Source organism: Nostoc sp. KVJ20, assembly GCF_001712795.1.
Classification (GTDB): domain Bacteria; phylum Cyanobacteriota; class Cyanobacteriia; order Cyanobacteriales; family Nostocaceae; genus Nostoc.
The window spans coordinates 1-57671 of record NZ_KV757584.1 but is presented as its reverse complement, the minus strand read 5'-3'; the positions used below and the strand labels follow the sequence as shown (position 1 = coordinate 57671).

General features: G+C 41.1%; 26 protein-coding genes (1 of these 26 running past the window's edge). 9 read left to right on the top strand and 17 right to left on the bottom strand.

The window, feature by feature from the left end; all coding sequences use genetic code 11:
* The 11 genes from A4S05_RS08660 to A4S05_RS08610 all read right to left on the bottom strand — a co-directional run.
* On the bottom strand, positions 1-1899 hold the 5' portion of the coding sequence (locus A4S05_RS08660) for a type I polyketide synthase (protein ID WP_069069428.1). The gene continues 2748 nt to the left of window position 1, outside the view; the window shows 1899 of its 4647 coding nt (coding positions 1-1899); it begins with the start codon at positions 1897-1899; its stop codon lies off the left edge, out of view.
* A gap of 175 nt (positions 1900-2074) precedes the next feature.
* A complete protein-coding gene (gene panP, locus A4S05_RS08655; RefSeq protein WP_069069427.1) occupies positions 2075-3736 on the bottom strand; it encodes a pyridoxal-dependent aspartate 1-decarboxylase PanP in 1662 nt (553 codons plus the stop codon).
* Between the two features lie 114 nt (positions 3737-3850).
* A complete protein-coding gene (locus tag A4S05_RS08650; RefSeq protein ID WP_069069426.1) occupies positions 3851-7111 on the bottom strand; it encodes a non-ribosomal peptide synthetase in 3261 nt (1086 codons plus the stop codon).
* Positions 7108-13242 carry a type I polyketide synthase gene (locus tag A4S05_RS08645; RefSeq protein ID WP_069069425.1) on the bottom strand — a complete coding sequence of 2045 codons (6135 nt, stop codon included), beginning with the start codon at positions 13240-13242 and terminating at the stop codon, positions 7108-7110. The genes A4S05_RS08650 and A4S05_RS08645 overlap by 4 nt, the downstream gene beginning before the upstream one ends.
* Positions 13243-13257: 15 nt before the next feature.
* Complete coding sequence (locus A4S05_RS08640; protein WP_069069424.1) at positions 13258-19980, bottom strand: non-ribosomal peptide synthetase; 6723 nt, start codon at positions 19978-19980, stop codon at positions 13258-13260.
* Positions 19981-20079: 99 nt separating this feature from the next.
* Positions 20080-21150 carry an HAD-IIIC family phosphatase gene (locus A4S05_RS08635; protein ID WP_069069423.1) on the bottom strand — a complete coding sequence of 357 codons (1071 nt, stop codon included), beginning with the start codon at positions 21148-21150 and terminating at the stop codon, positions 20080-20082.
* A 3-nt stretch (positions 21151-21153) separates the two neighbouring features.
* Positions 21154-22338, bottom strand: coding sequence for an acyl-CoA dehydrogenase family protein (locus tag A4S05_RS08630; protein ID WP_069069422.1), 1185 nt, complete (start codon positions 22336-22338; stop codon positions 21154-21156).
* Between the two features lie 18 nt (positions 22339-22356).
* A complete protein-coding gene (locus tag A4S05_RS08625; RefSeq protein ID WP_069069421.1) occupies positions 22357-22608 on the bottom strand; it encodes an acyl carrier protein in 252 nt (83 codons plus the stop codon).
* A gap of 16 nt (positions 22609-22624) precedes the next feature.
* Positions 22625-23479: a 3-hydroxyacyl-CoA dehydrogenase family protein gene (locus tag A4S05_RS08620; RefSeq protein WP_069069420.1), complete on the bottom strand. Its 855-nt coding sequence runs from the start codon at positions 23477-23479 to the stop codon at positions 22625-22627.
* Between the two features lie 308 nt (positions 23480-23787).
* Positions 23788-29280 (bottom strand): type I polyketide synthase, encoded by a 5493-nt coding sequence (locus tag A4S05_RS08615; protein ID WP_069069419.1) that lies wholly within the window; start codon positions 29278-29280, stop codon positions 23788-23790.
* Between the two features lie 4 nt (positions 29281-29284).
* Positions 29285-35887, bottom strand: coding sequence for a non-ribosomal peptide synthetase (locus A4S05_RS08610; protein ID WP_069069418.1), 6603 nt, complete (start codon positions 35885-35887; stop codon positions 29285-29287).
* Positions 35888-36943: 1056 nt separating this feature from the next.
* Here A4S05_RS08610 and A4S05_RS08605 point away from each other — a divergent pair.
* From A4S05_RS08605 to A4S05_RS08595, 3 genes are all read left to right on the top strand, one after another.
* Positions 36944-39664, top strand: coding sequence for a TonB-dependent receptor (locus A4S05_RS08605; RefSeq protein WP_069069417.1), 2721 nt, complete (start codon positions 36944-36946; stop codon positions 39662-39664).
* A gap of 102 nt (positions 39665-39766) precedes the next feature.
* Positions 39767-40735: an iron-siderophore ABC transporter substrate-binding protein gene (locus A4S05_RS08600; protein WP_084227034.1), complete on the top strand. Its 969-nt coding sequence runs from the start codon at positions 39767-39769 to the stop codon at positions 40733-40735.
* A 4-nt stretch (positions 40736-40739) separates the two neighbouring features.
* Positions 40740-41120 carry a DUF1636 family protein gene (locus A4S05_RS08595; RefSeq protein ID WP_069069416.1) on the top strand — a complete coding sequence of 127 codons (381 nt, stop codon included), beginning with the start codon at positions 40740-40742 and terminating at the stop codon, positions 41118-41120.
* Between the two features lie 116 nt (positions 41121-41236).
* Here the strand turns inward: A4S05_RS08595 and A4S05_RS08590 are convergent, their stop codons facing one another.
* The gene (locus tag A4S05_RS08590) at positions 41237-42142 is read right to left on the bottom strand and encodes an amino acid ABC transporter substrate-binding protein (RefSeq protein ID WP_069069415.1); all 906 of its coding nucleotides are present in this window, start codon (positions 42140-42142) and stop codon (positions 41237-41239) included.
* Between the two features lie 244 nt (positions 42143-42386).
* Here A4S05_RS08590 and argC point away from each other — a divergent pair, with 244 nt between their 5' ends.
* A complete protein-coding gene (gene argC, locus A4S05_RS08585; RefSeq protein ID WP_069069430.1) occupies positions 42387-43376 on the top strand; it encodes an N-acetyl-gamma-glutamyl-phosphate reductase in 990 nt (329 codons plus the stop codon).
* Positions 43377-43572: 196 nt separating this feature from the next.
* Here argC and A4S05_RS08580 read toward each other — a convergent pair whose 3' ends face one another.
* The 4 genes from A4S05_RS08580 to A4S05_RS08565 form a co-directional block, all read right to left on the bottom strand.
* Positions 43573-44562, bottom strand: a complete 990-nt coding sequence (locus A4S05_RS08580) for a DUF1350 family protein (RefSeq protein ID WP_069069414.1) — start codon at positions 44560-44562, stop codon at positions 43573-43575.
* Between the two features lie 142 nt (positions 44563-44704).
* A complete protein-coding gene (locus A4S05_RS08575; RefSeq protein WP_069069413.1) occupies positions 44705-45724 on the bottom strand; it encodes a tRNA-dihydrouridine synthase family protein in 1020 nt (339 codons plus the stop codon).
* A 311-nt stretch (positions 45725-46035) separates the two neighbouring features.
* Positions 46036-46407 (bottom strand): response regulator, encoded by a 372-nt coding sequence (locus A4S05_RS08570; RefSeq protein ID WP_069069412.1) that lies wholly within the window; start codon positions 46405-46407, stop codon positions 46036-46038.
* 280 nt (positions 46408-46687) lie between these two features.
* Positions 46688-48241, bottom strand: a complete 1554-nt coding sequence (locus A4S05_RS08565) for an ATP-binding response regulator (RefSeq protein WP_069069411.1) — start codon at positions 48239-48241, stop codon at positions 46688-46690.
* Positions 48242-48446: 205 nt separating this feature from the next.
* Here A4S05_RS08565 and A4S05_RS08560 point away from each other — a divergent pair, with 205 nt between their 5' ends.
* The 3 genes from A4S05_RS08560 to A4S05_RS08550 all read left to right on the top strand — a co-directional run bounded on the left by A4S05_RS08560 (position 48447) and on the right by A4S05_RS08550 (position 50261).
* Entirely contained in the window at positions 48447-48899 is a 453-nt protein-coding gene (locus tag A4S05_RS08560; RefSeq protein ID WP_069069410.1) for a cupin domain-containing protein, read from the top strand.
* A gap of 135 nt (positions 48900-49034) precedes the next feature.
* On the top strand, positions 49035-49562 hold the full coding sequence (locus A4S05_RS08555) for a hypothetical protein (RefSeq protein WP_256090877.1): 528 nt from the start codon (positions 49035-49037) through the stop codon (positions 49560-49562).
* Between the two features lie 216 nt (positions 49563-49778).
* Positions 49779-50261: a hypothetical protein gene (locus tag A4S05_RS08550; protein WP_069069408.1), complete on the top strand. Its 483-nt coding sequence runs from the start codon at positions 49779-49781 to the stop codon at positions 50259-50261.
* 260 nt (positions 50262-50521) lie between these two features.
* Here the strand turns inward: A4S05_RS08550 and A4S05_RS38690 are convergent, their stop codons facing one another.
* On the bottom strand, positions 50522-56143 hold the full coding sequence (locus A4S05_RS38690) for a PAS domain S-box protein (protein ID WP_084227033.1): 5622 nt from the start codon (positions 56141-56143) through the stop codon (positions 50522-50524).
* Between the two features lie 356 nt (positions 56144-56499).
* On the opposite strand from A4S05_RS38690, the gene A4S05_RS08540 reads away from it, so the two are divergent.
* Positions 56500-56781 carry a Nif11-like leader peptide family RiPP precursor gene (locus A4S05_RS08540; protein WP_069069407.1) on the top strand — a complete coding sequence of 94 codons (282 nt, stop codon included), beginning with the start codon at positions 56500-56502 and terminating at the stop codon, positions 56779-56781.
* Positions 56782-57016: 235 nt separating this feature from the next.
* Complete coding sequence (locus tag A4S05_RS08535) at positions 57017-57307, top strand: Nif11-like leader peptide family natural product precursor (RefSeq protein ID WP_069069406.1); 291 nt, start codon at positions 57017-57019, stop codon at positions 57305-57307.
* Positions 57308-57671: the final 364 nt, after the last annotated feature.

Genomic DNA, 57671 nt, shown 5'->3' with positions numbered 1-57671 from the left:
AATCATTGCTTCTGGATGTACGCCCCATTCCATCCATAATTGAGCTAGGGCATATTCAATCACAAATAATCCTGGTTGAGTGAGGGCGGTTTGTTGTAGTTGTTCGGTAACTTTTGTTTCGTCTTGAAAAAGTATCTGGCGGATGTCAAGATTTAGGTGTTGCTGAAGAATCTCGGCGCAAGTATCTATATTTTGGCGAAATGTCGGTTCAACTTCGTAGAGTTCCCGCGCCATGTTGACATATTGCGTCCCTTGTCCAGAAAACATGAAGATAACTGGACGGTGACTGGGTTTGTGGTGGTAGGTAAATACACGTTGCGGATTTTGGCTGGTTACAGCATCTACGGCATCGTTTTGGTTACAACATACTAATATACGTCGATGTTCAAATGCTTGACGACCAACTTGTAGGGTGTAAGCGACATCTGCGAGGTTAATTTGAGGATGTTCTTGAAGATGCCTTACTAGATTAGCTGTAGCTGTTTCTAAAGCTGTGTTAGTTTTGGCAGAAACTACCAACAATTGATATCTTCTCCCCTGCTCCCCTGCCCCCCTGCCCCTCTGCCCTAAATCCGGGGCTTGTTCTAAAATCACGTGGGCGTTTGTACCACCAATGCCAAAAGAACTAACTCCGGCGCGGCGTGGTGTGCCGTTGCTTTGCCAAGGTGATAATTTGGTGTTGACGTAGAAGGGGCTGTTGGCGAAGTCGATTTCTGGGTTGGGTTGTTGGAAGTGTAGACTAGGTGGTATTTGTTGATTTTTTAGTGCCAGGACTGTTTTAATTAAGCCTGTGACTCCTGCTGCTGTGTTTAAGTGACCTATATTTGTTTTTACTGAGGCGATCGCACAAAAGTTTTTTTTCTCAGTACTAGCACGAAAAGCCTGTGTCAAAGCCTTGATTTCAATGGGATCTCCTAATGCAGTGCCAGTACCATGTGTTTCTATATAGGCGATCGTCTCAGGTTCTACTCCCGCTAAAGCAAGGGCTTCTAAAATAACTTCCCTTTGTCCATCGACACTGGGGGCTGTATATCCCACCTTTAAGGAACCATCGTTATTAACAGCTGAACCTTTAATTACTGCGTAAATCAAGTCACCATCGCCAATGGCATCCTCTAATCTTTTCAAAACCACTACACCCAAGCCATTACCGCCATTAGTTCCTTGAGCTTTAGCATCAAAAGCTCGGCAATGTCCATCAGGAGAATGGATTCCCCCTGGTTGATATTGATAACCAGACTTTTGCGGCACCATTATAGAAACGCCACCAGCCAAAGCCATATCACTTTCACCATTCAGTAAACTTTGGCAAGCTAAATGAACAGCAACTAAAGATGTGGAGCAAGCAGTCTGAACATTAATACTCGGCCCCTTCAGATTCAATTTATATGAAACTTGTGTGGGTAAAAAATCCTTATCATTTCCAATCAAAATTTGAAAGCTATCTACTGACTCCATCAATTCCCGGTTGGGATATAAGTTGGAAAGTAGATAATTACTGGCAGCGACACCAGCAAAAAGGCCAATTTGACCATCATAGTTTTGGGAGTTATAGCCAGCATTTTCTAGAGCTTCCCAAACACATTCTAAAAAAAGACGATGTTGTGGATCTGTAATTTCAGCTTCCCTGGGAGAAAAACCAAAAAATGAAGCATCAAATAACTCTACATCTTCTAGTACACCACCTGCCTTGACGTAACTGGCTTGGTTTAGCAATGCCGCATCTATTCCAGCCGATACTAGTTCTTCATCTGTGAAAAAAGAAATAGACTCTACACCATCTCGGATATTTCGCCAAAAATCAGCAATATTTTCGGCTCCAGGAAAACGCCCTGACATCCCAACGATGGCTATTTCTTCTTGAATATTTAAGTTATTAATATCGGTTAACAAAGTCATTAATAAAACCTTATGTAATTTTCTAAATTGTTACTCTTTTAAAGAAAATTAGATGCCAATACGCTTGGGTTAGTGTCAAAAGCATTAAGTTGTGTAGGTTGCATTTAGGAACCTAACTCAAAATTCATGGGGCTTTGTTGGGTTACGCTTTGCTTCACCCAACCTACAACTTTTCTTAACTTAACTGTATTGAATTAGATACATTAATTTTCGCAGCAATTTGAATTTGATCATTTAGCACTGCGTCAATATCTTCTTCTTTAGTTAATGGATTAGCAATTACTGCCCGCAGAGCAATAACCGGAATTTCTTTGCCTAAACTAGTGGCTGATTTGGTAGTCCGCGAGATAAAAGTATTACCAATTTGACGCTGCTTTTTCTGCAAATATTCATTAAAATTATTGATTACTTGATTGTCAATTTCAGTCAACTGTTTTTTGGCAACTAACTCTCTTAATGGCTCTGGAATATATCTATAGAGAAGCAAGTTAGTATCAGGTTTTGCCAACAACTCAAACTCAGGCATACTACAAATACGATCCGCCATATATTGAGTTTTCCTAATTCCTTCATCTATTAAAAATTCATATCCTTTAAGTCCCAGCAGATTCAGTCCAGCGTGTAAAAATAAAGCCATACCAGGCCGAGATCCTTCTAAAGCACGTTTACCTAAATCAAATGACCCTTTACGCATGGTATAGCTTGCTTGCTTTTCGATGGCTGTTGCTATATAAGGATCGCGCAAAAAAACCATCCCAATACCCATTGGTAGATATAGTTGTTTATGCCCATCAATAGTTACTGAATCAGCTTTTTCGATACCAGCAAGTTTATGACGATGTTGTTCAGAAAAAATGAGTGGCCCACCCCAAGCAGCATCCACATGAAAATGAACATTAGCTGCTTGTGCAATGTCGGCAATCTCAGCCAATGAATCCACTCCGCCTGAGTCTGTAGTACCAGCAATGCCTACAATTGCAATAATTAGCAAGTTTTGGTCACGACACTCTTTAACAGTTTGACGCAACTTCTGGATATTAACTCGATTGTTACTGTCAGTGGGGATTCTAATTAAACTCTGCGTACCAATACCCATTAAATCCGCAGCTTTATCAAAGGAGAAATGCATCAATTCAGAACCAATAATCACTGCTCCTTTGTAGCCATAAAAATCTAGAGCTGCGGCTAAACCTTCTTTTTCTATACCAAGAAAATCATTTTTTGCTGCTAAAGAAGCGTTTCGGGCACACCAAAGTGCCGTGATATTCGCCACGGTTCCACCAGAAACTAAAATTCCTAGGGTACTTAAGTTATGTTGAATATGTTGAGCGTAGAAATTATCAGAAAAGTTATAAATTAGTCGATGTAACATTGCTAAAGCTTCGCGTTCACAAAAGCTTAAGGCTTTAGCAGTTTCTATCTTGACAGCATTTTGATTCATTGCTGTCATCAATTTTGCCATTGGGCGCACAAAAGAAGGAAGCGCCGAGGTCATGTGACCAATAAATCGTGGCGAGGATGTATGGATTGAATGAGCTACAACATTGTTACCTAAATTTTGGATATAGCTCTCAAAATCAACAGGTTGGACAGGTATTTGACTATCAGAATAATTGTCTAGTAAAAAATCTAAATCAATGCGACTATTTGCATCAGTTGTACTTAAAAAATCTTGAGATAAACTATTAACTATTGCATCTATTTGTTCTTCGATATATATTCCTTGGCTTGATGAACTAAACAGTTGCATCACTTGCTTTTCAATATCATCATGTAATTTTTGCTCAGTTTTAACAAAATAATTTTGGTTCGACATTTCTTGTTTGCTTAATGTCATTTTATATCCTTGGATAGGTTGCTTTTTTAGTGCATTTTTGTTGAATAAGTTCGTAGTCAGGACTTTAGTCCTGGATTTTTAATCACTAAAGTGTTTACTACAAACCTTGCAAAATTAATGGGACTTGTGCTTTGTTGCTGCTCGATGTTCTTTTCTAGCTTGTTTGCGTTGCTGTACTGAAGCTGTTCGGCTTTCGGGGCGATGAGAATGTTGGGTAAAAGATGGCTGTTCGCTTGACTCTTGAATTAGATATCTAGCTAGGTGACTAATAGTAGGATATTGAAACATTTCAATCATAGAGAAGTCTCGCTGAAATGTTTTTTGCAATTTGCTATGAACTTGAACTAATAACAATGAATGACCACCGAGTTCAAAGAAGTTATCATGGATTCCTAAATTTTCAACTTGGATTACTTCTTGCCAAATCTCAGCAATAGTTTTTTCTACTTCAGTTTGAGGTGGCTGATAAACTGCCTCCAATTCTGGGCGTGTAGTATCTGGTGCTGGTAAAGCCTTGCGATCGCATTTACCATTAGGTGTAAGAGGTAGTGCTTCTAGCAATACAAAAGCTGTTGGCACCATGTAACTTGGTAACTTGGATTCTAAGAAATTCCGCAACTCTGAAATTGCTAGTGTTTGCTCTGTTTGCGGGACTATGTATGCTACTAAACTTTGAGTATCTGTTGCCACAACTACAGTTTCTCGTACTGTTGGGTATTGGCTAATGAATGCCTCAATTTCTCCAAGTTCGATGCGGAAGCCACGAATCTTCACTTGGTAGTCAATTCGACCAATGTACTCAATTTCTCCATTGGGTAAATAGCGTGCCTTATCACCTGTTTTGTACAAACGTGTTCCCGGTTGTTCGCTCAAAGGATTGGGGATAAATTTTTCTGCGGTTAGTTCTGGACGGTTTAAATAACCCCGACCTACGCCTACACCACCAATATATATTTCGCCTGGGACTCCGATGGGGACAGGGTTAAGATTCTCATCCAAAAGATAAATTTGGATATTGGCAATTGGATAACCAATGGGAACTGTCTTTTGAGTAGTAAGACTATTTTGACACTGCCAAAAGGTGACATCAATAGCAGCTTCTGTCGGGCCATACAGATTGTGCAGTTGGGCATTGAGTTGATCGCAAAAGCGTTGTTGTAATTCTACTGGCAAAGCTTCACCACTGACTATTACCCGCAGTAAAGAGTCACAGGTTTCCAAATTTTCAGCTTCGAGAAACACTTGCAGCATCGAAGGTACAAAATGAATTGTGGTTATTTGCTGCTGTGTAATCACATTCACTAAATAATTGGGGTCACGATGTCCTTGTGCTTTTGCTACTACTAACCGCGCACCTGTTATCAATGGCCAGAAGAATTCCCAGACTGAGACATCGAAACTGAATGGTGTCTTTTGTAAAACTCTATCTGTGGCTGTTAGTTGGTATTGCTCTTGCATCCACAGTAGGCGATTGCAAATTCCTCTGTGGGTATTCATCGCTCCTTTGGGTTTGCCTGTGGAACCGGAGGTGTAGATGACGTAAGCTAGGCGATCGCTACTAAGATGGTAATCTGGGTTGTGTTGGCGATGTTGAGCGATAACTTCCCAGTTGCTGTCTAAGCAAATTAGTTTGGCGTTGTGATCTGGGAGATTTTCTACTAGCTGTTGTTGTGTTAATAAGACTGTTGGTTGTGAGTCTTCTAACATATAAGCTAGGCGCTGTTGAGGATAGCTTGGGTCTAGGGGTATATATGCACCACCTGCTTTGAGGATGGCTAATAGTCCGATTACCATCAAAAGCGATCGCTCTACACAAATTCCCACTAGTACTTCTGATTTTACTCCCAAGGAACGCAAGTAATGCGCCAATTGGTTGGCTTTGGTGTTGAGTTCGCGGTAGGTTAGTTGCTCATCTGCAAATACTACTGCTACGGCATCGGGTGTTTTCTCAACTTGCGCTTCAAACAATTCATGAATACATGTTTCTTGCGGATATTCAGTTTGCGTGTTGTTCCATTGGGCAAACTGTGTATTCTCTGCTTGAGTTAACAGTGGTAATTCTGATAAACGCTGCTGCGGATTGCCTACAATGCCTTCTAGTAAATTCTCTAAATGATTTAATATTCGGCTAATAGTAGCCCTTTCAAAGTGCCGGGTATCGTATGGAATCAACAGATGCAATGAATCTGCATCAGGCTCTACTACTAAAGTTAGGGGATAGTTCGTCTTTTCAAATGAGCGAGATTCACTGATCCCCATGCTTTGAGCTAGGTTGCCTTGATTGGAATCTACTAGATAATTATTAAAAACTAAAAGGCTATCAAATAGTGATAAACCACGAGGGATCTCACTCCATTGTTGGATCTGTAATAGTGGGCTGTATTCGTACTGACGCATTTCCACTTCTTGGGCTTGCAGATTTTTCAGCCAAGGCAAAAGAAAAGCATTAGCAGGTACTTCTACTCGGAGTGGCAGCGTGTTGATAAAGAGTCCCACCATAGATTCTGCCTCTAGCAGCGCAGCCGGACGGCCTGAAGATGTGGCTCCAAAAACTATATCTGACTCACCGCTATAACGGCTTAAAAGTAAAGCCCAAGCTCCTTTAAGTAAAATATTTAAGGTCAACTGATGCTTGCGTGCAAAAGATTTGAGGGCGGTTGTCAAAGTAGCCGATATCTGAATCTGTTGTCGATCATAAGCTTCTTTTTGACTAGAAAAACTAGCTGAAGTTTTACTTACCGCAATTGGTGTCGGTACGGTGAATCCTTTAAGTTTCTGTCGCCAGTAAGCTTCTGCTTTCTGCAAGTCTTGCTGTTGTAACCAAGTAATATATTCTCTGTAAAGACGCGGACGTTCTAAATATAAATCTTTACCTTGGCAGAAGGCTTGATAAAATTGATAAAATTCGTTCCACAGCCAACTAATAGACCAGCCTTCCATGAGGATGTGGTGAAAACTGAAGACGAATTTATAAGTATCATCAGCTACCTGAATCAATGTCAGGCGGATTAAAGGAGCTTTGGAAAGGTCAAAGCCGCGATCGCTATCTGCTTTTAAGAAAGCTTTTAGCTGTTTTTGTTGCTCTTGTAAGGATAAATTTTGCCAGTCTTGAAATTCCCACGGTAAATCTACTTGCTGATGAACGACTTGATAAGGTTTATCAAGATTTTCCCAATAAAAGGAGGTACGCAAAATCGGGTGACGATCTACAACTCGTTGCCAAGCTTTTTGGAAGGCTGAAATATCAAGTTGAGTTTGCAAGGTGAAACAATTCTGCTCGAAATAGACCACCGAACTAGGTGCAGCAAGTTTGTGAAAAAGCATACCCTGCTGCATGGGTGAAAGTTCATAGATATCTTCAATATTATTGTTCATGAAAAATTCCTCCTGCCTGATTGACCAACTTGAGCGAGCAACTTAGTCAAATTTTCTTGATTGATATTTGCTGCCGCAAAATCTGAAGGGGTATAATCTACAGTTTCTAGCGATCGGCAGTGAGCAATTATAGACAAGAGCGCTTTGATAAAATTGTCAGATAATTTTTCTATTGTCTCTAGTCGATGCAGATTCTTGCTGTAGTACCAATTAAGCTGCAACTGACCTTCGGTAATTGTCCCAATTAGATGTAACTTATGAGGACGAGTTGCTTGCAGACTGCGCGTCGTATCAGGTAAATCTTCGGTCAATTGGAACAAGGAATTTTGAGGTAAGCTTTTAGCAATTTGACCAACGTAAAGGAATGCTACCTCTGCTTGGGGAAGTGACCGAATTTTTTCTTGAACTACTGCATCTTTATTTAAATAACGCAGTACTCCATAATCAATGCCTTCACCAGAAATACTACGTAGCTGCTCCTTAACCACTTTTAAGGCATCGCCTGGACGATCAACTTTTTCCAAGTCTAAAAGTACCGGATAAGTAGTAGTAATCCAACCTACAGTCCTGGAAATATCAACATTATCTATTCCACTGGTACTGACTTCTCGCCCATTTTCTTCAAGATCAACCAAGAGCAAATTTTCGCCTGTCCATTGGGCAAAAGCTTGGGCAAAAGCAGTAAGCAGAACTTCTTGTGTATTAGTCCGATAAACTGCTGGAACCTCCTGAAGCAGGGCTTGAGTATCTTGGTTACTCAGCGTTACTGTCACAGCTTGTTCTGATGCGACATCGTTGATACTCCCAGAATAGTCTACAGGCAGAGAAGAAACTTGCTTGTGGCGATCGCTCAACCAATAATTTTGAGCTTTCTGTAAATTTGCTGAGTGGGCGTATTCCTCTAACCGCAAAGCCCATTGTTTGTAAGAGGTTGTCTTTGGTGGCAGAGCAATCGCTTTTCCTTGACGGATTTGCTGATAAGCCGTTTGCAGATCCTCTAATAAGATTCGCCAAGAACCGGGATCTACTCCCAAGTGATGGCTAGCAATAAACAAGCGGTTTGATTTATTTGCACCCAAGTTAAAAAGCGCCATCCGCACAATCGGCCCTGTTGACAGGTTGAGGCTAGCTTGTAGTTGAGCCGCCGTTGTCTCCAATGCCAGTTGTTGAGCATCTGATGCCAATGCCGATAAATCTATATGTGTAAATGGTACTTCTTCCAGGCTAGCGTTCACTGCTTGCCAACCACATTCTGAGAATTTGAACCGCAAGCGAAGCGCATCATGATGTAATAGTAATTGCTGCCATGCTTGTTTTAACATCGCTGGCTCGATCACTTCTGCGGCCTCTAACAAAATTGATTGGTTCCAGTGGTGTGGTTCTGATATATTCCGTTCAAAGAACCTATGCTGAATCGGTGTCAGGGGTAATGAACCAGTTACTAAACCTTGTTCAGCCTGAACTACTTGGGTTGTGCTTACCACCTCTGCTAATTTGGCGATCGTTTGATGTTCAAATAATTGCTGAGGAGTTAACCGCAAACCGACTTTAGCAGCTCTGGCACTGACTTGAATGCCAAGTACAGAGTCGCCACCCAACTCAAAAAAGCTATCGTGAATGCCTACTTGCCCAATACCAAGGAGTTCTTGCCAGATATTGGCGATCGCTTGCTCAACTTCACTTTGAGGGGCAACATAAACGTTATCTAGATTTGGTCTTAAATAAGATGAAGCGGAACTAGTTTTGGGTGCAAGTTGAGAATCTTGACTAAATTCAAGTTGAATCCATCTTTTGATGCTAGCTTCCAAGTCTACTGTTGATGCGACTATCTGTGTAAATTTACTTATAGATAAAGCCCGTTTAAAAACCTCTAGTCCTTCTTGCCGCGTCATCATTGAGTCCGCACCTTTAGGCGCAGTCAATATTTCAGATGATTCTTGAGTAATCCAATCGCCATAATTGATGCTCAACCAAGGAACTAGACTTGTTTGATTGTGTTTGTGTATAAAAGCATCCGTAAATATGTGTGCTGCTGGATAGGCAGCCATACCCATTACTCCCAAAACAGATGCTAATGACGATATGACTACGCAAAAATCAAGCTGTTTTCCTTGTAATATCTTTTCTAAGACAAACAATCCGTAGCCTGTGGAGCGTAATTGATTTTCACACTCAGTTTTACTAATCTGTTGAACAGTGTTGTAAACTCTCACAGTTGCAGCATGAATGACACCATGAATTTCACCAAAGCGGTTTGATGCTTGAGCCATGACTGCTTGCATTTGTTCGAGATTGCCAACATCGGCGTGACAAATTAAAACTGACGCACCCAATGCTTCTAATGCTTGTATTTTTTGAATTTTGCGACTGATGCGATCGCTTTGATCATGAGTTGCCAGCCATTGATACCACTCTGGTTTTGCGGGTAAACTCGAACGACCTGTAAGAATCAGCTTAACACGGGCTGTTTGGGCGAGATATTCTGCCAGCACCAAACCAACATCTCCCAAACCACCAACGATTAAATATACTCCCCCTTCTCTGATGGGAATTGTTTCTTGATCTGGTTCTTCAAGTCGTATTGGTTCAAAAGTTTGCACCCAGCGATGTTTACCACGGCAAGCAACTATATTTTCGGATGCCGTTTGAGTAAGTTCTGTTACAAGTTGGTCTATGAGTTGATTTTCTGGGGATGTTTCTGGTTCAGGAATGACTACATCAATGTGACGACAAGTGATATTGGGATACTCTTGGGGAATTACTTTACAAATTCCGATGACAGTTGCCTGTTCAGGACACAACTCTTCATCGCCATTTACCTCCTGCACATTGTTGGTTGCTACCAGAATTTGGACATCTGTAATTTCTTGTTTGCCCAATGCCTGGGCTAAGAAAAGTAAACTATAAAAACCATTATTTTGACATTCTTCAAAGAACTGATGCTTGGATTCTCCTTGTGGTTTGGGAGTCAAACTCCAAAAATGAAATATTGCATTTGGTTTGAAATCCCATAGTTCCTTCAGCAAAGCGTCATAGTCACAGCTAGCTTGGGGATTAATTGCATAAGAGCATTCGCCTAACTTGGTAAACTGCTCTTCAACCCTCACAGTAATCACATTATGCCCTTCTAATTCCAACTGTTTGGCAACTTGTGAACCAATACCAATAGTATCAATAAAGACCAAGCAACATAATTTTTGTGCTGATTTTGATGATATATGCAAAGAGCGTTTCCAAGAAGGGATATAAAACCAGTCAGCAATATTGGGTTTTTTCTTCTGTAATGTTGGTGGTGATAGCTTTGCTAAAGCAGCTTCCGGGTTAGCATCAATCCAGTAACGCTTACGTTCAAAAGGATACGTCGGTAAGGGAATGCGATTGCATTGTTCATGAACATAAAAACCAGACCAATCTATTTTTACCCCTGCCAGCCACAGGCGGCTGAATGTGTTCATTAAGAAGGCGACATCTGATTGTTGCTCATAAGAATGCCGCAGGGAAGGCAGCATTACTGATTTGGCTTTATCGTTACTTTCTAGACATTGCGATGCGAAACTAATTAATGCTTGACCAGAGCCAACTTCCAATAAAATGGGATGATCTTTTTGCCATAATTGTTGGACTCCATCAGCAAAGCGTACTGCTTGACAGAGATGCTGCACCCAATAACTGGGATCTGTTGCTTGATCTGCTGTAATCCAAGTTCCTGTGACGTTAGATAAATAGGGAATTTTCGGGGGTTTGAGACTGAATGTGTTCACTAAATCGTGAAAACTTGGTGCGATCGCCTCCATCATTACAGAATGGAAAGCATGGGAGGTTTGTAACCGCTTACCAACTAAACCCTGTTCACTCAACTGTTGTTCTAAGCTTTCAATAGCATCTGTATAACCTGCAACTACACACAACGATGAGCCGTTAATTGCAGACATGGAGATTTTATCATTTAAGAGGGGCTGAATTTCTGACTCTGAGAGAGCGATCGCTAGCATTGCCCCACTTGGCAACTCTTGAATCATTTGCGCTCTTTTCGCTACCAGAGTTAAAGCGTCTTCTAGAGATAAAACCTCGGCTAGAGTTGCTGCTACATATTCACCAATGCTGTAGCCAATCATTGCCGCCGGACGAATTCCCCACGATATCCACAACTGAGCTAAAGCGTATTCGATGACGAAAATAGCTGGTTGAGTGAGAAAAGTTTGATTCAGCTTTTGAGTAGCAACATCTGCCGCTTCCGTCCCCCGACCTAACATTTTTCGCAAATCAAACCCAGCAGAGAGAGTATTTTGCTGATTTCCATTCTCGCTGTTTCGATTGGGATACAAAACATCTCGCAAATCAAGATGAAGATGCCCTTTGAGGAATTCGCAACATTGGTCAACACAGGCACGAAATGTTGGCTCAGTTTGGTAAAGTTCAAGAGCCATATCAACATAGTGAGTTCCTAGCCCAGAAAACATGAATGCCACAGGGCGTTCTTGAGTTTTTTGAGTATTGGTAAAAACTCGCTTTGGTTCTTGAAGTGCATTGACAGCATCTTGAATATCTCGGCAGACAACTGCACGCCGATAGTCGAAATTTCTACGCCCAATCTGTAATGTGTAAGCCACATCAGCCAGGTTTAAATCGGGATGTTCTCGCAAATAATTAGCAAGATTTGTTGTAGCCGTTTCCAACGCCGATTCTGTTTTGGCAGAAAGAACTAATAGATGATATTTTCTCCCCTGCTCCCCTACTCCTCTGCTCCCCTGCTCCCCTACTCCCCTGCTCCCCTGCTCCCCTGCTCCGCTGCTCCCCTGCTCCCCTACACCCGGTGCTTCTTCAAGAATCAGATGGACATTAGTTCCCCCTAACCCAAAAGAACTAACTCCTGCACGCCGGGGAATACCATTTGTTTCCCACTCAGAAAGTTGGGTGTTGACGTAAAAAGGACTATTGGTAAAGTCAATTTCAGGATTTGGCAGCTCAAAGTGTAAGCTTGGTGGTATCTGTTTGTGCTTGAGTGCCAGAACGGTTTTAATTAATCCCGTCACACCAGCGGCAGTGTCCAAATGCCCGATATTGGTTTTGACTGAACCAATGGCGCAAAAACCTTTTTTCTGAGTACTTGAGCGAAAAGCTTGTGTCAGGGCAGCAATTTCTATCGGATCTCCTAAGACTGTTCCAGTACCGTGAGCCTCAACATAAGTGATGGTTTCCGCTTCTACTTCGGCGACTATTTGGGCTGTTCTAATTGCCTTTGCTTGGGTATCGATGCGGGGCGCTGTGTAGCTGACTTTAAATGAACCATCATTATTGATTGCTGATCCTTTGATTACAGCATGAATAGTGTCGCGATCGCTAATAGCCTCTTCTAATCGTTTCAACACTACAATACCTACACCCTCGCCGCCTACAGATCCTTTGGCTTTGGCATCAAAGGCACGGCAATGTCCATCAGGAGAAGCGATTCCTCCTTCTGTGTACATATATCCGGCTTTTCTTTCCGCACTGATAGCAACGCCACCAGCTAAAGCAATATCACATTCACCATTCAGCAAACTTTGGCAAGCCAAATGAACAGCAACTAATGAAGTTGAACAGGCAGTTTGTACAGCATAACTAGGCCCCTCTAAGTTAAGTTTGTAAGAAACGCGGGTGGTTAAAAAATCTTTATTACCTGCAATAACAAGTTGCTGAGAATCAACTGAGTTGATGATATTTTGATTTAAATAAATATTCAGTAAATAGGTGTTTAAACTAGAGCCAGCATAAACTCCGACAGCACCTTTATAAGTTTGTGAATCATATCCAGCATTTTCTAAAGCTGACCAAGCACACTCAAGAAAAATTCGGTGTTGTGGATCGGTAATTTCTGCTTCTCTAGGATTAAAGCCAAAGAATGAAGCATCAAATAATTCTGCATCTTCTAATATAGCCTGCGCTTTGACATAGTTAGGGTCATTTAATATAGATAAATTTATTCCTGCGGATAAGAGTTCTTCATCAGTGAAAAAAGAAATTGATTCTCTGCCATTTTGGAGATTATCCCAAAATTCATCAATATTTTTAGCTCCGGGAAATCGCCCTGATAAACCGATAATTGCTATTTCTGAGCCATTTAGAGAAGTTGAGTCTGTTGGAATACTCATAATTTTGCTTTCTCCTTAAATATTATTTTCAATAGATTTCAGCTTTTGCAGACGTTTTCTTTGTTGAGATTTACCGCCGGCAATTTTTTCGGTAACTATTTCTGTTACATCAGAAGATATTTGTTGACTTTTAATTTGATTAAAATAATCTGCTAAAGAGCTTATGGTGGGATATCTAAATAAGTCAATTACAGATAAATCTTTCTTAAATACTTCACGCAATTTGCTGTGAACTTGAACCAAAAGCAATGAATGGCCACCGAGTTCAAAGAAATTATCATGAATTCCTACAGATTCGATTTGAAGGACATTTTGCCAAATATCGGCAATGGTTTGTTCTACCTCTGTTTGAGGCGGCTGATAAACTGCCTCCAATTCTGGGCGTGTAGTATCTGGTGCTGGTAAAGCCTTGCGATCGCATTTACCATTGGGTGTAAGAGGTAGTGCTTCTAGCAATACAAAAGCTGCTGGCACCATGTAGCTTGGTAGTTTTGACTCTAGAAAGTGACGCAGTTCAGCAATTGCTAGTGTTTGCTCTGTTTGCGGAACTATGTATGCAACCAAACGTTGAGCATCTATTGCCACAACTACAGTTTCGCGGACTGCGGGATATTGACTAATGAGCGCTTCAATTTCTCCCAGTTCAATACGGAAACCGCGAATCTTCACCTGATCATCAATACGCCCCAGGTATTCAATATCTCCATTGGGCAAATAACGCGCCAAGTCACCAGTCTTATACAAGCGTTCGGAATTTCCCCTGCTCCCCTGCTCCCCTGCTTCCCTGCCTCTTCGGAAGGGATGAAAAATAAACCTTTGGGTTGTTAATTCTGGTCGATTTAAATAACCTCGTGCGACACCAGCACCACCAATATACATTTCACCCTTGACTCCAATTGGTACTGGTTGTTGATATTGATCTAATAAATAAACTTGTAAGTCAGGGATGGGACGACCAATAATGCTTCCTAATCCTATTTCTAAGTCTGCCTTTGTTAGTGGGCGATAGGTCACATGGACAGTTGTTTCTGTGATCCCGTACATATTGACTAACTGAGGAAAGCTATCATCATGACGCTCAAACCAAGGTCTTAAACTTTCCAGTTGCAGCGCTTCTCCACCAAAGATCACCAATCGCAGATTTAGCTCTTTGGCACTTCCCAAAGATTCTTCTACCTGTATGAGTTGAGAGAAAGCGGAAGGTGTCTGGTTAAGTACCGTCACTTGCTGTGTTACCAACAATTTGTAAAAGTCTTCGGGCGAACGACTTAGCCAATAAGGTACTATTACTAATTTTCCGCCATATAGCAGCGCTCCCCAGAGTTCCCAAACGGAAAAATCAAAGGCTATGGAATGGAACAGTGTCCAGACATCATCTTGATTAAATTTATACCAAGGTTCAGTTGCTATAAACAGACGAACAACATTGCTGTGATTGACTAACACGCCTTTGGGTTGACCTGTTGAGCCAGATGTATAGATGATATAAGCCAAGTTATCAGTTGTACAATTACTGATTGGATTTTGTTCGCTGTGCTGAACTATTGTTTCCCTATCTGTATCTAAACAAATAATCCTAGTAGTAGTTTGATGTTGGGGTAAATTCTCTATCAGGTGCTGCTGGGTTAGTAATACTGACACCTGAGCATCCTGCAATATGAAAGCTAACCGTTCTGGTGGATATGCCGGGTCGAGTGGGATATATGCACCGCCTGCTTTGAGGATGCCTAATATTCCAATCACCATAGAGAGCGATCTTTCAGTGTAAATTCCCACTAGTACTTCTGATTTTACTCCCAAGGAACGCAAGTAATGCGCCAATTGGTTAGCTTTGGTGTTGAGTTCGCGGTAGGTTAACTGGTGATTTTCAAATACTACTGCTACGGCATCGGGTGTGCTTTCTACCTGAGACTCAAACCATTCATGAATGCATTTTTCTGGCAGATACTCACTCTTAGTATCATTCCACTCCACGAATAGCTGATGTTGTTCAGGTTGTGTTAATAGTGGTAATTCTGAAAGCCGTAGCTTCGGATTTGCCACAATACCTTGAAGCAATATCTGCAAATGTCCGGCCATTCGGCTGATGGTGCTTGCTTCAAATAAATCAGTATTGTACTCTAGTGTGCCAAATAGTCCCTGTTGTGTTTCTGTGATTTCTAAAGTCAAATCAAATTTGGCACTACCACTTTCAATAGCCAAAGAACTTAAAGTTAGACCAGGCAACTTTAAATCCGACATGGGTGCATTTTGAAGCACGAACATCACTTGAAATAGTGGTGTATGGCTCAAGTCTCGCTGTGGTTGTAGTTCTTCTACCAAAAGTTCAAAAGGCAAATCTTGATGTGCATAAGCTCCCAATGCCACTTCCCGCACACGGGTTAGTAACTCTTCAAAGGTAGGATTACCAGCGAAATTAGTTCGCAAGACCAAAGTATTGACAAAAAATCCAATTAACCCTTCTATTTCTGCCCGATTGCGATTAGCAATGGGCGAACCGACTACAATATCTTCGCTGCTAGTGTAACGCCATAGCAGAGTTTGGAAAGCTGCCAACAAGGTCATAAATAAAGTACTTCCTTGCTGCTGGCTGAATTGATTCAGAGCTACGGATAACTCTGAAGATAGCTCAAATGAATAGGTTGCACCCCGAAAAGTCTGAATCGCTGGTCTAGGATGGTCAGTGGGTAACTCTAATACTTTTGGTGCGTTTTCTAAGTGCTTTAGCCAGTAAGATATCTGAGATTGTAGGACTTCTTTTTGCAGCCATTGCCGCTGCCAAGCTGCAAAGTCTACATAGTGAACAGGAAATTCAGCTAAGGGTAAGGGTTGCTCATCGCAGAAGGCTTGATAAAGTGTTACCAACTCACGTACCAACACACCGATTGACCATCCATCAGAGACAATGTGGTGCATTGTGAATAACACTACATATTCTGCTTCACTCAGGCGTAGTAGTTTCACCCGCAATAACAGGTCATTTTTAAGATCAAAGGGTTGTTGCGCTTCTGCTAATGCTAGTTGTTTAACTTGAGCTTCTTGTTCATTTGTAGACAATTCACTGATGTCAAATATGGGCAATGTTAATGATGTCTCTGAAGAGATGATAGCTACGGGTTGCCCTTCTCTTGCCTGAAAGTTAGTCCGCAAAGCTTCGTGACGGCGGATAATTTCGTTGAAACTTTGTTGTAGTGCCTTGATGTGCAATTGTCCTTGGAGTTGGACAGCCGCCGGAATGTTGTAGAAGGAACTATTGGGATCTAACTGAGCTAGAAACCATAACCGTTGCTGGGCAAAAGACAGGGGTAATTCGTGGAAACGCGAAATTCGCTCAATGTTTGCTATTTGACTTTCTGAGTCTATCCTGGTGGCTTTTTCGATGTCTTTCGCCAGCCCAATTATTGTTGGTTTTTCAAATATGCGCCGTAAGGAAAGCTCTACTTGAAAGACTTGCCGAATTTGAGAAATTAGACGAGTCGCTAATAGGGAATGCCCTCCCACTTCAAAGAAGTTATCGTAAATGCTGATCTCAATACCAAGTACCTTTGTCCAGATACTAACTAGTATCTCCTCAATTGGTGTAGAAGGAGCGACAAAATTTGATTGAAATATTAACTGTGTTTGACTAGGTGTAGGTAAAGCTTTGCGATCGACTTTACCATTAGGTGTGAGTGGTAGTGCTTCTAGAATCACAAAAGCTGTTGGCACCATGTAGCTTGGTAACTTTGATTCTAAGAAATTCCGCAACTCTGAAATTGCCAGCGTTTGCTCGGTGCGTGTAACTATGTATGCAACTAAACTCTGAGTATCTGTTGCCACAACCACAGTTTCTCGTACTACTGGGTATTGGCTAATGAGTGCTTCAATTTCTCCAAGTTCTATACGGAAGCCGCGAATCTTCACTTGGTAGTCAATACGTCCCAGATACTCAATCTCTCCATTGGGTAAATAGCGTGCTTTATCTCCGGTTTTGTAGAGACGTGTTGCTTCTTGGCTAAAGGGATTGGAGATAAATTTTTCGGCTGTCAGTTCTGGACGGTTGAGATAACCTCGTGCCAATCCTTTGCCGCCAATACACAGTTCGCCTGGTACACCAACAGGAACTAACTGATGATATTGATCTAGGATATAAAGTTGTGTATTAGCGATCGCAGCACTTATTGGTACAGTACTGTTAACTGTTTTTACTAGACTAGCTGCTGACCAAATGGTGGTTTCAGTCGGGCCATACATATTCCACAGGGCATCACATCGATTGAGTAACTGATTTGCCAATTGTCCCGGTAAGGCTTCGCCACCACACAAGATTTTTAACGAATGATTGCCACCCCAACCAGCTGCCAAAAGTAACTGCCAAGTAGCTGGTGTAGCTTGCATGACTGTAGCTTTTGAGTCAGACAATTTTGCTGACAACAATGCTCCATCTGAGGCAGTTTCTTGACTGGCAATTACCAAACAAGCGCCTGTGATGATTGGTACAAAAAGTTCTAACGCCGCAATGTCAAAGGATATGGTAGTAACAGCTAGTAAGATATCTTGCTCTGTTAACCCTGGTTTTTGGCCCATAGCTTGCAAGAAGTTGCTTAAAGCGCTGTGGGGAATCTGGACACCTTTAGGTTTGCCTGTAGAACCGGAGGTATAAATTACATAAGCTAGGTTATCAGTACTTAGTTCACGAAGTATATTGTCTTGGCTCTGTTGGGCAATCAAGTGCCAATCAGCATCTAAACATACTACTTTGGCTTTGTGTTGGGGCATTCCCTCCATCAGCGAGGTTTGCGTCAGCAACACTGGCACTTGCGAATCTTCTAGTATAAATGCTAACCGTTCTTGGGGATAACTGGGATCTAGCGGTAAGTAAGCACCACCTGCTTTGAGGATGCCTAACAATCCAATTATCATATCAAGCGATCGCTCTACACAAATCCCTACTAGTATTTCTGGTTTGACACCTAAAGTTTGCAAATGGTGCGCTAACTGGTTTGCTTTAACATTTAGTTGCCGATAAGTAAGTTGTTCTTCCTCAACGGGTCGCGCCATTCCTTCCTGACTAGGAAGAGTTTTCTTCTCGTGCGAACGCTCTTGCAACAAAACTTGGGTAGTGGAACAATTTTCCCAGTCCCCAGTCCCTAATCCCCACTCCCCAGTCCCTTTTTCAAAAACCACTGCCACAGCGTCTGGTGTTCTTTCTACCTGCGCTTCAAATAATTCCTGAATGCATTTATCTTGAGGGTAATTGATAGCAGTATCATTCCAGTCAAGCAACAGAGTCTGACGCTCTGTCTCTGTCAACAGTGGCAAATCTAATAAGCGCTTCTCTGGATGGGTGACAATAGCTTCGAGCAAATTAGTAAAATGCCCAATCATACGGTCAATAGTGGCAGCATCAAACAAGTCTGTGCTGTACTCCCACCAACCCCAAAGTTCTGGCTTGGCATCTACCACAGACAGTGTTAAATCGAATTTTGCTGTTTGACTATGGTTTTGCAGCCATTTTAAAGTCAAATCAGGTAACATCAAATCTTTTTTGCTGTCTTCTAGCCAATCAAACATGATTTGAAACAGAGGTGTCTGACTTAGATGACGCTCAGGGTGAAGTTCTTCTACTAGTCGCTCGAAAGTTATATCAGCATGAGCATAAGCATTTACGCAGACTTCGCGTACTCGCTTGAGTAATTCTAAAAAGCTTGGATTCCCAGAAAGGTCAGTACGTAGTACCAGAGTGTTGACAAAAAAACCAATTAACCCTTCTATATCAGTATGGTTGCGGTTAGCTATAGGGGAGCCAATGCAAATATCTTGTTGGTTCGTGTAACGGTACAACTGTGCTTGAAATGCCGTTAATAGGGTCATAAATAGAGTGACCCCTTGGCGGTTGCTTAAAGACTTAAGCTTTTCAGTTAAGCCTGATGATAGCTTAAAAGTTGCGATCGCACCCTTGAAGCTTTGCACCGGGGGGCGAGGACGGTCTGTCGGGATTAAAGTACTAGAAGCATCTGCTAATTGTTGCTTCCAATAGGCAAGTTGAGTTTTTTCTCGCTCCCCTTGCAGCCACTGATGCTGCCAAACAGAAAAGTCTGGATATTGAATGGGCAGTTCTGAAAGTGGGGAAGATTTTCCAGCACAGAAGGCTGCATATAGTGCTGCTAATTCTTGGGTTAGCACTTGTATCGACCAGCCATCACAAACAATATGGTGAATACTGAATAAAAGTAGATGTTCTTGTTCACCTGTCTGCAATAACATTCCTCGCAGCAAAGGCCCCGATGCTAAGTCAAAAGGTTTTTGGATAATATCATTCGTCAATCGCTCAACTTCAGATGCTTGCAATGCTGCTGTTTTTTCACTCAAGTTCACTACTGGCAAGGCTACAGTTAAAGTTGGATGAATCACTTGAACTGGTTGCCCTTCTAACAACTCAAAGGTTGTACGCAGAGATTCATGACGACTAACAATTTCATTAATACTTTTATTTAATGCTACTAAATTCAATACACCTTCTAAGTGTATTGTTACTAACTCATTATAAGCAAAGCTTTGGGGTTCCAGTTGTTGAAAAAGCCATAACCGCTGTTGAGCAAAAGACAGAGCCACAGGACTCTCTTGAGAACGTCGAGGAATAACTATTTGTGGGGTATTAGACTCCGATTCACCCCGTAAACGCTTTTCTAAAATTGCTTGTTTTGCAGGTGAAAGTTGAGAACGTCGTTGAGAAATAGTGTCTTTTTTAAGATTCATAAATATTATGTTTAATTTTCAATAAATAATTGCTACGACACTTATAAATCACTTGCAAAGAAAAATCTTTTATTCCTCGTAATCTCTGTTTCTTATGCCTTAGCCATTTATCTGAAATTTTACATAGGAAGGTACTGACTGTATTCGTTTTAAATCGTTCTCAAAAACAACTAGATCACCACTATTTTTAATTTCTTTAAAACCTGCAAATTTATAAGCAATATACATCATGCGATTACGATTATTTGACACAAACTCTGCAAGCAAACGTACATTGTTACTTTGCGCTAGACTCATGACATAGTTCAACATAATTGTGCCAACTCCCCTAGACATAACGCGACAAGACATTAGCAACAGCTTGATTGTCCATAAGTCCTCTTGGCATTCAATCAAAACTAATCCTATTTGACCATAGCTCCCATATTTATCTTCTAAACTGGCAATTAGCAGTTTGTGGTTTTCTGAGGAGCGAAAATGATTAAGTTCATCATAAGAGTAGGTGTAACCAGTTGTGTTTAATTGGTTGGTTCGTAATGTTAATTCTTCTGCTCGTTGTAAATCCTCTTCTTTGGCAAAAGATATCGTGAAATTCATATTGAGAGTAGCTAAGAATTCCTCTCCTGTGCCAATAAATTCTTTTTCTGCTTGTTGACGTTCTATATCACTAAGATACATCAATCTTCTCATGCGAGAATCTTCTGTAATAAAACGGGGATTCATCACTGGCATATCTAAAATATGCTCTATTTGATCTGCATTGATACAGAGGATGTCTGGCAAAGAAAACTTGACTTCTTCGAGTTCAAATATCTGGTCATCAATGAAAGCGATCGCATCAAGACCAATATTTAATAGTTTAGCAATTTCTTGTACAGAACTAACCTTAGAATTCCAATTAATTTGAGGATATAAAAAATATTCTTGTAGCCCAAATTCTTGGAGCTTAACTAAAGCTGTAGAATCATCATTCTTACTGGCAATTGATTGTAAAAGACCGCGATTATCCAAGTCATGAATAATCTTAACTATACCTCTTCGTAAAGAGACTTGTTCATCTTCCAACAAAACTCCATGCCACAGTGTATTATCTAAATCCCAAACCACACATTTAATAACTTTTTTGTCTGCCTGTTGAAGATTTATAAGTTGGCTGGTATCACTAATCATATTTTAAACTCTCTCTGCTAATTTCTTACCCATAACATTAGGCACTGTTGATAAAAGATAATTCTGATAGCCTGACTCAGCAATAGTAATTTCTTGAATTTGCGTACTACCCTCAATAACTTCCATAATTTTAGAGTCTCGTAAATACCTTTCAACTGGGTATTCACTACTACACCCATTACCACCATGAATTTGTACAGAATCATTCGCTATTTTTGTAGCTGTTGTAGAAGCAAAGTACTTAGCAATTGAAGTCTCTATAATCGAGTTGGGATCGTTAATCTCTTTGAGATAACCAGCTTGATAACATAGCAGTCTTGCAGCTTTGACATTAGTTATCATCTGAGTGATCTTTTGGCGAATTAATTGATGCTCTTTGAGAAAAACATCAAACTGTTTTCGCTCGCTTGTATACTGAATGCAGGCTTCTAAACAAGCTTGGGCAATACCTACACAACCCCATGCTACACTATATCTCCCATAATCAAGTGCAGAAGCGGCAATATAAGAAAAGCCAAAACCTAATTTACCTACTAAATTTTCTAGAGGCACATAACAGTTAGCAAACTGCAATTCTGCTAACATTGAAGCCTTAACACCTAAAATCCCAGACATTGGTTTGATTGACAACCCTGGACTATTTTTTTCAACCAAAAAAGCAGTAGGTTTACCTTCAAATTTGGCAAATACTAAAAATACATCTGCTATCTGTCCATAGGTAATCCATTTCTTTTGCCCATTTAAGACATAACCATTTCCAGCAAGTGTTGCTGTTGTTTCTACACTTTTGGCATCGCTACCTACATTCGGTTCGCTTAATGCAAAAGCGCCGATAATTTCACCAGATGCTAATTTTGGCAGCCAATATTCTTTTTGAGATTTAGTACCCCATTTACCAAGAGCATGAGCAACCATGCTATGAACTGTGAGCAAACTCCTAATAGAAGAACATCCTCTGCCAATTTCTTCGTTGAGAATGCCATAGGTGATCATATCCATTTTTTGACCACCAAATACTTGAGGTATTATAGCACCTAAAAAGCCATGATTAGCTAATTTTCTAATAATTTTGGGTGGCGTAAATTCCTGGCGATCGCATTCACTTGCATGAGGACATATTTCCTCGTTTACAAAGGCTCTAAATTCAGCTTGAGCATTTTGTTGCTGAGTAGATAATTCTAGTTTCATATCCTGAATTTCACAATTTTATCTTTGGGCTAAGATAGCGGTTTTACGTTCAATTAAGTTGACGATAGAATTGATAGTTCGGAAATTTTCAAACTCCAAATCTTCGTTTTCTATTGCGATCTGAAACTCTTGTTCTACAAACAAGACAAGCTGCATAGCAAACATAGAATTCACAAAACCTAGAGCAAAAATATCTTCGTCTGGCTGTAAATCGTGATTACCAAAAAAACGAGAAAGGAATGTTTGGACTTTAGTGTTAATTTCGCTCATTTCTGAAAGCTCCTATTTATTGATAAGCGTAAAAACCTTTACCACTTTTCTTGCCATGTAATCCGGCATCTACCATTTTTTTGAGTAAGGGGCACGGTCTGTACTTGCTATCATTGAAGTTTTCATATAAAACTTCGATAGAAAATAAAATGGTATCTAGTCCAATCAAATCTGCTGTTTCTAAAGGCCCCATTTTATGACCGAAACAGCCTTTAAATATTTTGTCTATATCTTCTACAGTGGCGACTTGATCTTGCAATAAAAACACAGCTTCATTAATAGTTAACATCAGTACTCGGTTGGAAACAAAACCCGGCGAGTCATTGACGAGTATGCATTCTTTCCCCATCTGAGCCAGAAACTTTTTGCCTGTTTCAATTGTTTCATCAGAGGTATGATAACCGCGAATCACTTCCACCATCGGTTTCATGGGGACAGGATTCATAAAATGCATCCCAATAACTTTATCGGGACGCTTAGTGACTGAAGCAATGCGGGTAATGGGAATTGCCGATGTGTTAGCTGCAAATACACTATCTGCTGGACAAATAGAATCTAGCAGGGGATAGACCTGCTTCTTAATATCCCATTTTTCTGTGACATTTTCTACTATAAAATCAGCATTTTCCAAAAATTTAAAATTTGTAGAAAATTCAATTTTATTTAAAATATCCTGTGGGGTTTCTGTACTGTCACTTTTTTTGAAAAAACTTTGGAAGCGAATATTATTTCTGATCTCTTGTTTAGCTTTATCTAGAATATCTTCAGAAATATCTACTAAAACTACCTGATGACCTGTTTGGGCAAGATTTTGTGCAACCCCTACGCCCATGACTCCTGCTCCCACTACGCCTACTACTTGAATATTCATAATTGAAATTCACCTTCCTTTGATATCTATTACAGCTTGGCGTAAATCAGCCACCCATTTTAAATGTCTGAAACCTTTGCAAACAATTAATTACGAATTACGAATTACCCCTTGCGGTACTAGTGGTTTATCGCATTAGTTACGAGTGATGAATAAGTTTGTAGTAAGGACTTTAGTCTGGGATTTTTAAGCACTTCAGTGCTTACTACAAACTCATCAAAATTAATAGGACAGACTACTAGTAACGCACGGCGTAAATAAGCCATTCCGAATTACGAATTCTGCCTTACGGTACTACTGTTTGAATTTCAGATGCGGATAGCATAAACGTTGTACATAATTGAATGTTGATATAAATCTTCTTGCTCAGTTACAACGTTGTAACCTTGTTTTTTCAGCAGACTGGTTATATTTTCTAGCCGTCCATCTGTGTCATGTACTTCGATTACAATTTGCTGAATTTTTTCCCAATCTTGCTCTTGGATACCTTGAATAACATCAAGTTCGCTTTTTTGGACATCAATTTTTAGTAAATCAATGCGCTCAACTTTTTGTTCACGGATAATTTCAGAGAGAGGTTTTAACTTACAGGTAAAATTTTGCTCTCTCAACCTTTCTCCCAATAATTCATCAGCGTATTCCATCACCTCATTCATGCCATTCATACCACGTTCTAATTGATTGACCATGATGGCTTTTAAGACTTCTTTCTCTTCTTCTTTTTCAGCATAGAAGGAAGACATCCCGGAACTATGAGGATAAAAGGTAAAGGTTGCAGTTTTTTGTTCGTTAGAAATTCCTAAGTTGAATAGCTTAACATTTACCTCATGTAAAGTAGTATTGAGGCGTAAAATTTCAAACAAAGGAGGTGCTGGTTCAAAAGCATAAATGGTAGGGTTTTGGCATTGTTGAGATGCAAAAAGTGTAAACATACCTATATTTGCACCTACGTCAAATATACAGGCACGATCGCACAACTTAATCCCATGTTTGAGATACACTTGATTATTAAATATGTCCTCATAAAAATAATCAACTTCAGCTTTGCTTTGGTAAACAATTTCTAGATTGTTGGGCAGTTTGTAGCGTCGCTGATTGACAACTTGAGGTACTTGTTGTTCTGGAGTAATTGTAACTTGATTTGCCGCTTCATTTTCGGTTAATTCTTCTAATTCTCCAATTAACATATCTTCAATTACCAAGGATAACTCGGATACAGTTGGCGCTTCAAAGATGTGACGCAAAGATAGTTCGACCTCAAAATCTTTGCGAAGCTGGGAAACCATCTGAGTTGCTATTAAGGAATGTCCACCCAAATCAAAAAAGTTATCATCAATGCCGATTTCCTCAACACCTAGTAATTCCTGCCAAATATCTGCAATTTTTTGCTCAAAAGCATTACTAGGAGCAATATATGCAGTTCCTAAAATAGGCCTGGGATGTGCTTGTTTGCTTTGATGAGACTGTTTGGAATTTTGTAAGAACAGGGGTACTGCAAAAACTTGATGTTCTGCGATCGCAGTTTGTAGGTTTTGCGTTGATACAATTATTTGAGGTAGTGTTTTAGACAGAATTCGGTTAAATGCATCTATACCTTCTAAAAAAGATATACCATATTGCTGTCGCATTTGCTTAAATTCGGCTTGGATAGTTGGTGCAAATGACAACAATGATTCTTGCCAACTGTCCCATTGCCACCAATCCCAATTAATTGAGACAGTAGGAATTTGCTGTTGGTAAAAATTGTAATGAGCAAAGGCATCTAGAAAAGCATTAGCTGCACAATAATCTACTTGTCCTATGCCACCTGTGATTGCAGTGTTAGAAGAAAACAAAACCAGAAAATCTAAATTTACTGCTTGCAAAACAGCATTTAACACCAGTGTACCCTTAAGTTTGGGCTGAAAAACTTTTGCCGATGATTCGGTAGTTTTGAGTTGAATTAAACCTGCACCTGGCACTCCTGCTGCATGAATCACACCGTTAATCTTGCCAAAGCGATCGCGTACTTCATTAATCGCGTTCTGCATTTGTTCAAGGTTTGCAACATCTGCTTTCAGAACTACAACCTCAGCACCTAATTCTTCTAATAGCTGAACTTTTCGGATTTTTGTAGTTAAAAAATCCTCTTGTTCGTGACTTGATAAAAATTCCTCCCACTCGACTTTTGGGGGTAATCCCGAACGTCCAATTAGGACTAATTTTGCTTTTACTGTCTTTGCTAAATATTCTGCGATCGCTAATCCAATTCCTCCTAATCCACCTGTAATGACATAAACTCCTCCTTCCCGTAACTTAGTAGATACGCTTGGTTTTTCGATTGCTAATGGTTCAAAATATTGAACCCATCGCTGATTGCCACGATAGGCAATAACTTGGTCAGAAGTTATTGTACCAAGTTCTATCAAAAGATGATCTATTAACTGCTGCCATTGCTGTGTACCAATTTGGGGAAGTGTAATGTCAATACTGCGGCAGGAAATGTGGGAATATTCTTGCGGAATAACTTTACATACACCAAGGATAGTTGCCTTCTCTGGGCATAAATTGCCTTCATCAAATAACTGCTGCATATCATTAGAAACAACACTAATTTGCAGCGAGTCGTTAATGTTTTGTTCTCCTAATGCTTGTACTAAAAATAGCAAACTATAGAAACCGATATCTTGAATTGCATCAAAATCATCAAGTCGCGATGCTATATTTTGCTGTGGTGTAATGTTCCACAAATGAGCAATTTTTTGAGGGATTTTGCCTGAATCACGAATGCTCGTTAATAATGCCTCATAGTCATCTCTACTTTGAGGATTAATTGTATATTCCCAGTCACTAATTTGAGAAAACTCCTCACCAATTTTGACAATTATAACATCTTGATGTTTCTCTTGTAGCTGTTCTATCATTTGGTTGCCAATACCACAAGTGTCAATAAAGACTAACCAAATTAACTTTTCTTGTGCAAGATATTCAGCAGGAGCAGAACGTTTCCAAGAAGGAATATAAAACCAGTCGCTAACATCCAGCTTTTGTTTTATAGCTGCTTGATTAGTTTGGTCATTTCTGATGGATTCTTTTGGTTCAATCCAGTAGCGTTGACGCTCGAAAGGATAAGTAGGTAAAGGAATACGATAACGATGCTCATGTTTATAAAATCCTGACCAATCTACTTGGAATCCTGCTAACCACAGCCGACTTAATGTGTTGAGTAAAAATGGTAAATCTGGCTGTTGATCGTAGGAATATCTCAGGGAAGGTAGGACAATCTGATTGATTGCTGGATTATTTTCTATACATTGGAGTGCAAAGCTACCAAGAGTCTGACCAGTTCCTACTTCCAACAAAATTGGATGTTGTTGTTGCCACAATTCTTGTACACCCGGAGCAAATAATACAGGTTCGCATAGATGCTTAACCCAATAATTGGCATCTGTGGCTTCTGCTGCTGTAATCCAGGTTCCTGTAACGTTTGATATATATGGGATTTTTGGTGCTTGGAGGTTGAATGTTTTGACTAACTCATGTAAATTAGGGGCGATCGCTTCCATCATCACAGAGTGAAAGGCGTGAGAAGTTTCTAACCGGCGACAAGCTAAACCTCTTTGAGTTAATTGTTGTTCTAAAGCCTCTACAGCGTCGGTTTCACCAGCGACTACACACATCGATGAGCCGTTGACTGCTGAGAGTGAGAGTTTATTACTGAGTAGAGGCGATATCTCTGTTTGGGAAAGCGGAACCGCCAACATTGCTCCACCCGGCAATTGTTGAATCATTTCTGCTCTGGCGGCAATCAGTTTTAAACCTTCTTCTAAAGATAAAACTCCTGCTAAAGTTGCTGCTACATATTCACCTATGCTGTAGCCAATCATTGCTTGGGGGCGAATTCCCCAGGATATCCATAATTGTGCCAAAGCATATTCAATCACAAAAACCGCTGGCTGGGCTAGATGAGTTTGATTGATTTGTGCATCTGTTTTTGCCTCGGTGCGACCCAACATTTTTCGCAAATCCACACCTGGAGATGACTCTTGATTTATTTGTTGTTGAGAATTTCTATTTGGATAGAGTACATCTCGTAAATCTTGATTCAGAAGTGGTTTGAGGAATTCACAACAGTAGTCAATTTGTTGCCTAAATGTCGGTTCAACTTGATAAAGTTCAAGAGCCATGTTGACATATTGAGTACCAAGTCCTGGAAACATAAAGGCTACAGGACGTTCTTCAGTTTTTTGAACAGTGGTAAGTACACGCTTTGGATCTTGAAGTGCAGCGATCGCATCTGCGATATCATGACAAACAACCGTCTGCCGATGCTCAAAAGCTTGTCGTCCACACTGCAATGTGTGAGCAACATCCGCAAGCTTTAAATCAGGATGCTGTTTGAGATAATCTACTAGATTTGCACTAGCACTTTTGAGCGCTGAATCTGTCTTTGCAGAAAGTACCAATAACTGCCAGGGACGAGAAGAACTAGACTCTGGAAGGATAGGTGCTTCTTCTAAAATGACGTGAGCATTAGTTCCTCCTAGACCAAAAGAACTGACACCTGCACGTCGGGGAGTGCCATTCCTTTTCCATTCAGACAGTGTGGTATTGACATAAAAAGGGCTGTTAGCAAATTCAATTTGGCGATTGGGCTGCTCGAAGTGCAAACTAGGAGGGATCTGCTTGTGTTTGAGGGCTAGGACGGTTTTAATTAGACCTGTTACCCCAGATGCTGTATCTAGATGACCAATATTAGTTTTTACTGAACCAATAGCACAAAAGCCCTTTTTATCAGTACTAGCTCGAAAAACTTGTGTCAGCGCTGCAATTTCAATCGGATCACCCAACGCTGTTCCAGTTCCGTGAGTTTCAATGTAAGAGACGGTTTCAGGTTCAATGTCAGCTAGAGCCAGAGCCTCTGCGATTACCTCTTTTTGACCATTCACACTAGGCGCTGTGTAACCAACTTTCAGCGAACCATCGTTATTGATTGCTGAACCTTTAATCACCGCATGAATGCAGTCGCCGTCAGCTAAGGCATCCTCTAATCGCTTCAAAACCACAATTCCTACCCCGTAGCCAGGGAAAGTTCCTTGTGCTTTGGCATCAAAGGCGCGACAATGCCCGTCTGGAGATAAAACTCCTCCATGTTGATAGAAATAGCCAGTTTTTTGCGGCACAGATGTTGTAATGCCACCAGCTAAAGCCATATCACATTGGTAGTTTAGTAGGCTTTGACAAGCTAAGTTAGTAGCAACCAATGAGGTGGAGCAAGCCGTCTGAACATTAATACTTGGCCCCTTTAAATTTAAGTGGTAAGAAACGCGAGTTGTTAAAAAATCTTTGTCATTGCCGATTAGCGCTTGCTGACCAATAAGTGATTCTAGAAAATCTCGGTTTGGAGCAATATTAAAAGCTAAATAACTATTCCAGCCAGTACCCGCATAAGCCCCAATTCGACCAGGATAAGTTTCGCAGTTGTAACCAGCATTTTCCAAAGCTGACCAAGCAGACTCTAAGAAAATCCGGTGTTGGGGATCTAAAGTAGCAGCCTCTTTTGGAGAAAAGCCAAAAAAAGCAGCGTCAAATAACTCTATATCTTCTAGTATGGCTCCAGCTTTGACATAATTCGGGTCATTCAAAACAGCAGAGCTTATCCCAGCTTCCAACAATTCTTCATCTGTAAAAAAAACGGTTGACTCTACTCCATCCCGAAGATTATGCCAAAATTCATCAATACTTTTAGCCCCAGGAAAACGCCCCGTCATGCCGATAATAGCTATTCCTTCTAGAGAATTTGGCATTTCTGAAATACTCATAAATCTATTTCCCTGCTTTGCGTAATTTCTTTTGTCTGTTGAGAGATGCTTTTTGCTTTTCTGCTCTATCAAAAATCTCTGTAAATTTGTGCTGGGTTTCTATCTGTGTTTGACTAAGTTTTTTTGCCAACAAGCTGATAGTTGGGTATTGAAAAATTTCTACTATTGATAAGTCTCGATTTAACTTTTCTCGCAATTGGGTATGCACTTGACCTACTAATAGAGAATGACCCCCCAAATCAAAGAAGTTATCATGAATACCCACTTTTTTGATACCCAACAAATCTTGCCAAATAGTAGCGATAATTTGCTCGACCTCAGTTGCCGGTGGTGTATAAAGAGTATTACTAACTGCGGAAATATCTGGTGAAGGTAAGGCACGGCGGTTCACTTTACCGTTGGATAAGAGGGGCACATCATCCAGAAGCATGAAGTTTGCAGGAACCATGTATTCTGGTAGTTTTTCACTCAAAAAATCGCGCAGTTGTGGTACTAACTCCAAGGCAAATTTTGCCTGTAAGGGATTGTTAGTATAATCTCGCCAAGGGCGATGTTTTGCACTATGAGTAATTTCAAACTGGGTTGTCTTAACTGTTGGCTCTCGCCTAAATATGACATCGTAACGACCATTATCTCCACAGCTTGACCAAGTAATATCGATGGAGTAAGGCAAATCTTTGCTTAATGCCCAAAAATCTTCCGGCTCAATTCCTCGACACTCACTGTTTTTGTCCAGGAATTGTCTCATATCTCCTACAGTTGCAGCCCCTCCAGGAGAAGTTAACCACTGCCAAATCTGTATATCTTTTGCAATTCTAGCATTCGGAATCCGAGCAATACCTAAGATATTCGGTGTAGTTTCTAAGAGCATTTGGTGGACAGATGCCAGTGTTAACTCTTGTTTTTCCCAGTCTAACCAAGGGAGATCCAACAGAGGAATTTCATTTCCAATATGGAGAATCACATCGTAGCGAAATTTATTCAGTTCGTTCTGATGATAACCACGTTCTAGAATAATTTCTACATGACTTATCTTAGGTAAATGTTGTTTTAAAGCTGTGAAGAAAGCTGGATCAATAACTAGCTGTTTCTCCTCAAACAATTGTTTTCTTGCCCGTTGTTGTAACTCTTCTTTTGAGAGAAAATCTGGCGCTCGATGGAATTGGACAGATGTATGGAATACTTCTAATAAAGGTAAGCTCCGAATATCTCCAAGAAAGATAAAACCTCCTGGTGCTACTGCATTCACGGCGTTCTCTAATACTTGCAGTAGATAGTCAATACGAGGAAAATATTGCATTACAGAAACTATCAAAACAGCATCAAAACTGTTAGATACTACACCTTCAAAGTTATTTGCTCCTCTGTGAATGAGAGTTACTTCTGATGGTTTATGCTCTAGCATTGTCATCTGATGCTTCAGATTCAGCAAAGCTTTTTCTGAGAGGTCTGTTGCACAATATTGCTGACAGTGAGGAGCTATCCGAAATAACATCAGACCGCTACCACAACCAATTTCTAATACCTTGGTTGGTTGTAAAGACAAAATTCGCTCGACTGTTGGCTCTACCCAATCACGTACTTCTGCTTCTGGTATTGGTTGTCCTGTGTAGCTACTGTTCCATCCTTTGATATCAAATTTTAATGCTTGTTCATCAGCAGTATCTCGATAAAGTTCGTCAAATACACCTTCCCACTGCGACACCTGCTGGCTGCTTAATTCCTTTCCTGAGATTAATTCTGCTGTAGTTTCTGGTTCGGAATTTTGTACCACATAAGCAACTAAGCGTTTGTTACCAGGGTTATCTTCTTGAGCAATAACTACAGCTTTCTCAACCGCTGGGTGTTGGTTTAATACTGCCTCAATTTCTCCCAACTCAATCCGAAAACCTCGGATTTTTATTTGATAATCTTCCCGACCTAAAAATTCAATATTTCCATCCTCTAAGTACCGTGCTAAGTCTCCGGTTTTGTATAGGCGTGCGCCCGATTCCTGGCTAAATGGATGAGGAATAAATTTTTCGGCGGTCGATTCTGGGCGATTAAAGTAACCTCTAGCTAATCCGACTCCACCAATATAAACTTCGCCGGCAACTCCTATGGGTACGGGCTGTAGTTCGGAGTCTAATAGATATATTTGAGTATTGTTGAAAGGGCGACCAATTGGTACTTGTCGCTCCATCTGTAAATTAGTTGTAGTAGTTTCAAAATATGAGCTATCAATGGTGGCTTCGCTAACACCGTAGGAGTTAATTAATCTGGTTGCATGACCACAAAAACGCTTGACTTGATGATATCCATTAACATACCAGCTATCAGAACCGATAATTAGCGATCGCATAAAGTCAACAGATTGTTGAGTTTTTTCCAAATACTGAACTAAATTCATCAGTACGGCTGGCACAAACTCGGCACAGTTGACTCGTTCGGAACACATCAATGCATAAAGTCGATCTGGCTGCAATAAAAATTCCCGTGGACAAAGTACTAGTTTGCCACCGGAGCATAAAGCCCGAACTAAGTCTCCAGTGAAAACATCAAAGGAAAAACTTGCCATTTGCAAATGACTTGTGGCTACAGAGCGAAGTGAGTAGACATCTTCCCAAGCAAGATAGGCATTTACTAAACTGCCATGAGTAACCATCACTCCCTTGGGAATCCCTGTAGAACCGGAAGTGTAGATTGCATAAGCTAGGTTTTGAGGAGTTGTTTGATGGAGTAGATTTTCGTTGCTCTGTTGGGAAATACTCTCCCAGTTGGAGTCTAGGCAAACAACCTTGGCTTGGTGTTCTGGGAGATTTTTTAATAGCCACTTTTGAGTTATCAAAACTGACACTTGCATATTTTTCAACATGAATGCCAACCGCTCATGGGAATAGACGGGATCTAGAGGCGCATAAGCCCCTCCTGCTTTGAGGACGCCCAAGACTGCTACCACCATTTCCACAGAGCGTTCTATGTAGATGCCAACCATAACTTCTGGCCCTACACCCAGTCTTCGTAAATGATGTGCTAGCTGATTAGCACGTTGATTCAACTCCTGATATTTCAACTGGTTTTGAGCAAATACTACTGCAACTTCATGCGGTGTTTGCTCTACTTGTGCTTCAAAAAGCTGATGAATACACTGTTTTATATTGAATTTGGGATTTTGAATTTGGGATTTATTTTGATTAAATTCTACAAGGAGTTGATGTTGCTCTTTTTTTGTCAATAGTGACAAGTCGGAAAGTTTAGTTTGGGGATTTGCCACAATCCCTGAGAGCAAGTTTTGAAAATGTTCCACCATTCGGGCGATGGTAGTGGCATCAAATAAATCAGTGTTGTATTCAAATGACAACATTAGCTCTTGCCCAACTTCCACAGATAGACTCAAATCAAATTGTGACGTTTCATTTTCTACTTTTAATTGACTCACAACTAAATTGGGCATTTCTGGTAGAGGTGGAGCATTCCGGAAATCGAACATCACCTGAAATAGGGGGGTGTGACTGACGTTTCGTTTTGGATTCAATGCTTCTACTAGTTGATCAAAGGTTAAATCTTGGTGTTTATATGCTTCTAGAGCCACGCTTCGCACACGACCAAGTAAATTTTGAAATGTAGGATTACCGGAAAGGTCAGTACGTAACACCAAAGTATTGACGAAAAAGCCAATCAGCCCTTTTAATTCATCACTGTTACGGTTAGCAATTGGTGAGCCGACTGGAATATCGTTTTGTCCTGTGTAGCGATAGAGGAAAGTCTGGAATGCCGCCAATAGCAACATGAATAGAGTCACGCCTTCTTGACGAGCGATCGCCTTGAGTTGGTCTAGGAGAGTTTTGGGTAACTCAACAGATTGATGGAAACCGCGTGAGGACTGCACCGCCGGTCTTGGTCGATCTGTTGGTAATTGTAAAAGAGTTGGTATATCTGCAAGTTGTTGCTTCCAGTAAGAGAGTTGGGTTTGCAGAATTTCCCCTTCTAACCATTGTCGCTGCCAATATGCAAAATCTTTGTATTGGATCGACACTTCTGGGAGAGGTGAAGAACTTCTAGTTAAGAATGCTTTGTAAAGTAATGCAATTTCTTGTAAAAAGACCTCAGTAGACCAGCCATCAGAGATGATGTGATGCATCTCCAGCAAAAGAATATGCTCTTGCTGTGCTAGGCGCAAAACTTTAGCACGTAATAATGGCCCGTGCGTTAGGTCAAAAGGTCGTTGACTTTCTTGAGTCAATAATTTTTGAACTGCAACATTGCTCTGTAATTCGATATTTATTACTGATAAAGATAATTTTAGGGAATCAGCAATAATTTGTACTGGCTGTCCGTTGACTGTTGTAAATGTGGTTCTTAAAGTCTCGTGTCGCCGGATAATTTCATTCAGACTTTGTTCTAGTAAAGTAACCTCAAGCTGACCTTTGAGATTAACAGCTAAGGAAATATTGTAAGCTGGGTTGCCTGGTTCTAATCGGTCAAGGAACCATAGTCGCTGCTGGGCAAAAGATAGGGGATAAACTTCAGCTGGCTGGATTTGGCTTAGAGACACTGAGGGGATAGCAGATGCCGTTGTCAGTTGAGCGAGTATTTTTGTAGCGAGCGATCGCGCACTGATCCCTTCAAAGAAGTCTGCTATAGATACTTCTATTTCTAGGTCAACTTCAATCCTATTTTTTAACTCAAAGACTTTTAAAGAATCAAGTCCGAATGTACTTAAAGGCTGTTCAGACTTGACTTCATCAGGGGGAATTGTTAGTACCGCAGCTACCTGTTCTATCAGATATTTTTCTAAAACTAGCTGACATTCCTGTGGAGCAAGCTCTAAAACAGTGGAACGTTTTAAACGAGTTTCGTTTCTGACAATATCACTACTTTTTAAAATATTACAGCCAACTATATCTAATTCCCCTTTTTGCCATTGCAAGCGAGTTGCACGGCGTTGAATCTTGCCACTGGAAGTTTTAGGAATATTACCTGGTTTAATTAAAACGACAGCATAAACTTGTACTTCATGTTCTTCTGTGACTGCTTGACGAATGGTAGCAATAACCTCTTCTAAGTTTGGCTTGGCGCGAAACTCTAATTCTTGGACAACTACTAGCCGTTCTTCATTGTTAACTTCTACTGTGAATGCTGCACCACTACCAGAACGCAACGATGAATGACTACACTCTACGGTTATTTCTATATCTTGTGGATATAGATTTCGACCACGAATAATAATTAAATCTTTGACTCTACCTGTAATGAAAAGTTCTTCATTCTGCAAAAAGCCTAAATCTCCCGTCCGTAGAAAAGGCCCTACACCCGTGTCTGATAGATAAGCATGAAATGTGTCTGCTGTCTCTTGAGGACGGTTCCAATAACCTTGACCAATACTCGGCCCAGATACCCAGATTTCCCCAATTTCATCAGATTTGCAACTACTCAATTTTTCTGGATTGGCAATTACTACTTTTTGGTCTGGGATGATGTTACCGCAACTTACAAAATTGTAGATATCTTGATCTTTAGCAGTTGCTTCAACTACTCGATTCAATTCTAATGCAGCTTTCTGGACTGTTTTGATAATTGGTGATGTTGCCTGATCAACACCAGAAACCATCAGAGTTGTTTCAGCCATGCCGTAACAAGGATAAAATGCCTCTTTACGGAAGCCACACTCTACAAAAGCCCTTGCAAATCGTTCTAAAGTATCATGGCGAATAGGTTCAGCCCCGTTAAATGCAACACTCCAACTACTTAAATCAAGAGTTGCTTTTTGTTCAGGAGTAATTTTTTGAATGCATAACTCATAGGCAAAGTTAGGGCCACCACTGGTTGTGCCTTTGTAGCGAGAAATCGCTTGCAACCAACGATAAGGACGTTGGAGAAAGGAAGTTGGGGGCATAATGATGCAAGGAAAACCTCCATACAAGGGTTGTAATATTCCTCCAATCAGACCCATATCGTGGTACATCGGCAACCACGTTACAAACTTACTTTCTGGAGAATGATTCATGAATTGGTAAGTTGTGACAGCATTGTGCAGTAGGTTGCCATGACTTACCATTACACCTTTGGGTGTCCCTGTAGAACCAGAGGTGTATTGCAAAAAAGCTAATGTATCTTGATTAATAAAAGGTTCTTGCCAAGTATCTTCTATTCCTTCTGCAAGATTATCAGTAGTTAGCCAGTGTAAAGATTCTAGGTTGGTCTTTTCTGTCATTAAAGACCGGACTGTAGACAAAATCTCTGTTGTGGTAAGAGCGATCGCTGCTTGTGCGTCTGCCAAAATAGCTTGTATTCTAGGTGTGTTGCGCTGATTACGAGGCGGATATGCAGGAACAGCAACGACTCCTGCATACAAGCAACCGAAAAAAGCTGCCAAGTAATCTAGTCCTGGTGAATACAGCAATAAGGCTCGTTCCCCAGTTAAACCTAATGACTGTAATTGAGATGCTATTCGACGCGAGCGCTTATCTAATTCTTGATAAGTGAGTGTGGCTGTTTCTTTTTCGCCATCTTGCAAGAAAGTAAAAGCCTCTCTATTTGGCTGCGTCAATTGTCTTAAGCGTAGCAGCTCAATCACAGTAGAACAATTGCGGGAAACTTCTTGGAACCTATTGGAAAATTGATTCATTTTTACTCTTAACAGCTAGATGCAACCCTGATGTAATTCTTTCTTATATATCCACTGCTAATACAGTTTGGTTAACCATAAGTGCTGAGTCCTGAGTATTCCAGTACTTATGGTTAACCGCTGTATTCTGCTCTGATCCTCACACAAGCAATAAAGCTGATACGAATGGCACTAATAAAAGCCTAAAGCCTTGTCTAGTCTTGTTCCCAGACTGGGAATGTGGGTTAAAAGAGGCTCTGCCTCTTGTCAAGCTACTGGAGGCGGCAGCCCTTCCAGAATGGTTTCCCAGCTTTTAGGCTTGTTCCAGTCAGAGCAAGGGCTGTATCTTTTCTTATTGTCATTCAGAAGAATCTAGGTGAAGTCCTTATTTTGCCTGAGACTCAAGTCATCGAAAAACGCTAAGGAGCGCAAAATTAAGTCTAGCTAATTGCAAGTAATTTTCAATTGCCTCAATCACTATAATGGGAATTGTTGCATTTGACAACTAGGCGCTTTATAAGTAATTTTTATTTGTAAAAAATTTTGTATCACTTTCAATTATCAAATAATCTCTATATCAGCAATCAGGACTGTTTCATTAACTGACAATCCTTTACCTTCTCCCAAAGAGCTACGGTGTTCCTTCTGACTCCCTCTAACTCCCCCAATCGGATATTTCCCCCCTTGGCAAGGGGAGAAATCCAGGGTTTTTACCCAGATGTGTATACGCCGTAGCTCTTTGGGAGAGGCTAGCGCTAAGGCAGAAGTCTCTCGATAATTTATCGAGGATGTTGGAGGCAGATAGCGCAGCGTTAGCGAGTCCGCGAGCGTCGGGCAGGAGGCAGGAGTAAGACTGTCCAACGCTCTCTAGGAGACGCTGCACGTAGCTTGCTTTTCTGTAAGAGTACGCGGCGAACTCGCTAATGCTGCGCTATCTGCCTCCTGCCTCCTTCAATTTTTTAATGTATTGATTTGCAATAAGTAAACATTTATCCTAATATATATTGCAAATCAATGTTAATAAATAGCTGCGTCATCGACTAGGAACGAGTGGCATATTTGGTTGTGAGGAAATTAATGAAATTAGAGCAACTATTTCAAAGCCTGTTGGTTACAGGCTCATTTTTCGTATTGGTAACGACTCCTGCCTTGAGTGAGGAGGGACGAGATGATGTACAGCGTTCTTTTCCATCAACTAGTGCAAGCACGAGTTCCGATGAAGCCTTACCCCGATCAACTTCAGCAGGGCAAGTTCAACCAATCATAGAGGTTCAGCCACTCTCAAAATTGAAACGTCCACCTACCAGTGGGCAAAAGCTAGTGCAATCACCAGCACCAACACCAGGTTCAGCTGCTTCCCAAGAAGTTATCCAAATTACTGGAGTCAAAGCAAATCCTACGGAAAAAGGCGTAGAAGTGATTTTGCAGACATCCAATGGGGAACAGTTACAAATCTCAAATGTTAGTACTGGCAATAGTTATATCGCTGACATCCCTAACGCCCAACTACGTCTGCCTAATGGTGATGGATTCGTATTTCGTTCGGAAAAACCGACTGCGGGAATTAGTGAAATCACAGTTACTAATCAGAATGTCAATACAGTCCGGGTGACGGTGACGGGTGAAGTGGGGTTGCCACAAGCTGAATTGTTTGATGGCGATGAAGGTTTAATTTTTGGTTTGACACCTTCTGCATCTACAACACAACTACCACAGCAACCAGAAGCGCCACAAAATTCTGAGCCAGAAAAACCTGCTAGCAACACTCCTCCAACAGAACCATCAGGGCAGACTGATGAACCAATCGAGTTGCTGGTGACAGGAGAACAAGACGGCTATCGCGTGCCTGATGCTGCTACTGCTACTAAAACAGATACACCTTTACGCGATATTCCCCAGTCAATTCAAGTCGTTCCTCGACAGGTATTAGAAGACCAGCAAGTAACAAACTTGGGTGAAGCCCTCAGAAATGTATCTGGTGTATCACAGGGGGATGGCTCACGATCGCGCGGGGCTGCGAATACTCCGAGAATCCGAGGGTTTGATTCCCGCTTTGATATTTTGACAAACGGGTTGAAAGATTCGACGAATTTATTGTTTGGTTATGATCCTGCAATTATCGATCGAATTGAGGTACTTAAAGGCCCTGCTTCTGTTCTCTACGGCCAAGGTTCTACAGGAGGTGTGATCAATCTTGTCACTAAACAACCTCTGAGAGATCCTTTCTACTCAGTCGAATTTTCCGCTGGCAACTATGATTTCTACCGTGGTGGGATTGATCTTTCAGGCCCACTCAATGATGACAAAACAGTTCTGTATCGCTTGAATGTAGCTGCTCAGACAACAGAAAGTTTCGTTGATTTCTATGATGGGCAACAGTATATTGTTGCTCCGAGTCTCTCGTGGCAAATTAGCGATCGCACCAAACTAACTCTCAGCAGCGAATATATTAATCGCCCCAAAGATTTTGGTCAAATGGGTATCCCCGTTGTGGGTAGCATTTTGCCCAACCCCAATGGCAGAATTAATCGCGATCGGAACTTTTCTGAACCGTCTAGCCGCGATGATTTAGAAGTATTCCGAGTTGGTTATGACTTAGAGCATCGCTTCAGTGAGAACTGGCAACTACGCAGTGTCTTGAAAGCAGGGTGGGCTGATCAGGATCGAGTGGTTACTCAAGGAACTAGTCTCAGAGCAGATAACCGCACCCTCAATCGGATATTTTTTGAGTCTGATATTGATGATAGAGTCTTTAATTTTGACAACTATGTTGTCGGTAAATTTGCTACAGGCAGTATCCAACATCAACTGGTAACAGGTTTTAATTTAACCAGATTGGATACCAGAAATGTAGACCTTGCTTTCAATCTAGCTGCACCAATTGACGTATTTAACCCTGAGTATGGCCAACCACTTGGAGAATCCATTGGCCCAGAAACTTTAGAGTTGGGTACAAATGCTTATGGTTTCTATGTCCAAGATCAAATTACAGTCACAGAAAATTTCAAAGTCCTAATAGGTGGACGGTTTGATATTATCAATCAGAAATTTGAGAATTTCACTGCCTCCACCAGTGAATCTGTGCAGCAAGAAGCCTTTAGTCCAAGGGTTGGGATTGTCTATCAACCAATCCCACCAATTTCCCTCTACGCTAGCTATAGCCGAGCATTTTCACCCAATCAATCAGTTTTTAGTCCAACACTGCCTGAACCAGAACGGGGAACACAATACGAAGTGGGGATCAAAGCAGACTTTAGTGAACGACTAGCTGCGACTTTGGCATTTTATGATTTGACTCGCTCTAATGTTTTAGTCGCCGATCCTAACAACATAGCACGGTCTATCCAAGTGGGTGAACAGAAAAGCCAAGGGATTGAATTTGACTTATCTGGTGAAATTTCGCCGGGATGGAACATCATTGCAGGCTATGCCTACACAGATACCGAAATCACTGAGGATGAACCCTCTAGAGTTGGCAATCAATTGAACAATGTGCCGAAACACTCTTGGAATTTGTGGACAACCTATGAAATTCAGTCAGGTAATTTGAAAGGTTTAGGCTTTGGTTTAGGCTTATTTTATGTAGGAGATAGACAAGGAGACTTAGCGAATACATTTGAATTGCCTAGTTATGTTCGTACCGACGCTGCTATCTTCTATAAGCAAGATAGGCTCCGCGCCGCGCTCAATTTCAAAAATATTTTCAATGTGGACTATTGGGATTCTGCATTGAATAGAGCAAATGTTTATCCAGGCGATCCTTTTATTGTGCAGGGAACTGTTTCCTTTCAACTCTAATCTCCTTTGAGGTTGAATGCACAATGATGTGCGCTGGGATCAAAAAACATTAAATCTCTTCCCAATATCTTGGGAAGGGATCTATATATCAACTCTTCTGCAATGACAAAGAGAATTAACAGGATTATCATCTTTTTCCTCCTTGCTAGCCTGACTGTTTTTCTAATTTCTAGCCATCAAGTTAGATTCGCTGATACTCCACCTCATATTAACAAATTGTCCAACATTTCTAACTGTCGGATGATTGAACACACATTGGGAAAAACCTGCGTTCCTAATAATCCTGAACGGATTGTTACTTTGAACGATATCATCTTGGGTAATGTTCTTACTCTTGGTGTCAAACCAATTGGAAGCGCTACTTATTTTAGAAAAAATAAATTTTCTCCACAGGTAAAGAGAAAAGTCGGTGACATCAACTTGTTAGGAATAATTCGTCAACCGAATCTAGAAAAAATGTTACTACTTAAACCTGATTTGATTATAGGTTGGCGAACTACCGATCAAGTAAATTATTCTCTACTATCAAAAATAGCTCCTACTGTACTCTACGATTCACAAGGTTTATCGTGGCAAGAACAGTTTAATTTTGTAGCTAACACACTAGGTAAAGAAGCAACAGCAACAGTAGTTTTGAATAATTATAAGCAACGAGTTCAAAAGTTAAAACAATATTTGGGAAGTCGTTATAAACAACAAAAAATTTCTCTGATCAACTTCTGTTGTAATGGGATAATAAGCGATGTCAAAAATTCATTTGCAGGGACTATCCTCAACGATGCAGGATTACAACGACCAGAAGCCCAAGACATTAATCAAAAATATGGAATTATGGAGATTCCTGAAGAAGAATTATGGAAAGCCGATGGTGATATTTTGTTTGTCTCAGCTTACTTAGATAGTGACCGTTCTTATTTAAAGAAACTAGAACAAAAACCTCTGTGGAAAAATATTCGAGCGGTGCAAAAAAATCATGTGTATTTTGTAGATGCTACAGCATGGAGAGGAAATAGTTTAATTGATGCTGAGGTGGTAATAGATGATTTGTTTAAGTACTTAATTAACCCTTAAATTTATGCCCAAACACACACTATTTGTTTGTAAATACTGCCACCATTCGTCTGAAAAACTATCAGAACAGCAGCCTACAGATGGCTCTCTTTTAATAGAGAATTTAAACATTACCTTTGACAAGGAGTTTCCATCAGAACAAGTGGAAATTCAGCCTACCCACTGCATCCGAGCGTGCGATCGCGCCTGTGTTGTAGCTATTTGCAGCCCTGAAAAACCTACCTATCTTTTTGTGGATCTTACTATTGACAAAAGTTCCACACCATTATTGGAATTTATGCAACTATATATCGAAAGTCGCACAGGGGCGATCGCCTGGAAAAATTTCCCTCAACTATTGCAGTCTGCTATTTTTGCACAAATTCCATCACAAAATCATTCTTGAAAAAGAATTCAGAATTCAGGAGCGGAGCCGGAGACTCCGAAAGCTCCGGTCAGAATCAAGACGCTCTCTACGAGTACAAATAGTTAGCTAGATGATTTTGTGGGAAAACCATTATTTCACAGGTCGCTTTTAGGAATTTCCTCACGAAATTCTATGACCAATTGCATAGTTTCCACTACCAAATCACGTAAATCCCGATTGAGCGCTACAGCGCCTTGAGACCCAAACCAACGGTCAAAAATAGTGACATATTGCTGATTACCATTGACGAATCCTTGCATGAACTTGACCAGAGAATAGTTGACTGTATCCAAGAATTTCGAGTTATTTTCTGGCACCATGCAAGCGATACCTTCTTGTGAATAGGGGCGAGGGGGTACGATCGCAAAAGCATCTGGATTTTTTTGCTGTTGCAGCCATCCCTCTAAAAGAATGCTATCGGATGAGAAACCATCAATAGTACCTTCTTGCAAAGCTGTGTATCCCTCTGCCCTAGTTTTAAAATACACCCGCTTAACTCTAGGTTGTACACGAGCGATCGCCTGCTCATTTGTGGTTCCCGCCAGCACACCAATTCGCTTACCAATAAGGGATTCAGGGGAACCTATCTTACTTCCTTTCTTAACTAATAATTGGGTTCCAGTCACACCGTAGCTCACAGAAAAGTCTACTTTTTTATCTCGATTCCATGTAAAACTACTAGCATCACACACAATATCAACTTGTTGATTAACTATTTTAGTAATCCGCTCAGAAGGGCTAAGACCAACTAATTGCAGTTTAATTTTTTTATCTAGGTCTTTTTCTAATTGCTCTTTAATCAGAGTCAGCATATCTACAGAATAGCCATTTAACTTTCCTTGACTATCCACATAGGCAAAAGGTAGCGCATCTCTACTAGTACCAGCTGTTAATACCCCTGTTCTGGCTACTTTTTCCATCACAGTCTCAGCAGCTACCATATTAGGCATGAGCGTTGCAAATATGAGACTTAAAATAGGAATAGCAATTTTTTCATACATAGGCTTTAAGAATAGGTCGTTTTTTCAAAAATTAAATCTGATTTATATATCAAGCATCGAGAAGGTATCACTATCGAGTACATAGTAAGGTTATCTAGTAACTATTCTTTACATTAGAGCTTATCCGAGTCGTATTGGGAGAGGTTCTCCTCCTGCCTCCTTCTCGTTGATTTTTTCAAAAATATAATCGGATTGCTATAGCTGTTTTAAAATACAACTTACATCTAAGGGTGCTGAAGGCATGATTACTAAACCCAAGATTTTCATTGATGGCGAATCAGGAACCACAGGCTTACAAATTTACTCACGTCTCAACCAACGGGATGATATTGAGTTAGTTAGCATTGAGGAATCTAAACGTAAGGATGCATCTGAGCGAGCTAAACTAATCAATGCCGTCGATGTTGTTATTCTCTGCCTACCTGATGATGCAGCCCTTGAAGCTGTTAGCTTGGTAACTAGTACTACGGTTAAGATCCTTGATGCTAGTACTGCCCATCGCACAGCTAAGAACTGGGTATATGGTTTCCCTGAACTAAATCCAGGACAGCGAGAGAAAATCGCCAGCGCCCAGTTTGTGAGCAATCCGGGCTGTTATCCTACAGGATTCTTGGCTTGTATCCGTCCATTGATTGCCAAGGGACTCCTGAACAGCAACTTTCCCATCACTGTGAATGCAGTGTCAGGTTACTCTGGCGGTGGGAAGAATCTCATCAAACAGTACCATACCTTCCACGAGCAACAAGCCGGAGCAGAGTCACTCTATCCCTATGGAATCTATGGGTTGCAGTTTGGGCATAAGCACGTCAAAGAAATGCATTATTACTCCGGGTTAGCATCGCCGCCGCTGTTCATACCGGCAGTAGGGGATTTTGAGCAGGGGATGCTGGTACAAGTGCCTTTGCCGCTGGGAACTTTGGATAATCCACCATCAGGTGAAGTTATTCATCAAGCGATCGCTAACTACTACCAAAGTGAAAAATTTGTGCAGGTTGCTCCATACCAAGATTCTACTCTGCTGCGAGACGGAATATTTTTGGATGCGATGTCTACGACGGGCTACGCCTACGCAATCAAGAACACCAATATTGTTCAGGTTTTTGTATTCGCCAATGACACTACCAAAGAAGTGTTGCTAGTAGCTCGTCTTGACAACCTGGGTAAGGGCGCATCAGGAGCCGCTGTCCAAAACCTAAACATCATGCTCGGTTTTCCAGAAGAGTTGGGATTATGAAAAAGGCATAGGGAGTGGGGAGTGATGAGTGCTGTTAGCGGTAGCGGGGCGTTTAGCCCGTGCTGAGTCATGAGTGCTGAGTGGGGAATCTCACTTTTTTACTCAGAACTCGGAACTGGCTCAACGCCCCACTAACGAAACTGTTTTCCCAATGCCCAATGCCCCATGCCCCATGCCCAATGCCCATTATATTGATTTATTCTTTCAGTTTCTCAAGCAACTGAATAACACTATGCTCAAATCCTCTATTTCGCTCTTGAACTGATTCAATCAACGGTTTATTAAAAAGATTAATGACATAGTTACCTAATTGAATACCTAGAGGTCTTAAATGTCCACCTGCAAAACTTTTCCGAAAATCTTGAGGCGGCTTTTGCAAAATATTAGTAAACCATTCACAGGTTGATTTAGCAATATTGTCTGACTTGAAACAGACTAAACCCATGATGTTAAATAGCCCACTATCCTTGATTAAATTCTGGGTTTCTTCAACAGTTGGTTTCACACCCCAACCCAAATTATCGATGATATCCGCTAAAAATTGAGGACGAATTGCACTCCCTGTGTCAGCAATCGCAGGTGCTAATAGGATAGAAACCTGCCCTCTAATGAAGACACTATTAAATTTGATATCTTTATGCACATAAGTATAAATTAAGTTTTTAACTTCAGCAGTTTTTCGCGTTAGTTCCTCAAAGAGAATGTTAATGTCTGCAACGACACTTTTTATCTGTGACTCATCGGAAGTATGAGACAGCAGATTACGAATAAACTGTTCTCTATCTTGAGGCTTTGGAGGTAGAGCAGTAAATCCTTCTAACAAAGAGATATATTTACAACCAAGGCTATGTCCAATCCAAGAAAAGTTCTTATCATCTAGATAGGCTTCATAATCGTATCCTGCAACACTTGCCATTTTCACAAGCTCTGGCAGAATTTCATACTGCTCTCTCATGAGAAAACCAGCTTCTACATAATGATTAAAAGTAAAATTAAAAGGCAGAAGGATAATTGTATATCCCTGCTCGAATAAACATTGAAGCAAATAGCGATAAAAAAGCATGGGGCCAAAAGTACCAAAGAAAGCCCCTGCAATAAATTGAATTACTCCTTTAGGCTGTGGATGTAGAGCAACCCAACTGTGAGAAACAGGTTTAAATCTCAGTTTCAAATTTGTATTTACCATAACTTAGCAATGAGTACATCTCATTTTGGTAGGTGTATACTTAATCTCCAAACTGAAATTTCTACTTTTCGGATTCTTTATTCATATATCCCCATCCTCCCTAACAATTTTCTTATACAAGTAATTTGAAAAGTCCTCTTAGTTACACGCTCAAGGAGGGTGCTAGGGCTAAAGTTTTCGTAAGATCAGTAAGGAGAAAGCGATCGCAGAGGTTAAACATTTCTACCTCGGTCTGGGTCTGTCGCATCAGCCGGAGGAAATGACCTTCAGTGTCAACACTCAGGGCAATGTAGTTGAGGAACATTTTAAGGTAGCCTACGCGCGATCGCACTGGCATCGTTGCAGCTGTGGGAGTTTGCCATAAACGATCGATATAGTTGCGTACCTCTACTAAAGGAACTGGCGTGATCGTCTCGAAGCGCAAAGCCTGCCGAATTTGATTAAAAAGCCAAGGATTCCCGATCGCCCAGCGTCCCACCATCACACCCGCCGCGCCCGTTTGAGACAGCACTTCTACAGCAGTTGCCGCAGAGTCGATATTGCCATTGGCAAGCACTGGACAATGAACCCGTTTGACTGCTTCAGCAATCAAATCATATTTCACTGCTCCGTGGTACATATCTTTCACAGTGCGACCATGCAAACTCAGCAAATCAATGCTGTGGCGATTGATTATATCTAGAATTTTGTAAAAGTTATCTGTATTTTCAAAGCCTACACGCATCTTAACGGTCAAAGGTCGATCGTTCACAGCAGAACGCAGTTCTCCCAAAATCCGATCCACTTTTTCTGGTGAGAGCAACAATCCACCCCCAACATTTTTGCGATAGATTCTAGGTGCTGGACAGCCCATATTCAAGTCAACTCCAGCAATATTATAGTTGCAGAGTTCCTTTGCTGTTCTCACTAAATCTGGAATGCTTTCGCCAATCATTTGAGCAAAAACGGGGCGGCCTGTGTCGTTTTCGGTGATTGCTGTCAAAATGCCACGATTGAGCCGCGAGGTATCATTCACGCGGAAATACTCGGTGAAAAAGTAATCAGGGCTGCCGTAGTGGGCAATCACCTTCATAAACCAGAGGTTTGTTACATCCTGCATGGGCGCAAGAGCCGTGAGGGGTAGGTCTAGATGCAACGATTGGGGGAGCGATACCTGGGACATAGAGATGAAGAGGGTTCGACAAAGCATTACTCTATCAAAAAATAGTCACTTGTTAGGAACTGCGAACATAAAACACCCTAACGCCGGATTTATCACCACATCTCTTAAAGCCTGCGCTTGTGCAGGGGAGAAGTAAGAAGTAATGAGTAGTAAGTAAGAAGTAAGAAGTAAGAAGTAAGAAGTTTTTACTCATTACTCATTACTCATTACTCATTACTCATTACTCATTACTCATTACTTCTCCTCTCCTCCATCAAACGCCTTAAGCTTGTGAGAAATGCGGGTAACGCGAACAAGGTATCAAAGTCAGACTAACTGCCCAGTACTTCACTGATTTGCTCTGCCAGTTTCAATGGACGGAAAGGCTTGGCAAAAATAGCAGCAACATCCAAATCAGTAAAACTCTCTCGATCTGATTGCTGAAATTTGGCTGTTAATAAAATTACTGGAATTTCTTTAGTGGCGGAGTTAGCTTTCAGTTGTTGCAGAGTTGCACGCCCATCCATATCAGGCATCATCATATCTAATAAGATGACATCTAGTTTATGGTTAAGAGCTACGTTTAAGGCTTCTTGACCAGAACTAGCTGTCAAAACATTCCAGCCAGCACCCATTTCTAATCCCAACTTTGCGATCGCCCGCACATCTTCTTCATCATCAACAATCAAGACATTTTTGCTCATAATGACACTCTTCCACGATGTATGTGCTGATTTGCTTGATCGCTCTTGAGATATTCTAAAGCTAAATCGGGGAAAAGCAGGGGAGAATTAAAACAATTCGCAATGGGCTAACGCCCCGCGCTCCGCTAACGCAATGACGCGACGCTCTTGCGTCGCTAACGCGGACTCGCTAACGCAATTATGTTTTGTAACGGGGATTTAACCCCTACACAAAACCTGCTGCTTATAGAGGCAGGGGACTTAAACCCCCAAACTTTGTTAAACAGTTAAAAGCCATTTATTAGAAAGCTGCCAGAGGTAACAGTACATAAAACGTGCTACCTTCACCCAAAATGCTCTGAACCCAGATTTTACCGTTATGTTGTTGGACAATATTTCGGCAAATAGCCAGTCCTAAACCTGTTCCTCCTTTTTTGCGGGAGTCGGATGCATCTACCTGCTGAAAGCGCTCGAAGATTAGTTGTAATTTATCTTTAGGAATTCCTCGCCCTTCATCTCGGATAGTAATTAGCAGAAAACTGGGTAATGGAGTACTTTGTGTTGAAGAATGGTCATTTTCTCCCAACCCAACAACCTTGTGTTCTGCGAGTGTGGCACTTATCCACACGGTATCACCTGGTTCAGAAAACTTAATAGCATTACTTATTAAGTTGGTCAGAGTTTGCAGTAGGCGATCGGGGTCTGCCCAAAGTTCAATTGCTAGAGGCTGGACAATCAGTTGAACTTGCAATTTATCTGCCATTGCCTGCATTGTTTCTGTTGCCATAATTAGCAGATCAGCAGCGTTGCACTTCACCTTCTGCATGAAGATTTTGACTGATTTCATCCGCTCTAAATCGAGAATATCATTTATCAATCGGATCAGGCGTTCTGTATTAGTAGTAGCAATGCTCAGAACTTTTTGTCCCTGTTCAGTTAGAGTTCCTAATTGTCCTGCACCCAATAAATCTAACGCTCCCATTGTGGAGGTTAAAGGTGTACGTAATTCGTGACTAACTAGAGAGATAAACTCGTTTTCCAAGCGTTTACGTTCGGTGATGTCGTTGGCAATTAATAAAGCGCATTGCACCCCACCCAGGTCAATCAATTCGATAGATAGCAGTATAGTCTTGACCTCTCCAGACTTGGTAGAAAATTCAAATTCCTGATTATAGAGTGATCCAGTATCAGATAAAAGTTGGATGGTCTGAGCGATCGCTACTGCATCCTTACCTAAATTAAGTTCAGCAACCGTATCACCAATCACTTCCTCTAGACAATAGCCGCTCATCTTCAAGAAACTAGGATTGACATCAATAAAACGAGCTTCCGAAATGGTAGCGATCGCGATCGGATTAGGACTAGAGCGGAAAACTTTAGTGAACTTCTCTTCTGCTTTGGCGCGATCGCTAATTTCCTGCTGCAACCGCTCATTTTGAGCTTGGAGTTGTTGTTGCAGCTTCCAAATCGTCAAGTGATTTTCAATTCGTGCTAAAACCTCTTCTAGTTGAAAAGGCTTAGTTATATAGTCCACCCCACCAACTGCAAAGGCTTTCACCTTATCCAGCACATCACCCAAAGCGCTGATAAAGATTACTGGAATTTCGCGGGTGCGATCGCTTGCCTTCAGGTGTTGGCAGACTTCATAGCCATTCATCTCCGGCATATTCACATCCAGCAAAATCAAGTCTGGGGGAACTGCATTTGCTCCCCGTAACCCCGTAGAACCTTTAGTTACGCTGCGAACTTTATATCCCTGTTCCGTCAGCATGGCAGATAAGAGGTTTAGGTTTTCTGGCGTGTCATCAATCACCAGTATGTCTGCTTTGGGCAAGTTGAATGGCTCTTTAGGCATGGCAATATCGACTTTAGCCAGAATAGGCTACTAATTCTTTCTAGAAATTTTAACCTTAGTTCCATGTCTTAATAATCAGTTACAAAAAAAATATCAATTACCCATTTATCTCCCCTAGTTCTCCCCGATTAATTTCTAATGTTAAAAACATCAAATCAAGTTTGTAGATTACACCTACCAAATTACACAATAAGGAGTAACTTGTATGCAAAGTTCAACTATACGTAAACCAGCTATTATTGCACCAGGAGAAGGTAATCAATTCTCAATTCTTGGTTCACAGTTCACAACAAAAGTAACTGGGGAAGAGACAAATCAAGCTTGGACAATTTATGAAATTACGGATACAGAAGAAAATGGCCCGCCACTGCACACTCACCCTTGGGAAGAAGCATTTTATGTTCTAGAAGGGCAATTAGACATCCAAGTTGGTACAGAAACAACTTTGGCATCACCAGGCTTTTTCATTAACATTCCTCACAATGCACCACACGCCTTCAAGATTCGTTCTGCTACTGCTAAATTTCTGGTTTTAATTTCACCTAAAGGTGCGAAAAACTTTTATGAAGAAATGGGTCAAGTAGCAGATAGTTCATCGTTAAACATGGAAAAAGTGCAACCTGTTTTGAACAAATATGGATTGCAATTTCTTGCGTGAACGTTTCATTGGGATGCAGTGTACAGCTAGCTATCCTAGTGGTAACTGCTATATATAAACACGCAAATTTCGCGTTATTAAATCTATTTCTACAAAAGTCAAATGTACTCAATAACAAATAACCAACTTTATTCAATGCCAAAAACTGTCCGCCTTTTCGCTTCTAGTGCCTTGAGTTTAGGACTCACCGCTAGCCTTGTTTTTTACCCAAGCGCGAGTCAAGCGGGTAAAAACGATACTGGAGTCCCTGCTGAACTCCAGGGCGAGTGGCGATATGGTCGAATCTCGTCCATCCAATACCAAGATAGTTACACAGGGCAGTCAGCAGCCCCGAACGGTTCTAGCGATCAATTTCAACTCGCATCTAACGGAAACTACAAGCGAAATAGGCTGCTTCAAATTAACACTTACAACTGCGCGTCTAACCTCTTCATAGAGGAAAAAGGCAAAGTTAAAATTGAGGCTCAACGCCTGACTTTCCAACCCAGTGACAGCACATCCAAAGGGCAAATTTGCAATAGCGGGCGCACTTACTCCAGCCGCAATACAGCAAAGCCTGAGACTTATCAGTGGTCGATTGAGACGAATGAGTACGGGCAGCAAGTTCTGGTGCTTGAGACTGCCGATGGTAAAGGTAAAGCTCATTACGGGCGACCTCAATAAGCTAATAAGCATTAGACCTCTTGCAAAAACATATTTTTGCAAGAGAGGGAAAAGGGTAAAGGTTAAAGGGAAAGGATTTTGAGTTTATTTACCCTTTTCCCCTTCCCCTTTACCCCGACTTTTGCAAGAAGTCTATTTAAGAGTTAAGCTTTTTTCTCTCCCCTAGTTCTCCCCGATTGTTTCCTAATTTATAAAATATCGAACTGAGGTTATTCCATGATTCACCATATTTCAATTGCTGTTAGAAACCCTAGTCATGTTGCTCAAGTTCTGGCAGAAATCTTAAAAGCGCAAGCTGTTTCATTTCCTCCTAATCCAGGAAGCTATATGGTTATACCTTTTGATGAATACGGTACAGCCATTGAACTTTATCCTTTAGGCTCTCAAATTGAACCTGGTGAAAATGATGAAGAATGCGTATTTGTGCATACTGCAATTACCTCTATTTATACAGATATTCATGCAGCTATTTCTGTACCAAGTAGTCAGGAAGAAATTGAACAAATCGGTGTCCGTGAAGGTTGGCGTGTAGTGCGCTGTAACCGCGATTCTTTCTTTGATGTGATTGAGTTCTGGGTGGAAAACAGATTAATGATAGAATTGCTAACACCAGAAATGGCATCTCAATATTTGAAATTTGCGACTCAGCAAGAAAATCTGAAATATTTTTTGGCAGAACCAGCTTTAGCCACAAATTAATCAACTCTAAGCATTTAACTTGCATGGTTACAGTCCATACAAATTAAATGCTTATTTTTTCTCTAATATTTGCTAAAAAAGTTCTATCATCAAAATTGTGATCGCTAATTTTTAACCTTTTCCCCAAATCAAATTCCGAGGTAAAAATGCACAAAGCGTGTAGTATTGCTTGTGATTGCTTCATTCCACTTCTCTACGAGACGCTACCGCGAACGTTGCATTCGCAATGACATATCACAAGTAATTTGCCGGACATGATATTACAAGTTATCCTCCGTTAATCCGATAATTTCATCGAAGCAGAAACTACGGACTAAATTTGCCAATCTTTCTGCCAAAGCAGAATGTGTTGGTGGAATTTGCTCAATTAGTTGGAAAATCCTTTCAGCATCGACTTCGACGGCTGCCTGATTAAGTTCTGTTACCCATTGGGCAGGCATAACGGTAATTGCAGAGCGAAGATCCAAGATGGAAAATTCAATATTTTCTAGGTTGTTGTCTGTTGCTTCTTCACGGCTTTCTTCTGCGTAAACATAACGCACCTGCAAATATTCAGCGATCTTTTCAAAAATCACTTGCTCCCGGAATGGCTTACGAACTAAGTCGTCGCAACCTGCGGCTAAGATACTTGCCTGTTGTTCTTCAAAAGCACTGGCAGTTAGGGCAATAATTACGGTGCGGTGATTTGTAGTTGTATTTTTTTCCCTGGCTCTAATCTCTTTTGTTGCATCGTAACCGTTCATTACAGGCATCCGCATATCCATCCAAATTAGGTGAGGTTGCCAGGTTTGCCAAATTGCGATCGCTTCTTGTCCATTATTCGCAGCCTTAATCTCAAAGCCAATACTACCAAGAAGTTGCACAATTAAATCGCGGTTTTCTTTGCGGTCATCCACTACCAGAACCCGGTAAGATGGTTGGTCTGCTGCCAGCTTGAGTACACGCCCCTTACTCAATTTTGGTGCAGCTTTCAAAGCTGCGGCTAAATTCACTTGGATGTCAAAACTAAAAGTAGATCCTTGTCTAACGCTACTCGTCAAGTGAATATCGCCTCCCAGTAACCGCACAAATTGACGGCTGATAGTCAGCCCTAGTCCAGTTCCCTCCTTGGTTTGGATACCGCTTGTCGTCTGGACAAAAGGTTGAAACAGGTTATTCATTTCTTCTGGTGCTATTCCCCGTCCAGTGTCTTCGACTTCAAAGTGAAGAAATGGGGCATTGGGCATTGGGCATGGGGCATGGGGCATGGGGCATGGGGCATTGGGCATTGGGCATAATAGTTTTTCCTCCCCTGCTTCCCCTGCCTCCCCTGCTCCTCTACTCTCACTCCCTAATCTGACCCTTAAAGTTACTCCCCCTGTTTGAGTGAACTTGACGGCGTTACCTAAAAGGTTAATCAGGACTTGGCGGAGCTTACCTTCATCTGTCTGGATGTAACGGGGAAGATTGGGAGCAATTTCAAATCTGAGGAACAATTGCTTTGTTTGTGCCCTTACCTGAAACATTTCTTGTAATGTTTGCAACAGCAGATAAAGGTCGAAGTCTTCAGGGTTGAAAATGATTTGTCCAGCTTCAATTTTGGACATTTCTAGAACATCGTTAATCAGATTGAGCAAGTGTTCGCCACTGCGGTTAATGGTAGCTAAAGATTCACGTTGGTTTGAGTTGAGGCTAGTATCTCGTTCCATTAACTGAGAAAAACCCAGAATCGCATTCAGAGGCGTGCGGAGTTCGTGGCTCATGTTAGCGAGGAAAGCACTTTTGGCACGGTTGGCAGTTTCGGCAGCTTCTTTGGCAATTCTCAGCGCTTCTTCTGCTTGATGCCTAGCTCGACCGATCGCAATTATTTCACCTACCAGCTTTAATAGATTCAGATCCTCTTGACTCCAGGTTTGACACAAGTGGATCATCGCTGTACCGACAAATCCAACTACTTCACCAGAGTGAAGCATGGGTACAGCAACTACAGACTGAAACGACATCCCCTCAAATAGCTTTCTCTCTGGTGTATCAGGTGGCAATTCTGCGACACAAGGGATTTGTATATGGTTGCCCAGCAGGATTGGAGCATAAAAATAGGGAAAACTTTCTACAGGTGATCCTTTGGCAAGATCAATCAATGGCTCGACACCTTCGCCACACCATTCATGAATGAGGTCGAACCGCCTTTGATCTTCGGATAATTCAAAGATGCAACTGTGTTCGGCACTAATAAACTCAGCGATCGCTCGCAATGTAAAATTAATTGCTGTATCTAAATTTTGGTCAATAAATTGGCGAGAAATGCTACTGAGTAAACTTTCTGCTTGAGTCCGACGTTGTAAAGCTGCTTCTGCTTGTTTGCGATCGCTAATATCACGAGCTACACCCACAATCTGAAAATTACCTTGGGCATCTTGTGTGCGGACTGCATTAGCAGTTAGCCAAACCCAGCCTTTAGTTCGATGTTTGGCGCGGTACTCAGTTCCGGAAATTCCCTCACCTGTTGCCAGGATAGTTTGGGCGGCTTCAAAACATACTGGCACATCATCAGGATGAGTAAAAGATGCCAAGGAATTGCCCTCCATTTCGCTGGGGGCAAATCCGGTGGTATTCAATATATTAGGGGAAATATAGTTAAATACCCCATCAGGACTAATAACAAACAGCATATCGTTGACCTTTTCAACGATAGTGCGAAACTTTAACTCACTTTGCTGTAGGGCTGCTTCTGCTTGTTTCCGTTCCAGTTCAGCACCGGCACGGGCAGCAAAAATTTTAAGAATCAGTTCCCGTCCGGGATCATGCTTCATTGGTTTAACATCTATCACTGCTAGATGTCCGATGATTTCGCCGGATGAACTGGTTAGAGGAACGCCAAAAAAACTCTCGGCATTCATCTTCACTAAATCTGCATCTTGGGGGAAAGCGGTTTGTACTGCTTGGGGGTAGTGACACATATTGCCTTGCAAGGTATGTTCACAAGGAGTACCTTGCAAATCATATTCCAAGTTCTCGTTAATAGTCCCACCACACCAAAATGCTAAAGTGCGGACTTTAGTTTTTGGCTCATCACCAAACTCAGTGACTAAGGCATATTGAACTTGCAATACTTCGGCAAGGTAACGAACGCAGGAATTGAAAAATTCATCACCTGTTTTTGCTGCTGTGCCCTCAACAATTAAGCGTAAAGCCTGTTCTTGCTGTTTGCGTTCGCGTAGCGCGGCTTGCCGTTCGCTAATATCTGTAAAAACAGAATCGAGACAAGATTCTTCGGCATTGAGGCGCAGTGACAACAGTAACCAAACAACCGAACCATCGAGCCGTCGCAGTGCTATTTCAAAATTACGAACTTCACCGTCCTTTTCTAACTCTGCTAGCATCCGCGTGCGATCGCCTGGATTAACATATAAGTCAGTTGTGAAATACTTGCCAATTAAGTCAGCAGCAGAGGAAAAACCTAATATCTCAGCACCACGTTGATTTGCATCGATAATCAATCCATCCTTTTGGCAGGTGCGGAAAATCCCCACTTGGGAATTTTCAAAGATGTTGCGGTATTTCATTTCACTACGACGCAAAGCTTCTTCAGCTTGCTTGCGTTCTGTAATATCGCGTCCCACACCTGCGATCGCAATTTCACCGTTGGGAGTGTTGATTGTGGAAGTGTTAAAGTTGAACCATCGCCAGCTACCGTCTTTGTGTCGCAATCGCACCTCAATATCAGTCAGCTTTTCGCCAGTTAGAGCTTTTTGTAAGGCGGTGACGCTAATTGCTAAATCTTCAGGTTTGGTAAACTCCACCACCGAATGACCTTCTACTTCCTCCAGGCTGTAACCCAAAATTGCAGTCACATTTGGCGAGTGATAAGTAAAAATTCCCTCTGGCGAAAGGACAAATATCAGATCATTGGCATTTTCAACAATGCTGCGAAATTTTAACTCACTTTCCTGGAGGGCTGCTTCGGCACGTTTGCGTTCTGTGGTATCAGTGCCGACTGAAAGTATTTCGACTAAGTTTCCTTGTGCATCTAAAATAGGTTTATTTGCCCAGACTATCCAAACGCGATCGCCATTTTGGCATAAGTTTTCATTTTCGTTGAATAAATAGTTTTCTGGGTGTTGACAAATATCAACCATTAATGTTTGTAAGTCGCGTCCAGAAGTTTCGGTTTCTGGAACAATTGTGCCGATAACATTACGTCCGATAATTTCATCTAAATCGAAACCAAAAATCCTTTGACCGTAATCATTTAAAAATATGATATTACCGTTACCGTCCCAACGCAGAATGATGCAGTTGGCTGTTTGCACCAAATCCCGATACTGGACTTCGCTTTGTCGCAAGGCTTCCTCAGTGCGTTTACGAGCAGTAATATCGCGCACTATCGCTAAGATGTGTGGCTTACCATTGTAAATGCAAGTTGTCCCTTTAACTTCTACATCTATCAAAGTGCCATCTTTGCAGATATCAACTGCTGGCCCATAAAATTGCTCACCAGATTGCGTTGTTTCGAGAAACTCTAAAAAAACAGAATGTGAGTCTGGGTGAATGTAAACAGATGGATGTAAAGTGAGAAATTCTTCATAAGAGTAACCGTGCATCTGACAAGCCGCAGGATTAACTTCAGCGACTTTTTCAGTTTCTATTTCAGTAATAAATAGTCCATCATTAATAGCTTCAAAAATACTGCGATATTGTAGCTCACTTTGCCGCAGAGCTTCTTCTGCCCTTTGGCGTTGGGTGATGTCGCGGAAACTCCACACTCTACCAATAATCTGTTCGCCGATGCGCTGAGGACAGGAGTATCGCTCAAATACTCTGCCATCTTGTAATTCTAATAAGTCGTAACTAACTACTTCAGGTTGTGAATATAATTCTCGGACTCGTTGCAAAAACATATTCGGGTCTTTTAGCTGCTTTGCCAAATACGCCAACCGCTGAGGATGATCTGGTTCTGTCAAAAGTTCTGGTGGAATTGACCACATTTCTAAGAACTTTTGGTTGTAACTAGTGATATTACTTAAGCTATCAACTACTAAGATACCGTCTTGAATCGATTCAAAGATAGCGCTTAACAGAGATAAAGAGTTTTCTAAAGCAACTTGAGTTTGTTTGCGATCGCTCAAATCCCGCCCTAAAACCACCAAAGCTTTGCGTCTACCATCCTGGTGAAATAGGGGAGCTTTAATCATATCTACACTGCTCACCGTCCCATCAGGTCGGGGTATAACTTCTTCTACCCGATGCACACATCCCAACTGCCAAGCTTGTTCATCTGTTTTGTCGCAGTTGAGCAAAGCATCGTGATAAAAATTGCTAAATTCTGCTAGTTCTGAGTCTGTTTTGCCTTGATAATCAACGCCTTGTAGCTGTAAAAATTCTAAGTTAGCCTGGTTTGACAGCAACCATTTTCCTTCGCCATCTTTTAAACAGATAATATCAGGTGTAGCGTTAATTAATGTCTGCAAACGCTCCTCAATCTCTTGCAACGATTCTTGAGTTTGTTTTGTCTGCGTAATATCCCGAATTACCAGTATTGCACAGCGATCGTCAGTCATTCCGCTACAGTTACCGGAAATTTGGAGTGTTAAAGCCCGCTCACCCTGCTGGAACTGATAATTTGCTGTTTCGTACTCACCATTGAGTATCCGCACATCAGGATAGCAATGTAAAGCAACTGGTTGTCCTACTTGTGCTAGGGGTAACAGGTCAGTTAACTTTGTGCCGGAGACAGTGTTGTGGGGTTGATTCACCAAACCCTCAAAGCTAGAATTACACCATTGAATGCATCGGTCTTCTCCTACCCAGACTACAGCATCAGCGATCGCACCTAATGTCACTTCCATTTTGGTGAGGGTAGCTTGCAATTGCTTCACCTGCTCCAATTGTTTAGCGCTCATCACCAACTCCTTAATATCTCCTAGATAGATCAATCAATTTGGTATAGCGATTGTATCTTTAGTTGATCGTTAGGATATTTAACTACAGCAAAACTACATATTGGCTTTAAACACTACAGCAATTACGCAGATATCAGCATTATGAAAAGGTAGAGGGCATCGGTAGAAATAACTAATACCTAATACCTAATTCTCCAATTAATCCGTGCTGAAAAATTTTTCCGCAATTGCACTTATCTCCCCTAGTTCTCCCCTATTTCTTTCTAAATTCAAATCAGAAAAGCAGAGAACACCGCCCAAAACAAGCGCACAATCTCTGCCGTATCAATAAGTCAATCAAAACGGAGAACAAACGTATGCTACACCAAATCAAAGATTTGCTTCAAAACGCCCAACTACAACAGCAAGTAAAAGCAGCAGCTAACCAAGCAGAAGCCATCAAAGTGCTAGCGATCGCTAGTGCAGAGAAAGGTTATAACTTCACAGTTGAAGCTATCTCTCAAATGCTGTCCGAACTAACCTTTGTGGATTCTAACGAACTGAGTGAAGAAGAATTACTCAGTGTTAGTGGTGGATTGATGGCTGATAGTGCGCCTAAGCTATGTCATACAGAAGGCTGTGGTGGCGGACACTGCTAAAAAAGGTATGTAGCTTCTCCTTGGCATTGTAGCCTCCAAGGTCAGGTTGTTTTTCTAAAACAGCTTTTTATATCCAACTTTCCCAATATTTTAATTTGGATAATTTCCATACTTGGTACTGAGGCTCAACGCAGAAAGAAATGCTGCATAACAAATTCCCTCTTTACTTTTTTAATCAAGAAAAAGAGGGAATTCAATTAACAATTACTATCACCAAATCGGAGAAAATAAAATTATGTTGTCACAAATTCAAAGCCTACTTCAAAATAGCCAACTACGCGAGAATATACAAGCAGCAGTTACCCAAACAGAAGCCATCAAACTGTTGCTAATTGCCAGTGCAGAAAAAGGTTATACTTTCACAGCCGAAAGCGTAGCTCAAATGCTGTCAGAACTGACCTTTGTGGACTCCAACGAACTGAGCGAAGAAGAATTACTCAGTGTTAGTGGCGGTGCAATGGCTGATAGTGCGCCTAAACTATGTCACACAGCCGGCTGTGGTGGCGGACACTGCTATCTCTCATAATTCGTAATTTTTGGTCTTTCTCTGTTGGGGACTTGTACCCCAACTAATTCAATTAAGAATTACAAGTTATTTTAATTATGCCTACCTAATTAGTACTTAATTTAAAACTTATTTCAGAGGATGTTTTAAAAGTCGTGATTGATGTATCAAATATTTTTTTACCCCTCCCTAACCCTCCCCTTGTAAAGGGGAGGGAACCGGATTTTTCTTGTTTCCCCCCTTTACAAGGGGGGACTAAGCAGGGTGGTTTCATACAACGAGAGAAAAATAATAATGATTTGTATAGGGTGGAAATAAATGGATAACTAACAAGTATGAATCTCGTCGAACAATTGCAGCAAGTCCCAGACTATAGGCACATTCG

What these genes read in the sequence shown, in the direction of transcription:
- A4S05_RS08640 (WP_069069424.1), bottom strand. Translation starts at nt 19,980, where the DNA reads ATGAATCTTAAAAAAGACACTATTTCTCAACGACGTTCTCAACTTTCA.
- A4S05_RS08625 (WP_069069421.1), bottom strand. Translation starts at nt 22,608, where the DNA reads ATGAGCGAAATTAACACTAAAGTCCAAACATTCCTTTCTCGTTTTTTT.
- A4S05_RS08650 (WP_069069426.1), bottom strand. Translation starts at nt 7,111, where the DNA reads ATGAACAATAATATTGAAGATATCTATGAACTTTCACCCATGCAGCAG.
- A4S05_RS08615 (WP_069069419.1), bottom strand. Translation starts at nt 29,280, where the DNA reads ATGAGTATTTCAGAAATGCCAAATTCTCTAGAAGGAATAGCTATTATC.
- A4S05_RS08550 (WP_069069408.1), top strand. Translation starts at nt 49,779, where the DNA reads ATGATTCACCATATTTCAATTGCTGTTAGAAACCCTAGTCATGTTGCT.
- A4S05_RS38690 (WP_084227033.1), bottom strand. Translation starts at nt 56,143, where the DNA reads ATGAGCGCTAAACAATTGGAGCAGGTGAAGCAATTGCAAGCTACCCTC.
- A4S05_RS08630 (WP_069069422.1), bottom strand. Translation starts at nt 22,338, where the DNA reads ATGAAACTAGAATTATCTACTCAGCAACAAAATGCTCAAGCTGAATTT.
- A4S05_RS08565 (WP_069069411.1), bottom strand. Translation starts at nt 48,241, where the DNA reads ATGCCTAAAGAGCCATTCAACTTGCCCAAAGCAGACATACTGGTGATT.
- A4S05_RS08555 (WP_256090877.1), top strand. Translation starts at nt 49,035, where the DNA reads ATGCCAAAAACTGTCCGCCTTTTCGCTTCTAGTGCCTTGAGTTTAGGA.
- A4S05_RS08590 (WP_069069415.1), bottom strand. Translation starts at nt 42,142, where the DNA reads ATGTATGAAAAAATTGCTATTCCTATTTTAAGTCTCATATTTGCAACG.
- A4S05_RS08645 (WP_069069425.1), bottom strand. Translation starts at nt 13,242, where the DNA reads ATGAGTATTCCAACAGACTCAACTTCTCTAAATGGCTCAGAAATAGCA.
- A4S05_RS08600 (WP_084227034.1), top strand. Translation starts at nt 39,767, where the DNA reads ATGACAAAGAGAATTAACAGGATTATCATCTTTTTCCTCCTTGCTAGC.
- A4S05_RS08570 (WP_069069412.1), bottom strand. Translation starts at nt 46,407, where the DNA reads ATGAGCAAAAATGTCTTGATTGTTGATGATGAAGAAGATGTGCGGGCG.
- A4S05_RS08575 (WP_069069413.1), bottom strand. Translation starts at nt 45,724, where the DNA reads ATGTCCCAGGTATCGCTCCCCCAATCGTTGCATCTAGACCTACCCCTC.
- A4S05_RS08610 (WP_069069418.1), bottom strand. Translation starts at nt 35,887, where the DNA reads ATGAATCAATTTTCCAATAGGTTCCAAGAAGTTTCCCGCAATTGTTCT.
- A4S05_RS08605 (WP_069069417.1), top strand. Translation starts at nt 36,944, where the DNA reads ATGAAATTAGAGCAACTATTTCAAAGCCTGTTGGTTACAGGCTCATTT.
- A4S05_RS08635 (WP_069069423.1), bottom strand. Translation starts at nt 21,150, where the DNA reads ATGATTAGTGATACCAGCCAACTTATAAATCTTCAACAGGCAGACAAA.
- A4S05_RS08540 (WP_069069407.1), top strand. Translation starts at nt 56,500, where the DNA reads ATGCTACACCAAATCAAAGATTTGCTTCAAAACGCCCAACTACAACAG.
- panP (WP_069069427.1), bottom strand. Translation starts at nt 3,736, where the DNA reads ATGACATTAAGCAAACAAGAAATGTCGAACCAAAATTATTTTGTTAAA.
- A4S05_RS08560 (WP_069069410.1), top strand. Translation starts at nt 48,447, where the DNA reads ATGCAAAGTTCAACTATACGTAAACCAGCTATTATTGCACCAGGAGAA.
- A4S05_RS08580 (WP_069069414.1), bottom strand. Translation starts at nt 44,562, where the DNA reads ATGGTAAATACAAATTTGAAACTGAGATTTAAACCTGTTTCTCACAGT.
- A4S05_RS08620 (WP_069069420.1), bottom strand. Translation starts at nt 23,479, where the DNA reads ATGAATATTCAAGTAGTAGGCGTAGTGGGAGCAGGAGTCATGGGCGTA.
- A4S05_RS08535 (WP_069069406.1), top strand. Translation starts at nt 57,017, where the DNA reads ATGTTGTCACAAATTCAAAGCCTACTTCAAAATAGCCAACTACGCGAG.
- A4S05_RS08595 (WP_069069416.1), top strand. Translation starts at nt 40,740, where the DNA reads ATGCCCAAACACACACTATTTGTTTGTAAATACTGCCACCATTCGTCT.